The organism is Actinoplanes sp. 13 (assembly GCF_056134165.1).
The window spans coordinates 57,672-108,038 of record NZ_JBVYOQ010000028.1 but is presented as its reverse complement, the minus strand read 5'-3'; the positions used below and the strand labels follow the sequence as shown (position 1 = coordinate 108,038).

Annotated in this window: 48 protein-coding genes (1 of these 48 cut by a window edge); 15 read left to right on the top strand and 33 right to left on the bottom strand. The window is 70.9% G+C overall.

Annotated features, from left to right (window positions below):
• From AC0NH5_RS35245 to AC0NH5_RS35200, 10 genes are all read right to left on the bottom strand, one after another.
• Positions 1 to 257 (bottom strand): Clp protease N-terminal domain-containing protein (locus AC0NH5_RS35245; protein ID WP_474411396.1); only part of this gene is annotated, 257 nt, incomplete at its 3' end.
• Positions 258 to 739: 482 nt separating this feature from the next.
• Positions 740 to 1,096 (bottom strand): histone-like nucleoid-structuring protein Lsr2, encoded by a 357-nt coding sequence (locus AC0NH5_RS35240; protein WP_474411395.1) that lies wholly within the window; start codon positions 1,094 to 1,096, stop codon positions 740 to 742.
• A gap of 101 nt (positions 1,097 to 1,197) precedes the next feature.
• Positions 1,198 to 2,706 (bottom strand): lysine--tRNA ligase, encoded by a 1,509-nt coding sequence (lysS, locus tag AC0NH5_RS35235; RefSeq protein WP_474411394.1) that lies wholly within the window; start codon positions 2,704 to 2,706, stop codon positions 1,198 to 1,200.
• Between the two features lie 56 nt (positions 2,707 to 2,762).
• Positions 2,763 to 3,521, bottom strand: coding sequence for a type III pantothenate kinase (locus tag AC0NH5_RS35230; protein WP_474411393.1), 759 nt, complete (start codon positions 3,519 to 3,521; stop codon positions 2,763 to 2,765).
• 227 nt (positions 3,522 to 3,748) lie between these two features.
• Positions 3,749 to 4,609: a carboxylating nicotinate-nucleotide diphosphorylase gene (gene nadC, locus AC0NH5_RS35225; RefSeq protein ID WP_474411392.1), complete on the bottom strand. Its 861-nt coding sequence runs from the start codon at positions 4,607 to 4,609 to the stop codon at positions 3,749 to 3,751.
• The gene (locus AC0NH5_RS35220; RefSeq protein ID WP_474411391.1) at positions 4,606 to 6,264 is read right to left on the bottom strand and encodes an L-aspartate oxidase; all 1,659 of its coding nucleotides are present in this window, start codon (positions 6,262 to 6,264) and stop codon (positions 4,606 to 4,608) included. Before AC0NH5_RS35220 ends, nadC begins: the two co-directional genes overlap by 4 nt.
• Before the next feature lie 62 nt (positions 6,265 to 6,326).
• The gene (locus AC0NH5_RS35215) at positions 6,327 to 7,250 is read right to left on the bottom strand and encodes a septum formation family protein (protein WP_474411390.1); all 924 of its coding nucleotides are present in this window, start codon (positions 7,248 to 7,250) and stop codon (positions 6,327 to 6,329) included.
• Between the two features lie 84 nt (positions 7,251 to 7,334).
• Positions 7,335 to 7,763 carry an aspartate 1-decarboxylase gene (gene panD, locus AC0NH5_RS35210; protein ID WP_474411389.1) on the bottom strand — a complete coding sequence of 143 codons (429 nt, stop codon included), beginning with the start codon at positions 7,761 to 7,763 and terminating at the stop codon, positions 7,335 to 7,337.
• Positions 7,763 to 8,596, bottom strand: coding sequence for a pantoate--beta-alanine ligase (gene panC / locus AC0NH5_RS35205; protein WP_474411388.1), 834 nt, complete (start codon positions 8,594 to 8,596; stop codon positions 7,763 to 7,765). Before panC ends, panD begins: the two co-directional genes overlap by 1 nt.
• Positions 8,593 to 9,483 (bottom strand): Rossmann-like and DUF2520 domain-containing protein, encoded by an 891-nt coding sequence (locus AC0NH5_RS35200; RefSeq protein WP_474411387.1) that lies wholly within the window; start codon positions 9,481 to 9,483, stop codon positions 8,593 to 8,595. The genes panC and AC0NH5_RS35200 overlap by 4 nt, the downstream gene beginning before the upstream one ends.
• A 168-nt stretch (positions 9,484 to 9,651) precedes the next feature.
• Between AC0NH5_RS35200 and AC0NH5_RS35195 the strand changes: the two genes are divergently transcribed.
• Positions 9,652 to 10,731: an SAM-dependent methyltransferase gene (locus AC0NH5_RS35195; RefSeq protein ID WP_474411404.1), complete on the top strand. Its 1,080-nt coding sequence runs from the start codon at positions 9,652 to 9,654 to the stop codon at positions 10,729 to 10,731.
• Positions 10,732 to 10,921: 190 nt separating this feature from the next.
• Positions 10,922 to 12,046 (top strand): NADH-quinone oxidoreductase subunit D, encoded by a 1,125-nt coding sequence (locus tag AC0NH5_RS35190; RefSeq protein WP_474411403.1) that lies wholly within the window; start codon positions 10,922 to 10,924, stop codon positions 12,044 to 12,046.
• Positions 12,047 to 12,237: 191 nt separating this feature from the next.
• On the opposite strand, the gene AC0NH5_RS35185 is transcribed toward AC0NH5_RS35190, so the two are convergent.
• From AC0NH5_RS35185 to AC0NH5_RS35170, 4 genes are all read right to left on the bottom strand, one after another.
• Positions 12,238 to 14,106, bottom strand: coding sequence for a hypothetical protein (locus AC0NH5_RS35185; RefSeq protein ID WP_474411386.1), 1,869 nt, complete (start codon positions 14,104 to 14,106; stop codon positions 12,238 to 12,240).
• Positions 14,107 to 14,305: 199 nt separating this feature from the next.
• Entirely contained in the window at positions 14,306 to 15,301 is a 996-nt protein-coding gene (locus AC0NH5_RS35180; protein ID WP_474411385.1) for a glycine betaine ABC transporter substrate-binding protein, read from the bottom strand.
• A gap of 144 nt (positions 15,302 to 15,445) precedes the next feature.
• Entirely contained in the window at positions 15,446 to 16,162 is a 717-nt protein-coding gene (locus AC0NH5_RS35175; RefSeq protein ID WP_474411384.1) for an ABC transporter permease, read from the bottom strand.
• Positions 16,159 to 16,881 carry an ABC transporter permease gene (locus AC0NH5_RS35170; RefSeq protein ID WP_474411383.1) on the bottom strand — a complete coding sequence of 241 codons (723 nt, stop codon included), beginning with the start codon at positions 16,879 to 16,881 and terminating at the stop codon, positions 16,159 to 16,161. The genes AC0NH5_RS35175 and AC0NH5_RS35170 overlap by 4 nt, the downstream gene beginning before the upstream one ends.
• A 2-nt stretch (positions 16,882 to 16,883) precedes the next feature.
• On the opposite strand from AC0NH5_RS35170, the gene AC0NH5_RS35165 reads away from it, so the two are divergent.
• Complete coding sequence (locus AC0NH5_RS35165) at positions 16,884 to 17,849, top strand: ABC transporter ATP-binding protein (protein WP_474411382.1); 966 nt, start codon at positions 16,884 to 16,886, stop codon at positions 17,847 to 17,849.
• Between the two features lie 3 nt (positions 17,850 to 17,852).
• Here the strand turns inward: AC0NH5_RS35165 and AC0NH5_RS35160 are convergent, their stop codons facing one another.
• The 7 genes from AC0NH5_RS35160 to folP all read right to left on the bottom strand — a co-directional run bounded on the left by AC0NH5_RS35160 (position 17,853) and on the right by folP (position 22,292).
• Positions 17,853 to 18,344: a hypothetical protein gene (locus AC0NH5_RS35160; protein ID WP_474411381.1), complete on the bottom strand. Its 492-nt coding sequence runs from the start codon at positions 18,342 to 18,344 to the stop codon at positions 17,853 to 17,855.
• A gap of 48 nt (positions 18,345 to 18,392) precedes the next feature.
• On the bottom strand, positions 18,393 to 18,674 hold the full coding sequence (locus AC0NH5_RS35155; RefSeq protein ID WP_474411380.1) for a hypothetical protein: 282 nt from the start codon (positions 18,672 to 18,674) through the stop codon (positions 18,393 to 18,395).
• 20 nt (positions 18,675 to 18,694) lie between these two features.
• On the bottom strand, positions 18,695 to 19,924 hold the full coding sequence (locus AC0NH5_RS35150; RefSeq protein ID WP_474411379.1) for an ABC transporter permease: 1,230 nt from the start codon (positions 19,922 to 19,924) through the stop codon (positions 18,695 to 18,697).
• 127 nt (positions 19,925 to 20,051) lie between these two features.
• A complete protein-coding gene (locus AC0NH5_RS35145) occupies positions 20,052 to 20,567 on the bottom strand; it encodes a DUF3180 domain-containing protein (RefSeq protein WP_474411378.1) in 516 nt (171 codons plus the stop codon).
• Positions 20,564 to 21,091: a 2-amino-4-hydroxy-6-hydroxymethyldihydropteridine diphosphokinase gene (gene folK, locus AC0NH5_RS35140; protein WP_474411377.1), complete on the bottom strand. Its 528-nt coding sequence runs from the start codon at positions 21,089 to 21,091 to the stop codon at positions 20,564 to 20,566. The genes AC0NH5_RS35145 and folK overlap by 4 nt, the downstream gene beginning before the upstream one ends.
• Positions 21,088 to 21,477, bottom strand: coding sequence for a dihydroneopterin aldolase (gene folB, locus AC0NH5_RS35135; protein ID WP_474411376.1), 390 nt, complete (start codon positions 21,475 to 21,477; stop codon positions 21,088 to 21,090). The genes folK and folB overlap by 4 nt, the downstream gene beginning before the upstream one ends.
• Positions 21,474 to 22,292 (bottom strand): dihydropteroate synthase, encoded by an 819-nt coding sequence (folP, locus tag AC0NH5_RS35130; RefSeq protein ID WP_474411402.1) that lies wholly within the window; start codon positions 22,290 to 22,292, stop codon positions 21,474 to 21,476. The genes folB and folP overlap by 4 nt, the downstream gene beginning before the upstream one ends.
• Positions 22,293 to 22,644: 352 nt before the next feature.
• On the opposite strand from folP, the gene AC0NH5_RS35125 reads away from it, so the two are divergent.
• The 7 genes from AC0NH5_RS35125 to AC0NH5_RS35095 all read left to right on the top strand — a co-directional run bounded on the left by AC0NH5_RS35125 (position 22,645) and on the right by AC0NH5_RS35095 (position 31,014).
• On the top strand, positions 22,645 to 22,905 hold the full coding sequence (locus tag AC0NH5_RS35125; RefSeq protein WP_474411375.1) for a hypothetical protein: 261 nt from the start codon (positions 22,645 to 22,647) through the stop codon (positions 22,903 to 22,905).
• Between the two features lies 1 nt (position 22,906).
• On the top strand, positions 22,907 to 23,269 hold the full coding sequence (locus AC0NH5_RS35120) for a hypothetical protein (protein WP_474411374.1): 363 nt from the start codon (positions 22,907 to 22,909) through the stop codon (positions 23,267 to 23,269).
• A 106-nt stretch (positions 23,270 to 23,375) separates the two neighbouring features.
• On the top strand, positions 23,376 to 26,807 hold the full coding sequence (locus tag AC0NH5_RS35115; protein WP_474411373.1) for an ATP-binding protein: 3,432 nt from the start codon (positions 23,376 to 23,378) through the stop codon (positions 26,805 to 26,807).
• A gap of 1 nt (position 26,808) precedes the next feature.
• Entirely contained in the window at positions 26,809 to 28,755 is a 1,947-nt protein-coding gene (locus tag AC0NH5_RS35110; RefSeq protein ID WP_474411372.1) for an MFS transporter, read from the top strand.
• A gap of 170 nt (positions 28,756 to 28,925) precedes the next feature.
• On the top strand, positions 28,926 to 29,306 hold the full coding sequence (locus AC0NH5_RS35105) for a hypothetical protein (protein ID WP_474411371.1): 381 nt from the start codon (positions 28,926 to 28,928) through the stop codon (positions 29,304 to 29,306).
• Positions 29,303 to 30,418: a M23 family metallopeptidase gene (locus AC0NH5_RS35100; RefSeq protein WP_474411370.1), complete on the top strand. Its 1,116-nt coding sequence runs from the start codon at positions 29,303 to 29,305 to the stop codon at positions 30,416 to 30,418. Before AC0NH5_RS35105 ends, AC0NH5_RS35100 begins: the two co-directional genes overlap by 4 nt.
• Positions 30,415 to 31,014 (top strand): hypothetical protein, encoded by a 600-nt coding sequence (locus AC0NH5_RS35095; protein WP_474411369.1) that lies wholly within the window; start codon positions 30,415 to 30,417, stop codon positions 31,012 to 31,014. The genes AC0NH5_RS35100 and AC0NH5_RS35095 overlap by 4 nt, the downstream gene beginning before the upstream one ends.
• A gap of 3 nt (positions 31,015 to 31,017) precedes the next feature.
• On the opposite strand, the gene AC0NH5_RS35090 is transcribed toward AC0NH5_RS35095, so the two are convergent.
• The 5 genes from AC0NH5_RS35090 to AC0NH5_RS35070 form a co-directional block, all read right to left on the bottom strand.
• Positions 31,018 to 31,563, bottom strand: a complete 546-nt coding sequence (locus tag AC0NH5_RS35090) for a hypothetical protein (protein WP_474411368.1) — start codon at positions 31,561 to 31,563, stop codon at positions 31,018 to 31,020.
• A 43-nt stretch (positions 31,564 to 31,606) separates the two neighbouring features.
• On the bottom strand, positions 31,607 to 31,831 hold the full coding sequence (locus AC0NH5_RS35085) for a hypothetical protein (protein WP_474411367.1): 225 nt from the start codon (positions 31,829 to 31,831) through the stop codon (positions 31,607 to 31,609).
• Positions 31,832 to 31,902: 71 nt separating this feature from the next.
• Complete coding sequence (locus AC0NH5_RS35080; RefSeq protein ID WP_474411366.1) at positions 31,903 to 32,895, bottom strand: WXG100-like domain-containing protein; 993 nt, start codon at positions 32,893 to 32,895, stop codon at positions 31,903 to 31,905.
• Positions 32,892 to 33,359 carry a hypothetical protein gene (locus tag AC0NH5_RS35075; protein WP_474411365.1) on the bottom strand — a complete coding sequence of 156 codons (468 nt, stop codon included), beginning with the start codon at positions 33,357 to 33,359 and terminating at the stop codon, positions 32,892 to 32,894. Before AC0NH5_RS35075 ends, AC0NH5_RS35080 begins: the two co-directional genes overlap by 4 nt.
• Positions 33,353 to 33,661: a YbaB/EbfC family nucleoid-associated protein gene (locus AC0NH5_RS35070; protein WP_474411364.1), complete on the bottom strand. Its 309-nt coding sequence runs from the start codon at positions 33,659 to 33,661 to the stop codon at positions 33,353 to 33,355. The genes AC0NH5_RS35075 and AC0NH5_RS35070 overlap by 7 nt, the downstream gene beginning before the upstream one ends.
• 231 nt (positions 33,662 to 33,892) lie before the next feature.
• Here AC0NH5_RS35070 and AC0NH5_RS35065 point away from each other — a divergent pair, with 231 nt between their 5' ends.
• The 3 genes from AC0NH5_RS35065 to AC0NH5_RS35055 are packed head-to-tail and all read left to right on the top strand — an operon-like array spanning position 33,893 to position 37,483.
• Positions 33,893 to 36,526 (top strand): FtsK/SpoIIIE domain-containing protein, encoded by a 2,634-nt coding sequence (locus AC0NH5_RS35065; RefSeq protein WP_474411363.1) that lies wholly within the window; start codon positions 33,893 to 33,895, stop codon positions 36,524 to 36,526.
• Positions 36,523 to 37,212, top strand: a complete 690-nt coding sequence (locus AC0NH5_RS35060) for a hypothetical protein (protein ID WP_474411362.1) — start codon at positions 36,523 to 36,525, stop codon at positions 37,210 to 37,212. The genes AC0NH5_RS35065 and AC0NH5_RS35060 overlap by 4 nt, the downstream gene beginning before the upstream one ends.
• Positions 37,213 to 37,222: 10 nt before the next feature.
• Positions 37,223 to 37,483, top strand: a complete 261-nt coding sequence (locus AC0NH5_RS35055) for a hypothetical protein (RefSeq protein WP_474411361.1) — start codon at positions 37,223 to 37,225, stop codon at positions 37,481 to 37,483.
• Positions 37,484 to 37,528: 45 nt separating this feature from the next.
• Here AC0NH5_RS35055 and folE read toward each other — a convergent pair whose 3' ends face one another.
• The 6 genes from folE to dacB form a co-directional block, all read right to left on the bottom strand.
• Complete coding sequence (gene folE, locus AC0NH5_RS35050) at positions 37,529 to 38,179, bottom strand: GTP cyclohydrolase I FolE (RefSeq protein WP_474411401.1); 651 nt, start codon at positions 38,177 to 38,179, stop codon at positions 37,529 to 37,531.
• A complete protein-coding gene (ftsH, locus tag AC0NH5_RS35045) occupies positions 38,176 to 40,197 on the bottom strand; it encodes an ATP-dependent zinc metalloprotease FtsH (RefSeq protein WP_474411360.1) in 2,022 nt (673 codons plus the stop codon). Before ftsH ends, folE begins: the two co-directional genes overlap by 4 nt.
• A 277-nt stretch (positions 40,198 to 40,474) precedes the next feature.
• Complete coding sequence (hpt, locus tag AC0NH5_RS35040; protein WP_474411359.1) at positions 40,475 to 41,050, bottom strand: hypoxanthine phosphoribosyltransferase; 576 nt, start codon at positions 41,048 to 41,050, stop codon at positions 40,475 to 40,477.
• A 94-nt stretch (positions 41,051 to 41,144) separates the two neighbouring features.
• A complete protein-coding gene (gene tilS, locus AC0NH5_RS35035; RefSeq protein ID WP_474411358.1) occupies positions 41,145 to 42,131 on the bottom strand; it encodes a tRNA lysidine(34) synthetase TilS in 987 nt (328 codons plus the stop codon).
• A gap of 3 nt (positions 42,132 to 42,134) precedes the next feature.
• Entirely contained in the window at positions 42,135 to 43,175 is a 1,041-nt protein-coding gene (locus tag AC0NH5_RS35030) for a zinc-dependent metalloprotease (RefSeq protein ID WP_474411357.1), read from the bottom strand.
• Positions 43,176 to 43,228: 53 nt separating this feature from the next.
• Positions 43,229 to 44,827 (bottom strand): D-alanyl-D-alanine carboxypeptidase/D-alanyl-D-alanine endopeptidase, encoded by a 1,599-nt coding sequence (gene dacB / locus AC0NH5_RS35025; RefSeq protein WP_474411356.1) that lies wholly within the window; start codon positions 44,825 to 44,827, stop codon positions 43,229 to 43,231.
• Between the two features lie 1,058 nt (positions 44,828 to 45,885).
• On the opposite strand from dacB, the gene AC0NH5_RS35020 reads away from it, so the two are divergent.
• A complete protein-coding gene (locus AC0NH5_RS35020; RefSeq protein WP_474411355.1) occupies positions 45,886 to 46,398 on the top strand; it encodes an inorganic diphosphatase in 513 nt (170 codons plus the stop codon).
• Between the two features lie 161 nt (positions 46,399 to 46,559).
• Here AC0NH5_RS35020 and eccD read toward each other — a convergent pair whose 3' ends face one another.
• Complete coding sequence (gene eccD, locus AC0NH5_RS35015; RefSeq protein WP_474411400.1) at positions 46,560 to 47,969, bottom strand: type VII secretion integral membrane protein EccD; 1,410 nt, start codon at positions 47,967 to 47,969, stop codon at positions 46,560 to 46,562.
• Between the two features lie 138 nt (positions 47,970 to 48,107).
• On the opposite strand from eccD, the gene eccCa reads away from it, so the two are divergent.
• Positions 48,108 to 50,367, top strand: partial view of a type VII secretion protein EccCa gene (gene eccCa / locus AC0NH5_RS35010; RefSeq protein WP_474411354.1) — the 5' portion only. Its footprint extends 1,622 nt past the window's final position; only the first 2,260 of its 3,882 coding nucleotides appear in the window; the start codon lies at positions 48,108 to 48,110; its stop codon lies beyond the right edge, outside the window.

Genomic DNA, 50,367 nt, shown 5'->3' with positions numbered 1-50,367 from the left:
TTCTTGGCGCGCGGCGTGAACGGAATGTGCCCGCTCGGCGCCTGCTGACCCTGACCGATGATCTCCTCGACCTGCTGTCGCACCCCCTCCAGGGAGATGCCCAGACTCTCGAGAGCCTTGGCGGCAACGCCTTCGCCCTCGTGAATGAGGCCTAGCAGGATGTGCTCAGTCCCGATGTAGTTGTGGTTGAGCATCCGGGCCTCTTCTTGGGCCAGGACGACAACCCGTCGCGCTCGGTCGGTGAACCGCTCGAACATGCCCTCGTGCTCCTCACGTGCCGTGCGCCAATGCTGAGCCTGTCTCAACAGCTGGCGGGGCCAGCGCACGGGCATCGGTGATGCCCGTGCAGTAACTCTATCGCCGCTGACGGTGTCCGCCGGGTCCTCGCGACCCTTCGAAACGATCCGCAACGTTGATTTAGCCAACTTCGCACGCTCAACGGCTGTTCCCCCACCCGAACGTGTACGCGTACAGCGAAATCCCTGCGATCCACAGGCTGTGGACAACTACCGGGAAGCCTGTGGATAACCTGGGGACAAAAAGCCGGGAGGGCGTGCCGATCCAAGATCGACACGCCCTCCTCACCGGCTGGCCCCCGCCCACCGGCCGAAGCCCACCCGGGTCAAGCCCAAACGGGTTCAGCCCCGCCACAACCGAACGGTTCGAGCCCCGCCACAACCGAACGGTTCGAGCCCCGCCACAACCGACGCCGAAGGCGAGGGAAGCCCCGGCGGCCGTCTCAGGCCCGTCCGGGGCCCTTCGCGTGGAACTCGTCCACGATCTCCTGAGGGATCCGGCCGCGGTCGGAGATGTCCTTCCCCGCCTTCTTGGCCCACTCCCGGATCGCCTTGTTCTGCTCCCGGTCGGCGGTCGCGCCGCCGCGGCCGCGCGCCGCGCGGCCACCCACCACCACGCCACCGCGGGCCACCTTGGAGCCGGCGTTCACGTAGGGCTCGAAGACCTCCCGCAATTTAGCGGCGTTCTTCTCCGAGAGATCGATCTCATACTGAATGCCGTCGAGCGCAAACTTGACGGTCTCTTCAGCGTCGCCGCCGTCGATGTCATCGACCAACTTGTGAATGATCTGCTTGGCCACGCGCGGTTATCCTCCCGAACACAGGTTCTCTCCCCAGCAATGGGAAGACAATAACGCCAGGGACGCATAGCCCGTCAATGGCGGTGGAGAAATATGCGCGACTACTCCGGCCGGGCCAACGGGAAGAGGATGGTTTCCCGAATGCCCAGGCCGGTGAGCGCCATCAACAGCCGGTCGATTCCCATTCCCATGCCACCGGTAGGCGGCATTCCGTACTCCATGGCCCGCAGGAAATCCTCGTCGAGCTGCATGGCCTCGGCGTCGCCACCCGCCGCGAGCAGGGACTGAGCGTGCAGACGCTCGCGCTGCACCACCGGGTCGACCAGCTCGGAATAGGCGGTCGCCAGCTCGAAACCGGCGACATAGAGGTCCCACTTCTCGGTCAGACCGGGGGTGTCCCGGTGCGCCGCGGTGAGCGGGGCGGTCTCCTCGGGATAGTCCCGGACGAACGTGGGCGCCTGCAGCGACGGCTGGACGAGATGTTCGAACAGCTCCTCGGCGAGCTTGCCGGCGCTCCACTTGGGGTCGGCCGAGAGCTGGACCTTCTCCGCGTACTGCTGCAGCTGGGCGAGATCGGTCTGCACGGTGACCTCTTCGCCGAGCGCCTCGGAGAGCGAGCCGAACAGTGTGATCTGCCGCCACTCGCCGCCCAGGTCCAGTTCCGAGCCGTCGAAGTGGGTGACCACGTGCGAGCCGGCGACCGCGAACGCGGCCTCCTGAATCCACTCCCGGACCTGCTGCTGCATCACGTTGTAGTCGGCGTACGCCTGATACGCCTCGAGCATCGCGAACTCCGGTGAGTGCGTGGAGTCCATGCCCTCATTCCGGAAGTTGCGGTTGATCTCGAAGACCCGCTCGATGCCACCCACGACGGCACGCTTCAAAAACAGTTCCGGGGCGATCCGCAGATAAAGATCAGTGTCGAGCGCGTTGCTGTGCGTCACAAACGGCCGGGCCGCGGCGCCGCCGTGCAGCAACTGCAACATGGGCGTTTCCACCTCGAGATAATTGCGGCGGAACAGCGACTCGCGGAGGCTGCGGACCACGGTGGCGCGAGTGCGTACGACCTCCCGGGCCTGCGGCCGGACGATCAGATCGACATAGCGCTGCCGGACCCGGGTCTCCTCGGAAAGCGGCTTGTGCGCGACCGGAAGCGGGCGCAGCGCCTTGGCGCTCATGACCCAGGAATCGGCGAGAACGGACAGCTCACCGCGCCGGCTGGTGATCACCTCACCGGTCACCGCCACCAGGTCACCGAGGTCGACGGCGCGCTTCCACTCCTCCAGCGCCTGCGCGCCGACCTTGTCCAGCGAGAACATCGCCTGCAGTTCCGTGCCGTCGCCGGCGCGCAGGGTGGCGAAGCAGAGCTTCCCGCCGTTGCGCACGAAGATGACCCGGCCGGTGATGGAGACCTGGTCGCCGCTGGCGGTGTCGGTGGGCAGCTCGGCGTACCGGGCGCGGACCTCGGCGATCTCGGCGGTCCGGGGGACGTTGACCGGGTAGGCCGGCACGCCCTCGGCCAGCAGCCGGTCCCGCTTCGCCCGGCGGACCCGCATCTGCTCGGGCAGGTCCTCGGCTGGATCGGTCGCTGGCTGGTTCTGCTCGGTCACGGCAAGACTTCCTGTTGAATGCTGGTCGGGGACCTGGAAAGCGTACTTACCCGCGCTCAGACGTTCCGCTCATATACCATCCGGAGCCCGATCAGCGTGATCATCGGCTCGTGCGCGGTGATCGTGCGGCACTCGTCCTTGACCAGCCAGGCCAGCCCGCCGGTGGCGATCACCGCGCGGACCGGGCCGATCTCCTCGATCATCCGCTCGACGATCCGGTCCACCTGGCCGGCGAAACCGAAGTAGAGCCCGGCCTGCAGACACTCGACGGTGTTCTTGCCGATCACCGAGCGCGGCCTGGTCGGCTCGACCTTGCGCAGCTGCGCGGCACGGGCGGCGAGCGCGTCGAAGGAGATCTCGATGCCGGGCGCGAACGCGCCGCCGAGGAATTCGCCCTTCGCGCTGATCAGGTCGAAGTTGGTGGTGGTGCCGAAGTCGACCACGATCGACGGCCCGCCGTAGAGGGCGTGCGCCGCGAGCGTGTTGACCACCCGGTCGGCGCCGACCTCCTTGGGGTTGTCGATGGCCAGCTGCACCCCGGTCTTCACGCCCGGCTCCACCACCACGCTGGGCACGTCACCGTAGTACCGCTTCAGCATGGTGCGCAGGTTGCGCAGCGCGGCGGGCACGGTCGAGCAGGCGGCCACGCCGGTGATCTCGACGGCGTCGCCGGCGAGCAGCCCGCGGAACATCAGACCGAGCTCGTCGGCCGTCGAGGCGGCGTCGGTCTTGATCCGCCAGTTGTGCACCAGCTTGTCGCCGTCGAAGGTCGCCAGGACAGTGTTGGTGTTACCGATGTCAATGCAGAGCAGCACAAGGGCCCCAATCAAAATCAAGACCTTTATTTTGTACGGCCACAACTCCACAGGCGCAGCCACCCCGCCCGCCGAGCCCACGCCCACCCTGTGTGTGAAGTTCGGCCCGCATACGCACCACAACTTCACACGCAAGTCTCGCCACCCCGCTGCCACGCCCACCCTGTGTGTGAAGTTCGGCCCGCATACGCACCGCAACTTCACACGCAGGTTCTGGGGCGCGGGGGTCAGCGGGGGCGTAGGTCCAGGGCGATGTCGAGGATCGGTGAGGAGTGGGTGAGCCCGCCCACCGAGAGGTAGTCGACGCCGGTCGCCGCGTAGGCCGCGGCCGTCTCCAGGGTCAGGTTGCCGGTCGCCTCCAGCTCCACCCCGTCGCCACCGACCGCCGACACCACCTCGGTGAGCAGCTCCGGCGTCATGTTGTCGCAGAGCAGGAACGTGGCGCCGGCCGCCACCGCCTCGCGCGCCTCGTCCAGGGTGGTCACCTCGACCTGCACCGCCACGTCCGGTGCCGTCGTCCGCACCAGCTGGTACGCGGCCGTGATGCTGCCCGCCGCGAGCTTGTGGTTGTCCTTGATCATGGCGACGTCGTAGAGGCCCATGCGCTTGTTGGTGCCGCCGCCGGCCCGGACCGCGTACTTCTCCAGCACCCGCAGCCCGGGGGTGGTCTTACGGGTGTCCAGGACCGTCGCCTTCGTGCCGGCCAGCTGGTCCGCCCAGCGACGGGTGTGGGTGGCGACGCCGGACATCCGGCAGAGCAGGTTCAGCGCGGTGCGCTCGGCGGTCAGCAGCGCCCGGGTCGGCCCGGTCACCACGGCCAGCACGTCACCCCGGCGCACCCGGTCTCCGTCGGCCACGGCCGGCTCGAAGGTGGCCGCGCCGGCCGAGGTGGCGGCGAAGACCTCGGCGGCGACGAGCAGGCCGGCCACCACGCCGTCGGCCCGGGCAACCAGCTCGGCGGTGTCCACCTGGCCGACCGGGATGGTGGCCTCGCTGGTCACGTCCCGGGGCGGCTCGCCGAGGTCCTCGGCGAGCGCGTTCAGGACGATGCGCTGGATGTCGGCGAAGTCGAGCTCGAGCTGGGTCACGCCATCTCCTGGAAGGTCTGCGTCAGGGTGCCGTCGGGGCCGACCGCGTCGAGCAGGTGGCCACGCCACTCGTCGGCCGCGTCCGGGTGGTCCTCGCGCCAGTGGCAGCCACGGGTCTCGCGGCGGGCGCGCGCCGAGGCCACCAGGGCGGTGGCGACGGTGAGCAGGTTGGTCGCCTCCCAGGCCGCGTTGTAGGGGCGGGAGCGCAGCTCGGCGAGCCGGGTCAGCTCCGCGGCCGCGATGTCGAGCGAGCCGGCCGAGCGGAGCACGCCGGCGCCGCGGGTCATGGCGCGCTGCAGGTCGGTGCGGATCGCCGGGTCGACGACCCAGGCGGGACCGTCGGCGGCCGGGGCCGGGTCGGCCTGGGGCGGCAGGTCGCGGGCCACGTCGTCGGCGATCCGCTTGGCGAACACCAGGCCCTCCAGCAGGGAGTTGCTGGCCAGCCGGTTGGCGCCGTGCACGCCGGTGCAGGCGACCTCGCCGCACGCGTACAGGCCGGGGATGCTGGTGCGGCCGTGCAGGTCGGTACGCACGCCGCCGGAGGCGTAGTGCGCGGCCGGCGCGACGGGGATCAGGTCGGTGGCCGGGTCCACCCCGGCGTCCCGGGTCGAGGCCGTGATCGTCGGGAAGCGCGACTCCAGGAACTCCCGGCCGAGGTGCCGGGCATCCAGATAGACGTGGTCCGCCCCGCTCGACAGCAGCACCCGGTGGATCCCCTTGGCGACCACGTCGCGGGGTGCCAGCTCGGCGAGCTCGTGCTGCCCCACCATGAACCGCTTGCCCGCCTCGTCCACCAGGTGGGCGCCCTCGCCACGCAGCGCCTCGGAGATCAGCGGCCGCTGCGCGGCGCCGGGCTGCGCGGAGTCTGTCCCGCCGACGAACGACGTGGGGTGGAACTGCACGAACTCGACGTCGGTGACCTCGGCGCCGGCCCGCAGCGCGAGCGCCACACCGTCGCCGGTGGAGACCGACGGGTTGGTGGTGGACGAGAAGATCTGGCCCATCCCGCCGGTGGCCAGCACCACGGCCCGGGCCAGGATCGCGCCGACGCCGTCCGCGCTGCCCTCGCCGAGCACGTGCAGGGTGATCCCGCAGGCCCGGCCGTCGGCGGCGCGCATCAGGTCCAGCACGAGGGCGTGCTCGACGAGTCGGATCCACGGGTCCCGGCGAACCGCCTCGTGCAGCGCGCGCTGCACCTCGGCGCCGGTCGCGTCGCCGCCGGCGTGCACGATCCGGTCGGCCCGGTGCCCGCCCTCACGGGTCAGCATCAGCGAGCCGTCCGGGTGGCGGTCGAACGCGGCACCGCGGCGGATCAGCTCCCGGATGCGTGCCGGGCCCTCCTCGACCAGGACCCGCACCGCCTCCGGGTCGCAGAGCCCGACGCCGGCGACCTCCGTGTCGTAGGCGTGCGCCTTCGGCGTGTCCAGCGGGTCCAGCACCGCGGCGATCCCGCCCTGCGCCCATCTGGTGGAGCCGTCGTCGATGTTCACCTTGGTCACGACGGTCACGTGCAGGCCGTGTTCGCGCAGGTGAAGTGCCGCGGTCAGGCCGGCGATGCCGGAGCCCACCACCACCACGTCGGTCGTCTCGGACCAGCCCGGCTCGGCGGCGGCGAGCCGGCGCGGCAGCGCCGGTAGATCCGCGAGAGGAGACATGTGTGTCAGTACACTCCGCGCCTACGGCCGCGTCACGCCGGGGCCGACATCAGTGGTCACCGTTACTTGTACTGAACCGGCAGGGCTTTCGTCCCCTTGCCCTTGAGCGACGTGGTCAGCTCGGCGCCGTCCAGCCACAGGTAACAGCGCACCGAGTGGTCGCCCTGCGCCCAGACGTCGGTGTTGCCGGGCAGCGACACCACCCCGGTGCGGTACCGCAGGTCGTCGTCGGCCGGCACGCCCACATATCCGGCCACCAGGCCGCGGCAGCCGTCGTGGAACTCCTCCCAGGTGGCGTCGCCCTTGGGGTAGGAAGCCTTGGCGGGCGCGTTCCAGATGCCGACGAACTCGGCGTTGTGCTTCCGGTCGCACTCGACCGGGGGCATCGTGTCGATCGCGCCGGAGTCGTCCATCTCGATGGCGTAGCAGCCCAGCATCAGCTCGGAGGTGCCGTCGGCCAGCTCGCCCTTGAGGGTGCCCTCGCGCTGGGTGAGGGCGCCGTCGTCCTCGATCGAGTCGAGCTCGACCACCTCGCAGCGGTACCAGCGGGCGCCGCCGGTCCACGCGGCCGGCGACGGATGGGTGACGCCGATCCAGAGCCGGGCGTTGCGCCACGGGCCGCCGACGTACTCGGTGGTCTTCTCGTCGCAGGTCCGGTACGCCTCACGGGCGCCGGCCGAGCTGTTCTCCGGCGGTTCGGCACCGTCGGCGGCGGCCCCGGTGTACTCCCCGACGAAGACCGTCTCGGTCCGGTGCAGGACGTCGCAGTCGGCCTCCTCATAGATGGCCCGCGGACCGGAGACGGCGAAGTTGGCGAGGTGGCAGGTGCCGGCCTCGGGCACGAACCCGCTGGCCGGAGCCATCGCCGCCCAGTTGTCGGTCAGATCGCCGTCCACGTTGCTGCCGTCGCCGCAGCCCGCCGCCAGCAGCAGCAGAGCCGCGCTCGCGGCGGCCAGCCCGCACCGGGCACGCAACCGGTGTCGCATGAACCCACGCCTCTTCCCACGCCGCCGGTGTCCGATTTATCCATCATATGATGATCGTTCGGACCCCGGCGGCGTTCGAGGAAGTCAGCGGGCGCTCAGCGTCAGATCCCCCCGCACCAGGTCGTCCGCCATCCCGGCGACCGCCTCGGCCGGATCGGCGCCCAGCTCGATGATCTTGTTGGCGGCGTCCACGTGCACGATCCGGGGCTGATGTCCACGCGCCTCGGCGTCGTCCATCTGCCCGTACGAGATCAGGATGACCAGGTCCCCAGGGTGCACCAGGTGCGCCGCCGCGCCGTTGATGCCGATCACGCCGCTGCCCCGCTCACCCGGGATCACATAGGTCTCCAGCCGGGCCCCGTTGGTGACGTCGACGATCGCCACCTGCTCGCCGGGCAGCAGATCGGCCGCCTCCAGCAGATCGAGATCGACCGTGACGGACCCGACGTAGTGCAGGTCGGCCTGGGTGACGGTGGCCCGGTGGATCTTCGACTTCAGCATCGTGCGGAGCATCAGGCGCCCTTCTGCAGACGGAGCGGGACATTGTCGATCAAGCGGGTGGTGCCGACCTTGGCGGCCACGAGCAAGCGTGCGTCCCCCGAGTCCGGCGCGGCGCCGAGGTCCGTGCCGGTCAGTTCGAGGTAGTCCACCCGTACCTCCGGCTCCTTCGCCAAGATCTTGTGGGCGACGGCCAGGACCTCATCGGGGTCGTGCTGCTCGGCGCCCTCGCGCAACGCGCGGGAGAGCGCCAGCGCAGCCCGGCGCTGGTCCGGCGAGAGGAACCGGTTACGGCTGGAAAGAGCAAGACCATCCGGTTCGCGTACGGTCGGAACACCGATGATCTCGACGTCCAGCTCCAGATCGGTCACCATCCGGCGGATCAGCGCGAGCTGCTGGAAGTCCTTCTCCCCGAAGTACGCGACGTCGGCGCGGGTCAGCATCAGCAGCTTCTCGACCACGGTCAGCATCCCGGAGAAGTGGCCGGGACGGCTCGCACCCTCCAGGATCTCGCCGAGCGGCCCCGGATGCATGGTGATCGACGGCGCCCCGCCCGGGTAGACGTCGTCCCGGCCCGGCGCGAAGACCACCGCGACACCCTCCGCGGCACAGGCCGCGACGTCGGCGTCGAGAGTGCGCGGGTATTTCTCGAAGTCTTCGTCCGGCCCGAACTGCAGCGGGTTCACAAAGATCGTGACCAGCACGAAGGCGGAGCGCTTCCGGGCCTCCCGCATCAGCTGCCGATGACCCTCGTGCAGCGCGCCCATGGTCATCACGACCGCGATCTCACCCTGCGCCAGATCCAGCACCGAAGCCAGCTCGGCCCGGGTGTGCACCAGTGCGGTCATGTGGTCGTCTCCTTCACTTCGGTCCGCCCGCCGCCGGTCTGCCGGCCCCCGGACCGCGCCAGCACGTCGAGCAAAGCGGTCGCGTCGTGCGGGCGCAGCCGCCCGGAGGCGATCGCCCGGTCCGCGGTCCGGCGGGCCATCGCCAGATAGGCCGGGACCGCGTCGGCCGGCATCCGGTCCAGGTGCTTGGCGACCGTGCCGGCGTCACCGCGGGAGACCGGGCCGGTCAGCGCGGCGTCGCCCATCCGCAGGGCGTTGTCGAGCGCGGCGGTCAGCAGTGGCTCGAGCACCCGGCGAGGCTGCTCCACGCCGGCCGAGCGCAGCAGGTCGGCGGCCTCGTTGACGAGCGTGACCAGATGGTTCGCGCCGTGCGCGAGCGCCGCGTGATAGACCGGCCGGGAATCCTCCGTGACCCACTCCGGCACGCCGCCGAGATCGGCGACCAGCCGGGTGGCGAAGACCCGGTCCGGCGTGGTGACACCCCAGGCGATGCCGGGCAGCCGGTCCAGGTCGGAAGCGGCGCCGGTGAAGGTCATCGCGGGGTGCAGGGCCATGCCGTTCACATCGCCCAGAACAGCGAGTCCGTGAGCACCTGAGGTGTGCGCCACGACCTGGCCGGGGCGCAGCGCCCCGGTCCGGTCCAGGCCGGCGACCACGCTGCCCAGAACGTCGTCCGGGACGGCGAGCAGCAACAGGTCGGTGGCGGCCCGGGCGACCTCGTGCGCGGGCAGGACGGCGGCGTCCGGCAACAGGCGGGCGGCACGCTCACGGGAGGCGGCGGAGACAGCGGCGGCGGCGACCACCCGGTGCCCGGCCCGGGTCAGCGCGGCGCCCAGCACGGCGCCCACCCGGCCGGCGCCGATGACGCCGACGGTCAAAGCGTTCATCTATGGATCCAGTCCTCAGGGTCGGGGTACCGGTCGAGCGCCAGTATGCTCCGCCGTAACACGTCCGTAGCAACCCTTAGTGAAGAACCGCACCGGCACCGATCCGATCGGCCGGGGCACGGTTGCGCTGAGTTCCTTCCGACTCGGCTCGTTCCGACTGGTGGCATGGTGGCGATCGGCTGGCGGCACGCGATGCAGGCGGCCCTCTACGGGCCCGGCGGATTCTTCGTACGGCCTCACGGTGGACCGGCCGCCCACTTCCGGACCAGCGTGCACGCCTCGCCGCTGTTCGCCGGGGCCCTGCTGCGGGTGATCGAACGGGTGGACGCGGCGCTGGGGCATCCGAAGACGTTCGACCTGGTGGACGTGGGCGCGGGGCGGGGGGAGCTGCTTCTCACCCTGCGCGCGCTGCTGCCGGAGGATCTCGCCCGGCGGGTGCGGTTGTCGGCCGTGGAGATGGCACCGCGGCCGGACGGTCTCGACCGGGCGTCTCGGGCGGACGAACTCGATCGGCCGTCTCAGTTCGACGAACTCGATCGGGCGTCTCAGTTCGACGAACTCGATCGGGCCTCTCAGCCGGACGGGCCGGAGCCGATGATCCACTGGCGGCGGGACGTGCCGGCGGACATCGTGGGGCTGCTGGTCGCCACCGAGTGGCTGGACAACGTGCCGCTGGACATCGTGGACACCGACGAGCAGGGGCGGCTGCGGAAGATGCTGGTGGACCCGGCCACGGGCGTGGAGACGCTCGGGGCCGCGGCCGACGCGGCGGACCTGTTCTGGCTGAGCCGGTGGTGGCCGGGGCCCGGCCGGATCGAGATCGGCTGGCCCCGGGACGCCGCCTGGGCGGACGCGGTGGACTCGGTGCGGCGCGGGGCCGCGCTGTGTGTTGACTACGGGCATCGGCGGAGCGAGCGCCCGGCGTTCGGGACGCTCACCGGGTTCCGGGACGGGCGGCAGGTGACACCGGTCCCGGACGGGAGCTGCGACGTCACGGCACATGTGGCCATGGACGCGGTGGCGGTCGCTGCCGGTACGCCGTACCAGATGATCCGCCAGCGTGATGCGCTGAAAGCGTTCTGTGTCGACGGCGCCCGCCCACCGATGGCCCTGGCCCGCACGGACCCGGCGGCCTATGTCCGGGCGCTGGCCGGAGCCGGTGCCGCCGCCGAGCTGATCGACCCGCACGGCCTGGGTGGGCACTGGTGGCTGTGGCACACCGTCGGAGTGGACGTGCCGCTGACATGACGCGGCGGGCTCCCGGCCTCGGCCGTGCCCTCCGGCTCCCGCTGCGGCTGCGCTTCCGGCTTCCGGCTCGCCGCCGCCTCTCTCCGCGCCGCCCGGCGGCACACCGAGGTCTCGCCGGGCGTGGGACGATGCTGCGGTGACGGACGCCCTTCCGACCGCCCCGCCCACCACCGGAGCCTCTCTTCAGGAGATGACGGTCGGCACCGGCGCAGGGCTCGACACCGCCGACATGGTTCTCAACATCGGCCCGCAGCACCCCTCCACGCACGGCGTGCTCCGGCTCAAGCTCACCCTCGACGGTGAGCGGGTGATCGCGTGCGAGCCGATCGTCGGCTACATGCACCGGGGCGCGGAGAAGCTGTTCGAGGTGCGCGACTACCGCCAGATCATCATGCTGGCGAACCGGCACGACTGGCTGTCCGCGTTCTCCAACGAGCTGGGCGTCGTGCTCGCCGTGGAACGGCTGATGGGCATCGAGGTGCCGGAGCGCGCGGTCTGGCTGCGGATGGCGCTGGCCGAGCTGAACCGGGTGCTCAACCACCTGATGTTCCTCGGCTCCTACCCCCTCGAGATCGGTGCGATCACGCCGATGTTCTACGCGTTCCGGGAACGCGAGACACTGCAGGCGGTGATGGAGGAGGTCTCCGGCGGCCGGATCCATTACATGTTCAACCGGGTCGGCGGCCTGAAGGAGGAGGTCCCGGCCGGGTGGACCAAACGGGCCCGGCAGGCGGTCGCGGCGGTGCGGCAGCGGATGCCGGACCTCGACCGGATCATCCACAAGAACGACATCTTCCTGGCCCGGACAGTCGGCGTCGGCGTGCTCAGCGCGGCGCAGGCAGCGGCGTACGGGGCCTCCGGGCCGGTCGCGCGGGCCAGCGGCCTGGATCTCGACCTGCGGCGGGACGAGCCCTACCTGTTCTACGACCAGCTGGACGTGCCGGTGGTGACCCGGACGGCGGGCGACTGTCACGCCCGGTTCGAGGTGCTGCTGGAGCAGGTGTTCGCGTCCCTGGACCTGGTGGAGCAGTGCCTGGACCGGGTCGACCGGACCGGCGGGCCGGTCAACGTGCGGCTGCCCAAGGTGGTGAAGGCGCCGGAGGGACATACGTACGCGTGGACCGAGAACCCGCTCGGGGTGAACGGCTACTACCTGGTGTCCCGGGGCGAGAAGACCCCGTGGCGGCTCAAGCTGCGGACCGCGTCGTACGCCAACGTCCAGGCGCTGGCGACGCTGATCCCGGGCTGCCTGGTGCCGGACCTGATCGCGATCCTGGGCTCGATGTTCTTCGTCGTCGGCGACATCGACAAGTAACCGCGCCGGCCGCCCCTGGGCACAGCCGTCGGCGCGTCAGGTGCGCCGGGCCGGTCGTCAGCCGCGCCCGTCAGGCACGCCCGGCCGGTCGAGCCGCGCCCGTCAGGCGCCGGGCCGGTCGTCAGCCGCGCCCGTCAGGCGCCGGGCCGGTCGTCTGCCGCGCCCGGCCTGTGACGTTGCCGCTCTCTCGGTCAGCGGCCGTCGTCGTGGTAACCGCCGTACGAGGCGAAGTCGGCGAGGCTACCCACGTTGGTGTCGTTGGCCGAGGGCCGGTGCCGGCGAGCCTTGTACTGGGCCCCGTCACCATGCTGGTCCGCCTTCTGATACCCGCCGGAGTCGTACCCGTTCGCCGTGAAGCCGCCGGACTCGTAGACCTCCGGGTCGTAACCCCCGGCCTCATAGCCACCCGAGTCGAAGCCGGTGGAGTCGTAGTCGCCGTCGTAGTAGCCGTTCTCCGGGTTGCCGGTCGCCGGGTCGTAGTCGTCATATCCGTAGTCGTTCGCACCCGAATAGCCGTTGACGGCGCCGAAATCCCCGTCGGGGTTGTCCGGGCGGCCGTACTGGGCACCCGGCCGTACGGGAGCGGGCTGCGGACCGGGCCTGCGGGCTCCGGGTCCGGGTCCGGGTCCGGGATGTCCGGGTCCGGCATATCCAGGCCCGGCTGGCCTGTCGGGGCCTGCTGGTCCGCTGAATCCGCCGGTTCCGGCAGGCCCGTTGAACCCACCGGATCCGCTCGGCGTGGTGGATCCGGGGAGTTGGCCCGGCCGCACGGAAGCGGCGGCCCGGGCCGGGCCGGAGCCGGGCAGCGGCACCGAGGCCGCACCCGAACCTCGAACCGGACCGGGCGGCGGCACCGACGCGGCGCCCGTCCCGCGACCTGGACCGTGGCCGGGCGGTGGCACCGCGGCCGGGCCGGGACCGTGCGGTGGCACCGCAACCGGGCCGGGACCGTGCGGTGCGGCAGCGGCGGCACGCGGGCGGGGCACCGGCCCCGAGCCGGAGGAGGGCGCGACCGGCGCGGCACCGGACCGGTTGCCCGGCCCACCGTGGCCCGCCGGCATCGCACCGGGAATCGGCCCCGCCATCGCCGCGGGCCCGCTGACCGAGGCGGATCCACTCACCGGAGCGGGTCCGGAAGCCGCCGGCGGCCGCACCGAGGCGGCACCGGCCACGCCGGGCACCGAAGCCGCCGCCCGCCCGGCCGGCGCGTACCCGGCCGGCCCATGCCCGGCCGGTCCGTGGCCCTGCATCTGAGCCGGCGACACCGGGGACGGGCTCGGCACCGACGCTCGCCCCCCGGTGCTGCGACCAGGATTGGTCGGACGCCTACCGCCGCCGTCGACCGGCTCGCCGTAGGTGGGCCCTTCCTGCCGATATCCGCCCTGGTCGTACTCGCCCTGCCGGTCGTCACCGGAGTCGTACCCATCCGGGCCGTAGCCGTTGCTGTAGTCGCCCGACCCGTACTCGCCCGCCGGGCTCACCGCGTTCCCGTCATAGCCGGCGCCGGCGCCGTAGCCGCCGTCATACCCCGGCTCGGCATAACCATCGCGACCGTCGAACCCGTTGCCGTCCGGCCCGAAGCTCCCCTCCGGTCCGAAACTCCCCTCCGGTCCGAAGTCGTCGTCGGGGAAGAAGCTGCCGTTCGGCGCGAACCCGGGCTGCGCTGCGTGACCAGCGTCGGACGGTGGCGGGCCTGCCACCTGCGCACGGCCGCCAGGCACGCGGGGCTGGAGCGGAGGCCGCGGGCCGTCCGGGACGGTGCCCGGCGCGGCGGCGACGGCGGCGAACTCGGCCCGCATCTCCTTGCGGAGCGTCTCCACCTCTTGCGCGACACGGTCCTCGATGTCCATCCGCAGCAGCACCGGATCATTGCGGACCAGCATCGACGTACCGATCAGCACGACGCTGACGGCGACCAGCAGGACACCGAAGCGCAGGGAGCCGGATCCGCCGCCCACCAGGACGACGGCTGCCGCCAGCGGGGCGACGATCACGCTCGACCAGATGAGGCCACGGAGGAGCCGTGCGTTGTGTCCCGATTGGGGGTCCCGTTCCGGCATGGGCGCAGATGTTACCGAGAGTGCGCCCGGGGCGAAACGGCCGAGCATCGGACGGCATATCCGGGGGAGATGCTGGGCCCCCGGATATGGACCGCCCGCGCCCGGCCGAGTCGCACCGTGCAGGGCCGGACCGAGCCGGCCGGACCGGACCAAGCCGGCCCACCCGTCCGAGCCGCTCAGGTCTGTCCGGCGAGCAGACCTAGCCGGCTGCCAGCGCGCCGTCCGAGCTGAAGACCAGGCCGACCGAGATGGTGCCCTGCTTGAGGCCGGTCTTGGTCAGCGGTCCGCCGGCGTCCAACGTGGTGAAGCTGCCCGCCTGGAATCCGTACGTCTCGACGAGCCCCTGCTGGCACTTGGGCCGCTGCGGGCACTCCGCCGGGCCGCCCAGCACGGTGGCCGCGCCGGAGCACTTGGCCGCCAGGTCGGAGAGGGTCTTCACGCTGTATTTGTCGGAGAAGGCCTGAGTGGTGGCGAACGCGTTCTGGTCCTGCGCCGTGCTGGGCTTGCCGAAGACCAGGCCGGCCTTCTCACCGAGGGCGGTCAGGTTGGTGACCGTGGTGTTCAGGTCGGACGAGGACGGGTCCTTGGCGTCCTTACCGTCGATCTTGCCGGAGAGGAAGTACGCGAGGGTGGCCGCGTACTCCGGGACGACCTGGATGTCGCCCTTCTCCAGCGCGGGCTCGTACAGCTCGCGGTTGCCGATCGTCTGGACCTTGACCGTGTATCCGGCCGCGGTCAGCGCGATGCTGTAGAGCTCGCCGAGGGTGGCGCTCTCGCTGAAGTCGGCGGCGCCGACGGTGATGTTGCCGCCCGGCCCCTTGGTGATGCCGGCGGTCAGGTTGTTGGCCGTGGCGAACTCCTGAGCCGCCGCCTTCGACGACTTGCGGTCGATGTCGACGGCCTTGTTGAGCTCGATCAGCTTGGTGGTGTCGAGCGCCGCGGACACCTTGTCGAGCGCGGCGATCAGCTCGGGGGTGGCGGCCTTCTTGTTGATGGCCGGAATGACGTTGTCGGTGTTCTGCAGCGCCTTGTCGTCGGTGAGCACGACCAGCGCGTCACCGGCGACCGGGGCACAGCCCTGGCCGGAGGCCGCCGACGGTGGCGCCTCGGTGCCGGAGGAGCCGGCCTGGCCGCAGCCGGAAAGGACGACGGCGGCCGCGAGAACGCCGGCCGTCCGGAGGAGATGTCTGCGCATTACTGCCGCCTTCTGTGTCCCGGCCCGGCCCTTCTGACCGTGCCGCGTGTCCGACGGGCAGCCGGAGGTGCGATGCCCGTATCAGCTTGTCCCGGCTATTCCTACCCGCCGGGTATGACAAGATCATCATTCTAGGCCGGAGAATCAGCCGGCCGGTGCCGCGGCGGCCTGGGTACGCCTTCCCCGTGACCGCAGCGCAGGCGGTGTGACCAGGCGCTGGACCACCGCGAGCAGTCCTTCGACGGTGAGTGCGAGCAACGCCACAGCCAGGCCGCCGGCGACGATCTGGCCGCCGCCCCCGTTGCTCATCCCGATCCCGAAGCCGGCGCTGATGATCTGGCCGAGCCCGCCGCCGTTGACGAACGCGGCCAGCGCCGCGGTCGCCACCACCTGCACGGCGGCGGTGCGCAGGCCGGCCGCCAGGTACGGCACGGCCAGCGGCAACTCCACCCGGCGCAGCAGCTGACCGCCGGAGAGGCCCATCCCCCGGGCCGCGTCCCTGGTCTCCGGGTCCACCGAGCGCAGCCCGGTGTAAGCGTTCGCCAGCAGGGGCGGCACCGCGAACACCGCGAGGGCCACCACCACGGGCGGCTTGCCGAAGCCGAGCGGGGTGAGCGGCAGGATCGTCAGCAGGGCCAGCGTGGGGATGGCGAGTGTGAGGTTCGCCACGGTGATCACCGCGCCGCCGCCCCGGCCGCGGTGCCCGAGCCAGATGCCGAGCGGCCAGCCGATCGCGCAGCCGAGCAGCACCGCCCAGAAGCTGATCACCAGGTGCTCGGTGAGCCGGTCGATCATCCCGCCCGGGTTCGTCCAGTTCAGCGGATCGTTGAGCCAGAGGAAGCCTTCCTGGAAATAGTTCATGCCGCCCTTCCCCGGCTCCAGGGCGTCAACATCCGGCCGACTCCGGCCAGGGCCAGATCGAGGACCAGGGCGAGCCCGATGCAGAGCACCGTCCCGGTGAGGATCTGCGCCTTGAAGAAGTTGTTCCGGAAGCCGCCCAGGATCAGGTCGCCGAGACCGCCCTGCCCGATCAGGGAACCCACCGTCACCAGCGCCACCGTGGACACCGTCGCCAGCCGGACGCCGGTGAGGATGCCGGGCAGGGCGAGCGGCAGTTCCACGCGCCACAGCCGGCCGAACCGGCCGTACCCCATGCCTGTCGCCGCCTCCAGGACCTCGGCCGGCACCTGGGTGAGACCGGCCAGCGCGTTGCGGACCAGGACCAGCAGCGCGTACATGACCAGGGCGATCAGCACCGACGTGGTGTTCGTGGTGCCGACCAGCGGGGCGAGCAGAGCCAGCAGGGCCAGCGAAGGGATCGTGTAGAGAACGCCGGAGAGTGCGAGAATCGGCGCGGTCAGTGGTCTGATCCAGTAGGCGACGACAGCGAGCGGCAGTGCGACCACCAGGGCGATGAGTACCGTTTGCGCGGTCAGTCCGGCGTGGAAGCGGAGAGCGTCGCCGATCGCTTCGGCGTTCTCTTGGACGTACCGCCAGGAGAACCAGGGGTTCCCGGGGCCGTCCTCGGCGGGGGCGGCGACCGGCGCCAGAAGCGCCGGACCCCACGACAGGAAGGGCATACGTGGACGCTACCTCTGCATCGATCACGCTGGAGGACGTCGGCAAGGTGTACCCGGACGGCACCGCTGCCGTCTCCGGGTTCAGCCTCGAGATGCGCGCCGGCGAGCTCACCGTCCTGATCGGCCCGTCCGGTTCCGGCAAGTCCACCATCCTCCGCATGATCAACCGGCTGATCGAGCCGACCAGCGGCGTCATCACGATCGACGGCCGCAACGTGCTCCAGCAGGACCCGGTGGAGTTGCGCCGGCAGATCGGCTACGTGATCCAGAACGTCGGGCTCTTCCCGCATCACACGGTCCGCACCAACGTCGGCACCGTGCCCCGCCTGCTCGGCTGGGACCGCAAGCGGATCGACGCCCGTGCCGACGAGCTGCTCGACATCGTCGGCCTCGAGCCGGCGCGGTACGCCAAGCGCTATCCCCACGAGCTGTCCGGCGGTCAGCGGCAGCGGGTCGGGGTTGCCCGGGCGCTCGCCGCGGACCCGCTGGTGCTGCTGATGGACGAGCCGTTCTCCGCGGTGGACCCGATCGTGCGGGCGCGCCTGCAGGAGGAGTTCCTGCGTCTGCAGGCGGCGGTGCGCAAGACCATCGTGCTGGTCACCCACGACATCGACGAGGCGGTGCGGATGGGCGACCGGATCGCGGTGCTGGCCGAGGGCGGCCGGCTCCTGCAGTACGCCCCACCCGCCGAGCTGCTGAGCCGGCCGGCCTCACCCGAGGTGGCCGATTTCGTCGGCGCCGACCGGGGCATCCGCCGCCTCGCCGTGACCCCGGTCCGGGACGTGCTGACGCCGCTCAACGGCTCGGCCACCGACGGCCTGCCCGCCGTGGAGGCCACCGCCACCCTGCACGACGCGCTCGCTGTGATGCTCGCCGACGCCTGTGAGACCGTCCTGGTGACCGAGAACGGCCGCCCGGTGGGAACCGTGTCCCGGGCGGCCGTCTTCGAGGTGCCTGCGAAGGTCTGAGCCTCACCTGGTCCCGCGCCGGCCGCCCAGGGTGGCGAAGCCGATGATCCAGCCGACGAAGAGCCCGTACTGGGCTCCGGAGCCGGCCGCCCGGAATGCGCCGAGCAGGGAGGGGTTGGTCAGGAACAGCGTGGCGAGCAGGGCAGCGAAACCGCCCGCGAAGATGTACGCCGCCCAGCCGGCGAAGAACTGGCTGATCGTGCCGCGGGCCCGGGCCAGTTGGGAGCCGGGCAGCAGGATGAGGAAGAGCAGGGTCAGCAGGACGACCAGGATCGCCTTGAGGTCGCCGACGATCACGTCACGGACCGAGTCGTCGGTGTCGAAGCTCCAGTGCGGCCAGGCCAGCAGCTGCAGCCACCATCCACCGGCCGTGTCGGGGTCGGTGTTCTTCAGAGCCCAGTCGGCGTACCAGGGGCTGCCGAAGACGAGTACGAGGACCAGAGCAGCGAGGGTGCCCGCGCCCGGTGCGGACTTGTATCGATTGCCGAGAGCCATGGCCCCCGCTATTCCCTGCGGGGGCCGGCACTCAAACGACGGGCGTCACTACCTGCTCAGATAGTCGATGAACGCGGCCCGCAGCAGCGGTTCCTGCTCGCCGAGGTCGCGTCCTTCCAGCTCCCGCCAGAGGGCGACGGCCTCGTCGACGGTCGGGCCGATCGAGTTCGGCGCGCCGTCGAGGGTGGCGGCCTCGTCCGCGTCGGGCAGGTGCCGCAGCACCGACCAGTAGAACTTGACGTCGTGGTTCTCGCGTGCCTTGGCGAAGGCGCGCTCGCGCAGCACCTCGGTGGGCAGGGCGTCCAGTTCGGCGAAGCTGGGCGTGGTCATGGACGAAAGCATAGGTCCACTCAGCGGTTGGCGCCCCACGGACCGTCGTCCCAGCGGTCGATGCGTGCCGCCGGCGCCGCCGGGGTGTTCCAGGTCTCCGGCAGGGTCGGTGACCAGGCCGCGCCGCCGCTGGTGGGCGCCGCGTTCCACTCCTCCGGCCCGCCCGCGTACGGGCTGCCGTACGACTCGACGAGCCGGGTCACGACCAGGCCGGCGGCGAACAGGGCGGCGGCGATCGCGAAGAGCGCGATGTCGAGCTCGCGCCGCTCCTCCAGCTCGAGGAAGAGGGTCAGCGCGGTGACCGCGAACAGGGTGCCGAAGATGCCGCCCCGGCGCCCGTACGCGCTGGTGCCGGCGAGCAGGGCCAGGCCGAGGGCGATGCCGGTCCACTCCAGGCCGGTCGCCGGGACGATCGGGCCGGTGGACTGCGCGGCGATGAGCGTGCCCGCGCCGACCGCGAAAAGGGTGGACAGGAGCAGGGCGAGCACGACCGGGACGGCCGACATGACGCCGCGCCGCCGGGCCGGGTCGGCGGCCGAGCGCATCCGGCCGAAGAACCGGCGCACCGGGGCGATCGCGCCCAGCCCGCCGCCCAGGACGGCCAGCGCGGCGAACCCGCCGAAGAGCACGAACGCCTGGTCGGTCGGATCCCAGTCGCCCTGCACGACGATCGGCTCGACGCGCAACTGGATGTAGACGATCACGCCGAGGCCGGCCGCGAGACTGGCGGCCCAGCCGGGCACGTGCAGAACGGTGACGACGAGCGCCACCACCAGACTCCCGGCCGCGCCGATGATCAGTGCCGGGACCAGCGCCTCGAGCACGCCCTTGTCGCTGTTCTCCGCGTACTGCAGGGAGGCGGCCAGGGCGATCGGGCCGAGAGCGAGGTTCGGCGCGCCGGCCCGCAGGCTGAGCCCGGCGCCGAGCGTGAGCAGGCCGATCGCGGCGCCGGTGACCAGCAGCGAGTCGAGGGCCGGGCGCTGGAGCGCGCCGGAGTCCTCGCGGAAGAGGAAGAAACCGAGGACGCCCGCGGCGACCAGCAGCACCACCTCCCAGCCGAGGTGGATGCCGAGCCGGTCGCGCCCGTCCTCGTCGGCGGCCGCGGAGGCACCGGTGACCGGTGCGCTCAGCGACTGGTCGAGGGTGTTGCCGGCGGTGTCGTCGAACTGGACGCGCCGGCGGTATGCCGCCGGATCGGGATCGGCCGCCTTGTCGCCGGGCCGGCGGAAGGTGGTCTCGTCGTAGGCCATGCTCCGCGCCTCCTCACGCCTCCACGAGCGGTTCGAGGCGCACGCTACTCCGGCTGACGGCCGCCCGCCGCAAAGCATACGGAAACGAAGCGGCCTCAGTTCAGAGGCTAGATGGCTTCGACAAACGTCAACGTCGTTCGGACGGCCGATCCGAGTCGTCATCCTGACGATCGGGTTGTTCGGGGATCCGGCAGGAGCGTTCCAGCCACAGCGCCGCGCCGATCAGCGCCAGCGCAGCAGCCAGGCCACCGACCGTGGCCGGCACGTCGTCGCGCGCGGCCCGGGTGGGCTCCAGCAGCAGCCAGCCGAGCAGTCCCGCGGAGAAGCCGGCGAAGATCGCGCCGACCAGCGAGGAGGCCTTGGCCAGGGCCACATAACGGGCGACCGCGAGCGGCTGGACCGGCGGCGCGCCGGGCTTGCGCTGGATCCGGGCGCTGGTGTTCTGCGCGAGTGAGCCCTCCGCGACGGCCAGCACGGCGAGCACCAGGGCCGGCGTCCAGGGCAGGGCGGGCAGGCGGGAGTAGGTGAAGCTGAGCACGAGCCAGCCCACCGCGGCCGCCGCCAGGGCGGCCACCACCAGCACGGAGGTGCTGGTGGGGCGAAGCGACGGGTCGGTCCGGCGGCCCTGGTCGTTGGCGCTCACGCCTTCGACTCTAGCGACAGGTCCGGACACGGGCTCATCGCGGCGACGTCGGCCGCCAGCTCCGGCGAGTTCAGCAGATCGGTGAGCCAGCCGTGCCCGGGCAGCCGGCCGTGCGGATGCAGGTCGATCCACGGCCGCAGCACGAAGGCCCGCAGGTGGGCGCGCGGGTGCGGCAGCGTCAGGTCCGGGTCGTCGCTGATCACCGGCGTGCCGTCGTCCGCCCAGACGGCGATCACGTCGACGTCCAGCGTGCGCGGCCCGAACCGCCGGTCCGGGTCACGGACCCGGCCTTCGGCCGATTCGCAGGCCTGGGCACGCTCCAGCCACTGCCGCGGGGTGGCGCCGGGATCGTCCACGAGCACGACCGCGTTGAGGTACGGCGGCTGCGCGTCATCGCCCCAGGGCGGTGTCTCGTAGACCCCCGACACCAGCAGCACGCTCCCGCCGAGCAGGTCGACGGCGGCGCGCAGGTGGGCGACCCGGTCACCGAGGTTGCTGCCGAGGGACAGCACGGCCCGGGTCACGTCCGGCTCCGTCGCAGCGTGACCGACACGTCGGCGAACTCGTGCGGGATGGGCGCCTGCGGCTTGTGCACGGTGACCTCGGCCGCGTGGACCCGGCGGTCGGCGAGACAGACGTCGAGCAGCCGGTCGGCGAGCCGCTCCAGCAGGTTGACCGGCTCGCCGGTGAGCACCTCGACGAGCCGGCCGGCCAACTCGCCGTAGTGCACGGTGTCGGTGACGTCGTCGGTGGCCGCGGCCCGGCTCAGGTCCAGGTCCAGTCGCACGTCCACGACGAAGTCCTGACCCTGCTCGCGCTCGAAGTCGTAGACGCCGTGCCGGCCCCGCGCACGGAGACCGGTCAGGGTGATGTGACCCCTCGCTGTCCTACTGGTGTCGGCAGTCGTCATCGCGTACCCCCGGAATGGAATGTCGGTGAGCCGGTGGCGCGCCAGACCGCCAGCGCGTCGACGGTCGCGCCCACCTCGTGGACCCGGACCCCCCACGCGCCGGCGGCGACCGCCAGGACCGAGGTCGCCAGGGTGGCCGCCTCTCGGCCGGCCACCGGGCGCGGCGTGCCGTCCGGAGCGGCCAGCAGATGACCGAGATAGGTCTTCCGGCTGGCGCCGAAGAGGATCGGGAAACCGAGGCCGACCAGGACGTCGAGGTGGGCGCTCAGGGCCCAGTTGTGCTCGGCACGCTTGGCGAAGCCAAGACCGGGGTCGAGAACGATCAGCCCGGGATCGACCCCGGCCGCGATCGCCGCGTCGGCCCGGGCCCGCAGTTCGTCCCGGACGTCGGTCACCACGTCCCGGTATTCGGCAAGCTTCTGCATGTCGCGGGAGTGCCCGCGCCAGTGCATCAGCACCCAGGGGCAGCGCGCGGCCGCGGCGACCGCCGCCATGTCCGGATCGGCCAGCCCGCCGGAGACGTCGTTGATCACCACGGCGCCGGCGCTCAGAGCGGCCTCGGCAACGGCGGCACGCGTGGTGTCGATACTGACCGGTACGCCCTGGGCGAACAACCGCTCGATCACCGGAACGACCCGGGCGATCTCCGTCGCGGCGTCCACGCGCTCGGCGCCGGGCCTGGTCGACTCCCCACCGACGTCGATGACGTGCGCGCCCCGGTGAAAAAGCTCGGCGCCGTGGTGAACCGCGGCGTCGACGTCGGTGTATCTCCCTCCGTCGGAGAAGGAGTCCGGCGTGACGTTGAGGACGCCCATCACGACCGGGTGATCCCGGTCCAGCAGCTCAGCACCCTTGAGCTGGGCGTCTGTCGGATTTGTCGGCACGGATGAAGGGTAGTGTTCGAACATGTGTACGATGCCGCGTGACACGAATTCACGCACTCCTTCACCTTGAGTAACGAAACGGGCGCTTGTTGCTCGCAAGTACGGCCCGTACTCTTCGGAACTGGGCATCATGAAGTGACCGAAGAGAGCAGATGAGCATGGCAGTGCCCGAACGGCTCACTCGACGCGGTGAGCTAGAGGTAGCACGATATGGGCGTTGCCGTACGGGTTCACAACTGCAGCGTGTCCGTACCCCCCTTACCGGACACGGGGAGGTTTACCGATGATCGCCACCGAGCTCGCCATCCTGGCGGCACCCTCAGGCAGCATCAACACCGAAGGAATCGTCACTTTCTTCGCGAGCAACATCGCACCGATCCTGCTCGCGGTGCTCGGCGTGATCTTCATCGGCCGGGCCAGCCGGGGTGAGATCTCCAAGGTGCTCACCAGCTCGGCGATCGCGATCGTGGGCCTGGCGTTCATCGCCGGCGCAGCGACGCTCTTCTTCGTCGGCGAGTCGATCATCGACCTGATCTTCAACTGAGATGCGGCTCCGCACCGACGACGACATCTACCGGGCCCGCCTGGTCTATCTGGGCCCGCCCGGATACACGCTGCCGGTACACCTTCCGTACGCGCAGTACGGGATGTTCGTCGTACTGGTGCCGATCTTCATGTTTCTGCACTACCTGATCACGATGGAGTTCGACCCGTTCCCGGCCTGGGAGATCGCCCTGGCCATGGTCACCACTTCGTACGTGTTCCGGCATGTCGACCCCGACCGGCCGGCCCGGGTCGTCATCCGCACCGCGCTCACCGACTGGCGCCGCACGCGCGAGCCCGCCGTGGAGCAACGCGATCCGAGACTTGTCGCCACTCGCATCCGGGTTCGGGAGGAGTTGGTATGACCGGTTGGACTGTCGTGCGTCTCGGTGGGGTCTCCGCATGAGCGGAACTCCTCCGCACGGGCATCCCCGCGCGGATGCCTCGTCCACAGGCAGGCAGAGTAACGGTGTGCGCTCGAACAACTACTCCTCGCCTGATCCGGCGGAGGGCTCGGAAGAGCTCGTCTCCGCACCGGGACACGGCGGCGTGGGTGTGTTCCAGGCGCCGCAGCCGGTCCGTCCACGCGGCGCCGCGGTGGACACCAGCATGGACATCGACTCACCCTTTCTCGATCTCTTCGGTGGGACGACGAGTACCCGGCCGAGTGATCTTTACGCGAAACCGGTGGAAGCCGAGCCGGACCGTGGGTTCGGGATCAACGACCGGCCGGCTCCGAACGGGAACGGCGCCGCGCACCCCTCGCCGGGGCGGGACGGTGCGCCGTTCACCCGGGCGCCGGTCGGGCCCGAGGCGGACTTCTTCGAGGAGTCTGCCGGCGGTCCTGCCGTCACCACACCTGTCCCACCGCCTGCCACCGCACCCGTGTCGCCGGCCATTGTGCCTTTGGCGCCGCAGTCTCCGCCGCAGGTCGCCGCGTCTGTGTCTCCGCCGCCGCCGGTCGCGGCTCCGGTTTCGCCGCCCGCGCTGACCCCGCCGCCGGTCGCGGCTTCGGTGTCGCCACCCGCGGTGACCCCGCCGCCGGTCGCGGCTCCGGTGTCGCCGCCCGCGGTGACGAGTGGGCCGCCGACTGTCGAACGCGACGAGGACGACTGGAGCGAGTTCGACCAGTGGCCGACGTCGGCGCCGGCCCCGGTCGACCGGGTCGCGCTGTGGCAGCAGGCCGCGCCGCCGCAGGCGCCGGCAGTCGCCCCCACCGCCGCCCCGCTGCCGGTTCCGGTGCCGGAGAAGGCGCCGGCCAAGCGCCGGGAGAAAGCGCCCGCCACGCGCAAGGACAAGGCGCCCGCCCAGCGCCGGGAGGCCAAACCGGCGCTGCTGCGGCCGCAGAAACTCAAGTTCAGCGACCGGGACCCGGCGATGGAGCTGGCGATCAGCGAGATCGCCGGCCATCTGACCTTCACCCAGAGCACCGTGACGGCGTGGTACCACCTGCCCGAGGTGCGCTGGGCGTTCCGGCCTGACGCCGAACGCGAGGCCCTGCTCAGCGCCATCTCCGAGCAGTACGCGGGCCTCGCCGGGTTCCGGCTGCACCTGCGCCGGACCACCCGCCCCTTCCCGGCCGACGAGTGGGCCCGCACGGTCGACTCGTTCACCGCCCGGCCGCTGCCCGACGTGCACGGGGCGACCTCCTGGTCCGACCACCTGGTGGCCGCACAACGGCACCTGCTGTCGGTGAACCACGCCGAGGGCCAGACGTACCTCGGCGTGACGTTCGCCCGCCGCTCGCTCGGCGACACCTTCTCCGAGCGCATCCTGCGGATGTTCGGCCGCGGCACCTCCGACGGCGAACGCCGCAAGCTGGGCCGCACGGTCGAGCAGTTCGACGAGGTGCTCAACGCGTTCGGCATGCGCGGGCGACGGGTCACCCCGCAGGAACTGGAATGGCTGCTCTACCGCTCGGTGGCGCTCTGCATGGCACCGCCCGGACTTCTCTCCCCGGTCTCCAACGGCCACTGGGAGACCGGCGACCTGCTCGCCCTCACCGAGCAGGTGGAGCGCTACCGCACGCCGTACGGATCGACGGTCAAGCTGGTCAACCGGATGTCCGGCGAGGAGCGGCACGTCGCCGTGCTCTCGGTCGGCCGGATGGAACCGCTGGAGATCCCGGAGAAGCACGAGCCGTGGATGCACTTCCACGAGCGGCTGCCCTGGCCGATGGAACTGTCCTCACGGATCGACATCCTCGGGTCGAACAGCTCCTTCAAGAACCTCGAACACCGGCTCCGGATGATCCGCTCGCAGCAGCTGGACTACGCCGAGCACGGCATCGACGCCCCACCGGAACTGGAACGCCTCGCCAAGCGGGCGCTGGTGATCGGCGACGAGATGACCACCGGCCTGCCCACCGACTCGGCCCGCGCGCACGGCTGGCACCGGATCGCGGTCGGCGGCGCCACCCGGGAGGAATGCCTGGAACGGGCCCGGCGGCTCATCCAGCTCTACTCCCGTGAGCTGCGCATCTCACTGCAGCACCCGAAGAACCAGGACCAGCTGGCCCGCGAGTTCATCCCCGGCGAACCGATCGCCAACACCGGATACGTACGCCGGATGCCGGTGAAACTGCTGGCGGCGGCGCTGCCCCAGGCCGCCTCCACGGTCGGTGACCGGCGTGGTGACCTCATCGGTCGTACCGCCGGAACCTGCCGTCGCCCCGTCTTCCTCGACCTGCATTTCCCGATGGAAGTGCGGGAACGCTCCGGCCTCGGCGTGTTCGTGGCCGAACCCGGCGGTGGCAAGTCGACGCTGATGGGCGCCCTGGGCTACCTGAACGCCCGCCGCGGCGTCCAGGTGACCCTGCTCGACCCGTCCGGCCCGCTGGCCAGGCTGTGCCAGATGCCGGAACTCCGGCCGTACTCGCGGGTGCTCAACCTGACCGGTTCGGAACAGGGCACCCTCGCGCCGTACGCGCTGATCCCCACACCGGTGCGTTCCGAGTTCTCCACCGGCCCGGCCGGCGACCGCGAGTTCGAGATCGCCGTCTCCAACGCCCGCGCCGAACGCCGCATGCTGGTCCAGGACATCTGCTCGATGCTGGTGCCCCCGCAGGTGGCCAAGGAGGCGTCCACCGCCACCCTGCTGCGGCACGCGGTGCGACAGGTGCCGGCGGAAGAGACGTCGACGCTGGACGACGTCGTGCGTACGCTCCAGGCCCTCGACAACGACGAAGGCAAGGAACTCGCCAACCTGCTGCTGGACACCGCCGAGATGCCGCTGGCGCTGCTCTTCTTCGGGCACCCGCCACCCCACCTCCTCGGCGCCGACTCCGCCCTCACCGTGATCACCATGGCCGGCCTCCGGCTCCCCGACCTCAAGATCGAGCGGGAGTACTGGTCGGCCGAGGAATCCCTGGCCCTGCCGATGCTGCACACCGCACACCGCCTGGCCGTACGCCGCTGCTACGGCGGCTCGATGTCGTCCCGCAAAATGGTCGGCCTCGACGAGGCCCACTTCATGGAAGGCTGGCGTTCCGGCCGCTCCTTCCTGGTCCGGCTCGCCCGCGACTCCCGGAAATGGAACCTCGCCGCGCTCGTCGCCTCCCAGAACCCCCGGGACATCCTCGGCCTCGACGTGCAGAACCTCGTCTCCACCGTCTTCGTCGGCCGCATCGCCGAAGACCAGGAGATCGCCTCCGAGGCCCTCCGGCTCCTGCGGGTCCCGGTCCACGACGGCTACGAGGCGACGCTCGCATCCCTCTCCCAGGTCGACAGCTCCTCCCAGCACCGGCTGGGCTTCCGGGAATTCGTGATGCGAGACGTTGACGGGCGGGTCCAGAAAGTAAGAGTCGACGTCTCCTACGTCGAGGGCCTGCTCGAACACCTGGACACGACGCCGGGCACGGCGCCGCCGACGGTGGTGCCCCTCCCGTCCGACCTGGAGGCCTGAGATGCTGCGTCGGGGTTTGGCACTGATCACGGCGATGTTCGTGATGGTGGTGGCTTCGATCGCTTGGGCGGTGGCGGCGCCTGGCGAGGCCTTCGCCGCACCGGTGGAGAAAGCGCCGGGGGCGCTGTGCAGCGTCGAGGAGTGGCAGCAGGACATCCAAGGCTGCGTGAAGCGCCTCAGTGAGGATCTTGAGGATAAGACGAGCTGTTTGACGGCTCCGACACCCAGCACGCCGGATGCAGGTCTGGCTGGATGGTTCGCAGAGCGCCCCCCATCCTCAACCGGAAGCGGACCGCAGGGCCTGTACAGCGAATACGGTTATGCCGGATACAGCTATACGACCTATGACCTCGGCGGATGCACCGGTTCGATCGCGAATGCCGACACGAAGATCGAGACTACGATCGCGAACGGCGAATTCATGATCGCCACCTCGATCATCGGCGCATCGAATGCATTGCGTGAGCGGGCCTGGAATCCCGCATCTCTGTGGGGCTGGGCTGATCCTCTGGTCGACCAGGCAACCAAGGCCATCTACGAGAAGGTCTTCAGCGTCTTCGGCGTGATCACGCTGGCTGTCGTGGGAATCTATCTGATGTGGCGCTCCCAACAGGCTGACATGGGAGCCGCCACGACCACTGCCGGGTGGGCGATTCTGGTCATGGTCGCCGTAACCGCAATTGCTGCGTGGCCTGTGAAATCGGCAAATATCGCGGACCAAAGCCTCATCACCACACTGGGCGTCGTGCATGACGCGGTAGGCCCGAGGCCGGCCGACGACACCGAGTGTCGCTTGGACGCGGACTCCTGCAAGGACCAGCGACCGCCGGCGGTCAGGGCAAGCGACACCGCGACCGAAACGATGCTCTACCGAAACTGGCTTCGCGGAAACCTCGGCTCCGCAGACAGCGAAACGGCGAAGAAGTACGGATTAGCGCTCTACGACGCCCGATCTCTGACTTGGGACGAGGTGCAGCGGATCCGCGACAACCCGGCAACGCGCGACGGGGTCAACAACGGCAAGAAGGCTCAGTTCGAGACTCTTGCCATGCAGATCGAACGAGAAGATCCCCAGGCGTACGAATACCTGACGGGCATGAATGGGATGGAGCGCATCGGCGCCGGCTTCATCGCTGTGCTGGCTGCGCTGATGTTCGCGATGTTCGACATCACCGCCTCGCTGCTGGTGCTACTCGGCTTCCTGGTCTTCCGGTGGGCTGTCATCGCGGCGCCCATCCTCGGCACGATCGGTCTGCTCCGTCCCGCCAGTGCGGGCATCCGGCGCCTTGGGAACGCGGTCGTTGCAGCCCTGTTCAACATCGCCATCTTCGGAACCGGCGCGGCCATCTACCTGTTCGCCGTCGATCTGATCATGAACACGGGCAGCCTCGCCGGTTGGCTCCAGGTCGTACTGGTCTGGCTCACCGGGGTGGTCGGGTGGCTGTTGCTGCGTCCCTATCGCCGTATAACGCAACTCGGCGGCAAGGACGGAGCTGCCGCGATCGCGTCCGGGGGTTCGTGGCATCGGCGGTTCTTCCGGGACATGCGGGAAGCCGCCAAGCTGGAAGTCGCCGAGGGTGGCGGAACGCGTGAACCAACGTTCGGCAAGGACGGTCGACCGGTTTACATCGACCAGCGCAGGCTCCGCCCTGAGGCACGTCTCGAAGATCCGTCGCACGCGGCAGGACCGCGCAGCGAGACTGCGGGTGTCGGAACACCAGCCGCCATCGCGAGCCGTCCGGACGGCACGGAATCTGTGCGGGACGATGAGCCGGCCAGCAGTTCCGAGCCTCGCAATCAGCCCACCCCGACCCGCGCCCGTCCCGTCTCCGGCTGGACCGAGCCCGACGCCGCGGAACGACCGACGTCATATGCGATCTACCGACCTGAGACCGGCTCGACCACGGAGGAGCCGACCAGCCCGCGGGTGCGATCCGAGGCCAGGTGAGTTGAGTGGCTGGATTCATGCAGCGGAGTCTCACCGGGATCTTCCGATCCCGCTGGGGGGTCGCAATCGTCCTGGCCGCCATCGTCCTCGCGGTAGTCGGTATAGGACGGCTCTTCTCTGACGGCCAAGCAGCGTCACCGCCTCTGGGCGGTCAGAGCCCGGAACCGGCGGTGAGCGTGGACCCCGCCGAGGATGACAGCGTGTTGTCTCCGGAGCCGCCGCCCAGCCCGAAGACCAGCCCGGGTCGTGCGCAGCCGGAGGCCGTGGCATATGCCTTTGCCTCCGCATGGGTGGATCATGAGGACATCACTGCGAAGAAGTGGCTCAATCGCCTGTTGCCGAACGCCACCAAAGACCTGTCCAACCAGCTTCGCGGCGTCGATCCTGCCGGCGTACCAGCTGATCGTGTGATCGGCCGGCCCAGTCTTGTGGCGGTCAACGAGTCGATGGTGAATGCGATCGTCACCATGGACTCCGGAAAGCTCAGTCTGCGGTTGGTGGCGCCAGAAGGTACCTGGCTGGTCGACGGCATCGACTGGGAGCCGGCGTGAGAGTTCCGCGTCCGCGCAGAGTCGTCCTTCTCATAGCCCTTGTGGCAACGCTCGCTCTGCTGTGCTGCGGCGGTAGCCTGACTGTCCTTCTTCTCGGCGAGGTTGACACCGATGAACAGGCCACCCTAAACGCGGCAATGGGGTGTGGACAGGGCGGAGTTGTCGACCCTGATGCCAAACTCCCGCGTATCCGCCAGTACGGTGCCGAGCAGATCCGGAACGCTGCAGTCATCATCGACGTCGGCTCGGAGATGAAACTGCCGCCCCGCGCCTGGGTAATCGCAGTCGCCACGGCGATGCAGGAATCACGGCTACGCAACTTAGGACACCTGGGCGCTCGGAACGACCACGACTCGCAAGGACTTTTCCAGCAACGTCCGAGTTCGGGCTGGGGGACGCCTCAACAGGTACGGGATCCGGTCTACGCCAGCACGAAGTTCTACAACAAGCTCAAGACGATCGACGGCTGGGAGAAGATGCCACTGACCCGCGCCGCACAGGCAGTGCAGATCAGTGCGTATCCCGACGCCTACGCGAAGCACGAACTCTTGGCCACCCAGATCGTCAATCAACTGGCCGACGGCGCGGCAAATGCGGTAGGCGACTCGGTTTCGATGGTCTGCGCCGCATCGGGCCAGGTCGCAGCCTCCGGGTGGACGATCCCGTTGCGCGCGGGAGTGGGTTCGGGCTTCCGCACCGCATCTCGTCCCAACCATCAGGGTGTCGACCTGAGTATCGGCAAGTACACGCCGATCGCGGCCGTGGCAAGTGGTGTCGTGTCACTCGTCAAGTGCGACGAGGACGCCAACGGCCGTAAGAGCTGCAATGTGGACGGCTTCCCCGGCAAGGGGGGCTGCGGCTGGATGGTGGAGATCATTCATGCCGGTGACGTGATGACGCGGTACTGTCACCTCGTGCAACGGCCCTTCGTCCGCCAGAATCAGCAGGTCAACGCCGGTGATGTCATCGGACGGGTCGGCTCCAGCGGCAATTCCTCCGGCCCTCACCTGCACTTCGAGATCCACCTGAACAACGATCGATCAAGTGATGGCGCCGTCGACCCGGTCGCGTTCATGCGCAGCCAGGGCGCGCCCTTGGGTGATGAGGGATGATCGGACCTTCTTCCAGCTCGTCCTCGCGTCAGCCGAGTCGAGTGCCCGAGGCCCCGCGTCCCATCGTGCCGACACCAGCCACGATGGGCGGCAATTTGCGCGGCAGACGCGTGATCATCGGCATTCCCGGACATGGCTGGCGTGGCGATTTCCGGGCAGATGAGAAAGTGGTCCAGGGCAGCCGCACCTATGTTCCGGTGATTCCGGAATCAGAGTGGTACCGCGCCGAAGCAGAGCAGACGGAAGTTTTTGCTCCGCTCGTCCCTGTCGATCGCGTCTGGGTGGAAGAATTCGGCATGGCCGGCTTCACGGACCCTAATCGAAGCGGATTACGCCTCGTCTCGCTCGACGAGCCACCACGCCGTTCACCGGTCCCGGTCCTGGATGTCCATCACTTGACGGGAGCCCGAGTCGTCGAGATTTCAGCGGACGATTCCGAGAAGCGCGACCTGAGGGCCGTCACCGAGATCCACACCAGCGAAGACGGCCAGGTCTGCGTACGAATCTGCACTGAGCTGGAGTGGTACCGATGGCAGTGGAACGGCCGACCGCCGAGCACCACTGAGGTTCCTGTCCACTTCCTCTGGGCTGAATAACGGCTAAGGCATCTCGACGGCTCCGCATACACGCAGCCCGTCCTGGTCCACCAACTGGAATACCCAATCGTCAGAAACCCGTTCACTGCCATCGCTGAAGGCGCGTCGAAGCTCGGTACTGACGGTTGTTGCACCGTTATGTGTTGACACGGCCAGACTGGTCCACGTCACCCTGACACCGAGCGAGTACTTCGCCTCAGCAGATTTCACTTCTGACCTGAAAGCAGCAAGGCTCGACAGATCGCCACCGCTCTTACATTGGTAAAGCGACGCCTCTTCGTCATCGCGCTTTACCAGGTATGCCCGAAGGAAGTTGTCGACCACGGCGTCGGGCTCGGTTCGTTTGATCTCGGTGGCGCCGTCGTAGAGGGCGACAAAAACTCCCACTCCGCCCAGGCAGAGCAGCGCCATGATGCCCGCTCCCAAGGCCAGCGCCAGCCGGGTCCGGCGGTTTCGCAGTCGGCCTTTCTGCCATGCCGGCCGGCTCGTCCGCCCACCTCCCGGCTTGGGCGTGACCTGACCGTCGGGCTGAGGCTCCTGCGACTGCATGCTCACGACACTAATCCGTCCACTCAGGCCGATCCGCCGCCCATCACTCCACCTCTCGGAACTCGGACGCCGAGCCCCAGAAGGCGTTCACCTCTTCGAGCACCGGGCGCACCGTGGCGGCCACCTCGGCAGACACCGGCTCCCCGTCGTCCCACTGCAGGGCCGCGGGCAGGTAGAAGACGTCGCCTCCCTGGCCTCGTTCGACGGGCAGGGTCAGGACCCGGCCGGCCAGCTCGAACTGCACCGCTGAACGCCCGTGGCTTCGCACGACCGCTCCGGAGTCGTGTTGGGCTTCCTGGTTTCGCAGCTCGTGCACCGGCACCGTGGGCTTCACCTCGACTATTCCGGGTCTATCAGGTTGATGCTGGTCACCTTCGGGTTGTTCTGCAAGGCGGGCAACTCCCGGTTCAGCCAGATGCTGCGGTGGCTCGGCGCGTGACTCCACGCCGTCACCTCGCCTTCGGCGTTTTCGGCGTACCTCTCGGACAGCCGTCCCCAGATCCGGTCCGCGTGGTCCTTGGTGACCGGTGAGCCGGGTTCGAAGAGGGCGGCGCCGTCGAAGGCGCCGCCGCCGGGGGTTGTTTCCAGGGTCACGGAGGTGACGCCGTCGGTGTTGACTTCGGCGTACGCGCGCATGCGGGTCCCGTCGGGCAGCGCCCCGGAGTAGAAGTGTGCGCCGTTCAGGGGGCTGTTGACGTCCGCTTTTTCGACTTCGCGCATCAGCCGGTGGAATTCCGAGTTCTGTCCGAACTGTTTGGCCAGCTGTCCGGCGCTTCGGGCCGCGGCGTGGCTGCCCGCGGTCTGGAGGAGATCCGCCGCGCGGGTGAACATCTGGGCGACTTCGCCTTCGACGATTTGTAGCGCCTTGTGGATGATTTCGCGGCAGGCCAGCCGGGTGGCGGCGACGAAGACCGGGATTTCGGCGAGGGTGGCGCCGGCCGTGACGAAGGAGGTGGCCACCGCCTGGCCGACCTGGAAGGCGAGGACGGTGAGCTGGGCGATGAACGCCGTTTTGAGGGCGACGGTGACGCCGGACATCGCGATGAGGCCGGCGCCGATGAGTTCGACGGCTTCGGCGGCGTCGCCGAGGTGCCGGCCGGGGCCGTCGGGGCCGGTCCACCACCGTTCGAAGGCTTCGACGGAGGCGCCTTCGTTCTCCATCCAGACGCGCTGGGCGGCGGCGTTGGCCTCGGCGGCGTGCAGGCGCAGCCGCCCACCGTGCTCGATCCACGCCCGGCCGTCGGCGTAGAGGCGGTCCTCGTCGGCCTGGGGCCAGGTGAGGCCGACCCAGCCGAGCGGCTCGGTGAGTTCGGCGGGCAGCTCGATGGTCATGTCCCGCCCACCCCGGGAGACGGCACGCCGGGAGACGGCACGCCAGAAGACGGCACGCCAGGAGACGGCACGCCAGGAGACGGCACGGCATAGGACGGCACGCCAGGAGACGGGAAAGCGGCAGGAGACGAAGCGGCGTAGGACGGGACGGCGGGGGCACGGAGCGAGGACGCGGCCTCGGCGTCGGCCGCCGCCACCGAGCGCGCCTGCGTCGCCAAGGTCAAGGCCGCTTCACCCACCTGATGGACGTACGACCCAAGTGCCGTCAACGCGTGCCCCAGCACAGCCTGATAGGCGACCGCGAAGGCCGTCCCGCTCTCGTCCCCGCCCCACGGGTTCCCCGGCCCCAGCACGGTGGTCTCCAGCGCCGCCACGTCGTCCGCCATTCGCTGCGCCACGCCGGCCAGGGCGCTCCCGGCCGCGGCGACCGCTTCCGGGTCCATCCGCAGCCCGACGCTCACCATGTCCGGCCCGCCCGCCGCGACAGGTCGTACAGCGCGGTGGAAATCTCGGCGAACCGGCGGTCCGCCAGTTCCGTTGCCTCGGCGCCGGCGGCCTTGAGGCGTTCCGGGTCGAAGGAGAACGCCGGCACAGCCTCGTCCCGCCGCGAGTCCTGGGCCTCGGTGAACGCCGAGATCAGCGCCGTCCGCAGCTCTTCGACCGGCAGGTGCGCCACCCGTGGGTCGAGGGTCACGTCCCACAGCCGCCCGTCCCCGTCGAGTTCGATCCGGACCAGCCCGCCGGCTGCCACACCAGTGCCGTCCATCGCGGCCTCCCCCATCGACGACGTTCCGAGTCGGACGATGGCGAATACCCCTCGCACACGCTCCGGGTTCAAAGCACCACGGAGCGAAGGCGAAGAAGCTGCCACGAAACGCGTGCCGAACCAGCGGGGAGGGGCAGAAGGAGGACGGCACGAAACTGGCACCGGGGACGCAACGCGGCGTCCGCGCGGCCCTGGGATAAGTTTTAACCCGCGGACAGGAGGTGGTGGGCAGTGGCGGATTCGACTCTGCGGGTCCGGCAGGCCGCTGCTCTACACCGGCAAGCGGTGGCGACGGTGGACGCGGCCGCTGCCGCGCTGGAGGCTTACGCCCCTGCCGACGTCGACCCTCGGGAGCAGCATCGGCTGGCCGATCGGTTGCGGGTGGCGGCCGCGCAGCTCGCGCCGGGGTGGCTGGGTGCCACTCTGGACGCGCTGGCGCCGACCGCGCCGCTGGGCGACGCCGCAGCGCAGGTCAGCGACGCCGCCCAGCCGCAGTTCGTCCGGCTGGGCGTGGCCCAGCCGTTGGACGACGTCCGTTTCCCAGCCGTCGTCCCGCTGCTCGGCGCGGGACATCTCACGGTCGACGCGACCGCCACCGACCCGCGCGTGTTCGGTCTGCTGCGTTCGTTGCTGCTGCGCCTGCTGGCGGCCGCTCCGGCGGGCTCGCTGCTGGTGCGCACGGTGGACGGTGTCGGTGGCGGTTCGGTGTTCGCGCCGTTCGAGGAGCTGGCCGACGCGGGGCTGATGGCGCCGCCGGCCACCGACCGGCAGGGTCTGCGTGACGTGCTTTCGGAGGCGGAGAAGTGGCTGCGCCCGGTCCGCGGCGGCGCCACCCGCCGGTCCCGGCGCGACCGGGTGATGCTCGTGGTGATCGCCAGCCTGCCGGAGCTGACCGAGGGCGAGGAGCTGCGCCGGATCGCGGCGCTGGCCCAGCAGGGGCCGGATTCCGGGCTGCACCTGATCGTGGCCGGCTGGCCGCCTCCGCCGCTGACCGCGGAGACCACGCAGGCGCCGCTGCCGCGGACGACGGCGGTGTCGGTGCGCAACCCGTTCGCGATCATCGGCGATCCGCCGGGCGGCACGTTCGGGTCCGTTCCGGAGGCGTTGTGGCTGAACGCGCCGGTCTTCCTGGACGATGACCCGCCGGCGCACCTGATCGAAGCGGTCTGCCAGGAGCTGGCCGCGGACACCCTGGCGGCGTCCCGGGTCACCCTGGCCGACCTGCTGCCCGAGGCCGGCGACGAGCTGTGGGGCGGCGACGCGGCGGCCGGGGTGGAGACCGTGGTGGGGCATCACGGTGACGTGCCGCTGGTGCTGCGCTTCAACGACCTGACCCCGCACTGGATGGTGGGTGGCCGCTCCGGCGCCGGCAAGACCGCCTTCCTGATCAACGTGTTGTACGGCCTCGGCGCGCGGTACGGCCCCGGCGAACTGGCCCTCTATCTGCTCGACTTCAAGGAGGGCGTCTCCTTCGCGGAGTTCGTCCCCACCCGCCGCGACCGCACCTGGCTGCCGCACGCCCGCGCGGTCGGTGTCGAGTCCGACCGGGAGTACGGGCTGGCCGTCCTCCGCGAGCTGGACGGCGAGATGAGCCGCCGCTCCCTGGCGTACAAACGGGCCGGGGTGTCACGCTTCGCCGATCTGCGGCAGGTGGTGGCCGAGGAGGGCCGCGGCGCCGCCCTGCCCCGCATCCTCTGTGTCATCGACGAGTTCCAGGTGCTGCTGGCCGGCAACGATCCGACGGCGGCCGAGGCGGTCGGCCTGCTGGAGTCGCTGGCGCGCAAGGGCCGGTCGTACGGGATCCATCTGGTTCTGGCCAGTCAGACCGTGCTCGGCGTGGAAGCGCTCTACGCCAAGCGGGACTCGATCTTCGGCCAGTTCCCGGTGCGGATCGCCCTGCCCGGTGGCGGCGACGTGCTGGAGCCGACGAACGACGCGGCGGCGGGCCTGCCGATGGGCAGCGCCGTGGTGAACACCGCCGGCGGTCTGGGCGGCCCGCGCGGCGCCACCCGGGGCCACGAACGGGTGGTCCGGTTCCCTGATCCACACTCCGACCAGCCGCTGCTCAGCGACCTGCGGCACCGGCTGTGGGGTGCCCGTGACCCGGAGGCGCTGCCGCCGAAGGTCTTCGCCGGTTACGCACACCAGCACCTCGAGGACGACCCCACCTATCGCGCCGCCCTCGCCGGCCGGGTGTCCCGCCCGTCGGCCCTGATCGGCCGGGTGATCGACGTGGGTCTCACCACCGCGGCCTTCCCCCTCGACTCGTCGCCGGGACGCCACCTGGCCATCCTGGGCTCGTCGAGCACGGGCGCCGAGACGCTGGACGCCGCCGCCCGCAGTGTCGCCGCCTGCCTCGCGCCGCGTACCGCCCGGTTCGTGATCGCGTCGCTGGTCGCCGAGGGTGACGAGCCGGCCGCCGCGCTGGCCGCCGAGATCGCTCATCGGCAGGAGGTCGTGGTGGTCGACGCCGCCGGCCTCGCCGCCGAGTTGGACGCCGGGCGCCCCGGCTACCGCGTGGTGTTCGGGATGGACGCCGCACCGGCGGGCACCCTGACCGGTCTGCGCGGGCTGCTCCGGGAGGGCCCGAGCCGCGGGGCCCACCTGCTGTCCTGGTGGCGCGGGGTGCGCCGGTTCGGTGAGGAGACCGGCGGCAGCATGGGCCGCGAGGACGTGGCCGGCCTGCTCTTCCTCAACGTGCCGCAGTCGGACGTGATGCTGCTGCTCGGCCGCCCGGTCGACTGGCACCCCCGGCCGAACCGCGCGCTGCTGCACGACCGGCATTCCGACCGCTTGGAGACTGTGGTGCCCTTCGCGTACCCGGAGGCGTACCCGGAGACCGGCCCGGGAAGTGACGAGCCGTGACGGGACAGGCCGAACAGAAGGGGCATCTGATCCCGGAGCAGGTGGGCGGCAGACCCGGCCCGGACCCGTGGGCGGATTACCTGGCGGCGGCGCAGGCGCTCGACGCGACCCGCCGGGCCGCCAGCCTGGCGCAGGGCGAGCACGCCGCGACGGTCACGGCCGCCAGGCAGGAGCTTTCCTCGGTGCGGGCGCGGCTCGCACCGCAACGAGCCAGACTCGTGCGCGACTTCGGCGTACCAGAACATGATCTGACGCCGCAGCCGGCCGATCAGGCCGAGGCGATGGAACGGGTGACCGGCGGTCCAGCGGCCGTGCTGGCCGCGCTCCGCGAGGCGCGGGTCACCGCGGACGCCGCGGATCACGCCTTCATCGCGCCCGTGCCGCCCGGACCGGACCGTCCGTGGGTGCGTAACCTGCTGATCTACGGCCCGTTCGCCGCCGCCGTGCTGGTCGTGCAGGTGCTGCTGTTCCTGGTCGCGCCGCCCGGGTCGCCGCCGACCTATGCGCTGGTCTGCGGGCTGAGCATGCCGCTGCTGGCGTTCGGGCTGGGCTGGGCGACGATCGGTTTCGTCTATGGCGGGGACGAGGGCCAGGCCGACCGCACGCCGATCCTGGGTGTGATCACCTGTCTCACGCCGGTGCTGCTCACCTGCATGGGCGCCGGCCTGGAAGCACTGCTGAGCTAGGAGGCACGTGATGGCTAACGTCGAAGAGGTCAAGGCCAACGTCGCGACGGCGGTGTCCGGTTCGGAGCGGGCGATCGTCGGCATCCAGGCGGTGGCCGAGCAGCTGGATCAGTCGCTGGCGCTGCTGCGGCTGACTGCGGTCGGCTCGATGCACCCGGCGACGGCGGCGGCGATCGCCAACCTGCAGCAGGCCCGTGAGCGGCTGGACGAGGCGACTCAGCTGACCCGGGCCGCGATGGACTCGGCCAACCAGTTCCGCAGCCTCATCTGAAGGATGACCGGGCGGCTGGCGCCGCACGGTCCTGTGGGTCAGGCTTTACCTGGCGTTTATCAGGGCCATCGCCTCGGCGCGGACCTTGCCGTCGGTCTGGAAGGCGCCACGCACCGCGCTCGTCACCGTTCGGGCACCGACCTTGCGGATGCCGCGCATCTCCATGCAGAGGTGCTCGCACTCGAGCACCACTATCGCGCCGCGCGCGCCCAGTTTGGCCATGAGCAGGTCGGCTATCTGCGAGGTGAGCCGTTCCTGCACCTGCGGGCGGCGGGCGAAGACCTCGACCAGCCGGGCCAGTTTCGACAGGCCGGTGATCCGCCCGTCGGTGCCCGGGATGTACCCGATGTGCGCGACCCCCTTGAACGGGAGCAGGTGGTGCTCGCACATGCTCTGCACCTCGATGTCGCGGACCAGGACGAGTTCCTCGTGGTCCGCCTCGAAGGTGGTGGTCAGCACGGTCTCCGGGTCGACCCGCAGACCGGCGAACAGTTCCGCGTAGGCGCGGGCGACCCGGGCCGGGGTGCGCTGGAGCCCGTCACGGTCCGGGTCCTCACCGACCGCGATGAGGATCTCCCGGACCGCTTTCTCGATCCGCCCGAGGTCGACGGCCTCCTCCACCGGGGTTCCGGTGAGTTTGCCGTCGACCAGCCGGGCGGCGAGATAGTCGAGTGGTTCGTCGTGCGTGCTGATCAGTTGCTGCCTTCCGCACCGTTCGCGGTGGCGTTCGGGTTCGGCCCGACGGCGATCTGGCCGTCCGCCTCCGCCTGCGCCTTGAGCTTCTCCCGCTCGGCGGGAGTGAGCACCGGCGGCGCCTCGGACGGCAGCCGCTTGCCGAAGCCGTTGAACGGCGACATCGGCGGCCGCTTCTGCACCCGGGCACAGATCCGGTTCATGTCGTCCTGAGTGATGGTCTCCTTCTCCATCAGCTCGAGGACCATGTTGTCGAGCACGTCGCGGTACTCGACCAGGATCTCCCAGGCCTCGTCGTGCGCCAGCTCGATGAGCGCGCGCACCTCGCCGTCGATGTCGGCGGCGACCGCGTCCGAGTACGCCTTCTCGTGGCCCATGCTGCGGCCCATGAAGGGCTCGTCGCCGGTGGTGCCGTACTTCACGGCGCCCAGCTTCGAGCTCATGCCGTACTGCGTGACCATGGCCTTGGCGAGGCCGGTGGCCTTCTCGATGTCGTTGCCGGCGCCGGTGGTGGGCTCGTGGAAGACGAGCTCCTCGGCGGCCCGGCCACCCAGTGCGTACGCCAGGGTGTCGATCATCTCGGCGCGGGTCTGGGTGTACTTGTCCTCGGTCGGCAGCACCAGCGTGTGGCCCAGCGAGCGGCCACGCGGCAGGATCGTCACCTTGTGCACCGGGGCGGAGTGCGGCAGAGCGTAGGCCACCAGCGCGTGTCCACCCTCGTGGTACGCGGTGATCTTCTTTTCCTTGTCGCTCATCGCCCGGGTGCGGCGCTCGGGGCCGGCGATGACCCGGTCGATCGCCTCCTCGAGGAACTCGTTGGAGATCGCCCGCTTCTCGTTACGGGCGGTCAGCAGCGCGGACTCGTTGATCACGTTGGCCAGGTCGGCGCCGGAGAAACCGGGCGTGCGGCGGGCCACCGCGTCGAGGTCGACGTCGGGCGTGAACGGCTTGCCCTTGGCGTGCACCCGCAGGATCGCCTTGCGGCCCTCCATGTCCGGGTTGTCCACCGGGATCTGCCGGTCGAAACGGCCCGGGCGCAGCAACGCCGGGTCGAGGATGTCCGGCCGGTTGGTGGCGGCGATCAGGATGACCCCGCCCTTGGTGTCGAAGCCGTCCATCTCGACGAGCAGCTGGTTGAGCGTCTGCTCGCGCTCGTCGTGACCGCCGCCCATGCCGGCGCCGCGGTGCCGGCCGACCGCGTCGATCTCGTCGACGAAGACGATCGCCGGCGCGTTCGACTTGGCCTGCTCGAAGAGGTCGCGGACCCGGCTGGCGCCGACACCGACGAACATCTCCACGAAGTCCGAGCCGGAGATGGAGTAGAACGGCACACCGGCCTCACCGGCGACCGCCCGGGCGAGCAGCGTCTTACCCGTACCCGGGCTGCCGAAGAGCAGCACACCCTTCGGGATCTTGGCGCCGAGAGCCTGGTACTTCGCCGGGTTCTGCAGGAAGTCCTTGATCTCGTGCAGCTCCTGCACCGCCTCATCGGCGCCCGCCACGTCGGCGAACGTCGTCTTCGGCGTGTCCTTGGTGATCATCTTCGCTTTGGACTTGCCGAAGTTGAGCACCCGTGAGCCGCCACCCTGCATCTGCGACATGAACAGCAGCAGCAGGACCACGAGGATCGCGATCGGCAGCAGGTTGATCAGCAGGCTGAGCAGGATGTTGTCGCCGGAGACCGTGGCGTTGACCGTCCCGGTGATCCGGCCTGTGGTCTTGGCCTCCTGGACGTCGTTCCAGATGGCTTCGGTGACCCCGTACGGATACTGAGTCTCGATCTTGTCGGTCATCTTGCCGTTGAACCGCTCGGACTGCGCGAGATCGATCTGGAGCGTCTGCTCCTTGTCCTTCTGGACGACCTTCTCGATACCGGGCTGGTTCAGACGCTCAAGCGCGACCGAAGTGTCAATCCGTTGGTAACTGGGACCACTGGTGAAGAAAGAGCTCAGCGCGACTACGCCGATGATCACCAGAATGATCCAGACCACCGGGCGGCGGAAGAAACGCGTACGTTCCATACTGTTGTCGGGCGCCAAGCGCCCGGACCCTCCTGATCGGCGTCCTGGTCACCTCAACGTCACCGCCCCACCGGCGGCGTGCCGGATCTGCTTTCCGCTCCGGCCCTCCGGCGTTCGTGACTACCACGCCATCGGTCACTCGACCGTACACCGTGGGTGCCGGTCGCGAACCCGTGAGGCCAGAGGGCGAACCACGCGTACACCGCATGAAGTCAGGGCGGTTCAGGTGTAAAACCGCCCATAACGACCCTTACTGTGAACACGCTGGGAAAGCGGTTCAGCTACGGGCGTACACCTCGGGCCGGAGCACCCCTACGTACGGCAACTCCCGGTAACGCTCCGAGAAGTCCAGGCCGTAACCCACGACGAACTCGTTCGGGATGTCGAAGCCCACGTACCGGACCGGGACCTGGACCTTCACCGCGTCCGGCTTGCGGAACAGCGCGACCACCTCGACGCTCGCCGGCTGGCGCGACTCGAGGTATTTCATCAGCCAGGACAGGGTCAGCCCGGAGTCCACGATGTCCTCGACCACCAGCACGTGCCGGCCGGCGATGTCGCGGTCCAGATCCTTGAGGATGCGCACCACGCCCGAGGAGGTCGTGCCCTGCCCGTACGAGGACACGGCCATGAACTCCATCTCGGTCGACGGCCCGTGCCGCCCGAGCGCCCGGGCGAAATCGGCCATGAACATGACCGCGCCCTTCAGCACGCAGACCAGCAGAATCCCGTCAGCGGCTTCGGTGTGGTCCGCGGAGACCTGCTTGGCCAGTTCGTCGATCTTGTCCCGGATCTGTTGCTCCGAGATGATCACGTGGTCGATGTCGGCGTCGTACCAAGAGCCATCAGCCATGTGCTAAGCCTGCCCCATCGAGGTTACGGATGCTCGAACGGGGGCGGAATCGGGTCGGCCCGCTCACTTCTTCCCGGCCCCTGACGAGGCTTTCTCAGCGCGGGCGACGGGATTCCCGGTCGGAAACCACCCGAACGAGGTCACCGGACCGCCGCGCCACCGAGATGCCGCCGGGCAGATGCGCGGCCCCCTGCCCGTGCCAGCCGGTCACCAGCGCGTCCAGCGCGACGACGTGCGTGTAGGCCAGCGCGCCGCCCGGCGCGCCCAGCTCCCGGGCCCAGCGGTGCAAAACCCGGCCGCGCACCGCCGGCAGCAGGCCGGCCAGCCCGGGGACCGACAGCCCGGCCGGCGACCGGGACCGCTCCAGCGCGGCGACCGCCAGCTCGTCCAGCGCCTCGGTGTCCGCCGCCACCAGCGACGCGGTTCGGGCCAGGTTGGCCAGGACGCCCGGGCCGAGCGCCTCGACCAGGGCCGGCAGCGCGGTGGCCCGCACGCGTGACCGCGCGTACGCCGGGTCGCTGTTGTGCGGGTCCTCCCAGGGAGCCAGGCCGAGCGCCGCGCACGCCTTGCGGGTGTCCGCACGGGCCACCTCGAGCAGCGGGCGGCGGAACACCCCGCGCCGCTCCGGCATCCCGGCGAGCCCGCGCGGGCCGGCACCCCGGGCCAGCGCCAGCAGCACCGTCTCGGCCTGGTCGTCGCGGGTGTGGCCGAGCAGCACCGCGGCCGCGCCGAGTTCGGCGGCGGCAGCGCCCAGCGCGGCGTAACGGGCGGTGCGGGCGGCCGCCTCCGGACCGCCGGGCAGACCGGCCACCGAGACGGTCTCGATCCGCACCGGGTCGAACCCGGCGTCCCGCGCCCAAGCGGCCACCGAGCGGGCCCGCCGGTTCGACCCCTCCTGGAGCCCGTGATCGACGGTGACCAGACCGACCCGCCGGCCGGCGAACCGGGTCGCTGATGCCAGCGCCAGCGAGTCCGCGCCGCCCGAACAGGCGACCAGGACCAGGGCGTCCTCCGGCAGGCCGGTCAGCGCGCGGCGAACCGCGGTGCGGACCGCCGCGACCGGAGGGGGGATCCGTGCCATGACTCAGCCGTGCACCCGGGCGACCCACGCATCCGGGTCGCCCAGCTCCTCCAGCCGGGGCAGGGTCAGCGGCGAGGTGAAAATCTTGTTGAAACCGGTCATCCCGACCCGTTCCACGACGCCGTGCACGAACTTGCGGCCCTCCGCGTACTGCCGCATCTTGACGTCGACGCCGAGCAGCCGGCGGATCGCCTTCTCCAGGGGATTGCCGCTCTCGCGCCGGCGGTTGAACTTGGCCCGGATCGACTCGACGGTCGGGATGACCTCGGGGCCGACGCCGTCCATCACGAACTCGGCGTGCCCCTCCAGCAGCGTCATCAGCGCGGTGAGCCGGTCCAGCACCGCCTTCTGCCCGGGCGTCTGCACGATGTCCAGCACCGAGGTCCGGCTCTCCGGGTCGCGCAGCGCGTCGGAGAGCGTGGCGACGCCGCGCCGGAGCCGTTCCAGGATGTGCTCGGTGCTCTGCGACGCGTCGACGAACGCCTGCACCTCGCCGAGGAAATAGCCCCGCATCCAGGGGACCGCGGTGAACTGGGTGCGGTGCGTCACCTCGTGCAGGCACACCCAGAGCCGGAAGTCCCGCGGATCCGCGTTGATCTTCCGTTCCACCTCGACGATGTTCGGCGCGTTCAGCAGCAGCTGACCGGGCTCGCTGGAGAACACCTCGTACTGCCCCAGGACGCGACCGGACAGGTACGCCAGGATCGTCCCGGCCTGCACCCCGGTCACCCGCGAGCCGATCGCGTCGGCGAGCGCGCCCGGCGCCTTGTCCCCGGAGAGACGGCTGACCAGCGGCACGATCACCTGTTGCAGACCGGCGATGTTCACCTTCGCCCAGTCCCGGCGGTCCACCACCCGGACCGGCGGCACCTCCGTCTGCGGGGCCAGCCCCGTGTATTCCGCCACGTGACCGGCGGCCTCGTCGGTGAGCGCCCGCAACTCGGACACCACCTGAGTCGCCTCGTCGAACGAGACCGCGGGGCCGGTCTTGGAGAGCGCGCCCGCGGTTGCGGCGGCCAGATCCCAGTCAACGAACTGCGCCATGCTGCCCACCGTACCCGCGCCGTTCCAGAGCGCACTCAGGTGAAACCCCGGGATCAGCAGCCGCACTGCACCAGGCGGGCCGCGATCCGGTCGAGCGCCGCCCGCGCCGCGACGGCGCTCGGGCCGCCCTTCGCCATGATCGCGAAGGCCAGCACCTGCCGGTCCTTGGTGATCAGCACCCCGGCGAGCGTGTTCACCCCACTCAGCGTCCCGGTCTTGGCACGCACGATGCCCTGCGCGCTCCGGTTCGGGCTGGGCGTGACGAACCGGGTCCGCATCGTCCCGGACCAGCCGGCCACCGGCAGCCCGTTGAACAGGTTGCTCAGCGCGGCCTGCTGCCCGCCGGCCGCCAGGGCCAGGGTCTGCACCAGCAGCGCCGGGCTGATCGCGTTGCGGTTGGAGAGACCACTGGCGTCGTACAGCTGGGCCTCCTCGGCGGGCAGGCCCAGCTCGGTCAGCTTCTCCGCCATCGCCTCGGCCGCACCGGAGAAGCTGGCCTCCTTGCCGGCCGCCAGCGCCACCTGCCGGCCGATCGCCTCGGCCAGCACGTTGTCGCTCATCTGCAGCATCCACTCGACGACCTGCACCAGCGGCGGCGACTCGACCTTGCCGAGCTCGGTGCCCGGCGTGATCCCGGCGGCCGCTGACGCGGACGCCTCCCCACCGGCCGGCGCCTCGCCCCGGCTCACCGACGTGACGTCCAGGAACTTCGCGAACGCCTTGCCCGCCGCGAGCGCCGGATCCGAGAACCGCGGATCGCCGCCCTGCTCGTTGTGCACCGGCGCGATCCGCCCGCCGTTGGTCATCAGCGCCTGCACCCGGGCCACCTGCCCGGCCCCGATGTCCCCGCTGCCCCAGCCGCTCGCGGTCTCCGGCCCGGTGAACAGCGACGTGTCCACCAGCACCTTCGTCACCTCGGTCCCGCCCAGCTTCTTCTCCACCTGGGCGGCGAGCTGATCGAGCCGGGCGGCCCCCGGGAAGAGCGTCTTACGGCTCACACCGAGCGTGACGTCACCACCACCGACGAGCACAACTTCACCCGGGTTCGCGCCGGCCACCACCCGCGTCTCGAACCGGTAGGCCGGTCCACGCGCCGCCAGCGCCGTGGCCGCGGTCAGCACCTTCGTGGTCGAAGCCGGCGTGATCATCCCGGCCGGGTTCCGCTGGTACAGCACCGTGCCGGAGAAGACGTCCCGCACCTGCACGTTCACGCTGGAGCCGAGCGCGTCCGCGCCGACCAGCGGGTCCAGCGCGGCCTTCACCGCGGCGGTGTCCGGCGTCGTGCCCTCGGCCTGCGCCGCGGCCAGTACCGGGGTCGGGCTGGGGTCGGGCGTCGTCGGCACCGGGGCGGGCGCGGTGGTCGCCGACGCGCCGAGCCATCCGTCGATCGGCCCGGGCCGCACCACCAGACCCACTGCCGCCACCATCGCGACGAGGATCACGACCGCGAAGATCGACACCAATTTTGTACGAGACAGGCCCGGTCCCGCCGGTGCGGGGCGATCCACGTCGCTGGTCGCGCCTTTGCCGCCCGCGCCGGGCGGAGCTGCCGGAACCGCGGACCGAGCCGCCGCCGGTGCGGGCCGCGTGGTGTTCAGCGGCACCGAAGCCCGCCCGTAGGTGCCACCCGACGTGGGCGCCACCTCCTCCATCGCCCCGCTCCCGGAGGCAGGCGCCACCCCGCTCGCCGCAACCGGTGCGATGCCCGGAGTCGATGCGGAGCCCCTTGCCGAACCGCTCGCCGGCCGGCCCGCATCACCCGGTCGCACCGGATCGCCGGAGGAACCGCTCACACGACTCTGATCGCCAGCCGGACCGCTCCCCTGAGCCCGGCCGCCGGCAAACGCGTCCGTGATGCCACCCGCCGGTAGGCCCAGCTGCTGCGTCCGGTCGGCGTCGCCCGCCGGGGCCGGCGCCGGCCCGGTCACGCCGAACGCCTGTGTCTGGTCGGCGTCGCCGGCAGCCTGCTGATGCGTCGCCGCGGCCCACCGACCGGGCGCGCTGGGCGGATAGGCCCCGGCGGCCGGTGCGGCCGGAGGCGTGGCCGGGTTCCCGGACGAGGGCGCCGACCGCGGCGCGGGAACAGAAGCATGCCCGGCACCCGACGCGGGCGGAACCGGCCGGGCCGGCGGGGGCGGCGCGGGCACAGAAGCATGCCCGGCGCCCGACGCGGGCGGAACCGGCCGGGCCGGCGGGGGCGCAGCGGCCTGAGGCGGCGCGGAGGCCACGGCAGGCTGAGGCGGCACCGGTGTCGCAGCGGGCCCGGCCGGCGTGGGCGTGGCAGCGGTCTGCTGCGGCGGAAGTGCGGCAGCAGGCTGAGGCGGCGTGGAGGCGACGGCGGGCCGGGCCGGCGGGGGCGTCCAGGCGGCAGCGGGCTGAGTGGGCGCCGCCGACCAGGCAGGACTGCCTCCAGGCGCCCACTGCTCGGGCACCGCGGCCTGATGACCCGGCTCAGGAGCCCGGACGTCGGCAGGCGGCCGGTTAGCGCCTTCCGGGCCGTTTTGCGAACCCGACACGCCGGTATTGTCCGGACCGTTATGTGAATCTTGCCTCGTCACACGCCCCTCCTCGCCCGTGGCGTCAGACTTAGGGGAGACTAGCGACATCCGGCACACCGTTGCGCGCGGATCCTGCGGGCCCTGCTTCCAACGCCCCGCTCCCGCCCGGCGGACCGGTCTATTCGAGCGGGCAAGCAAAAGGGGAGCGAATAATGGATTTCGACGTTCTGGTTGAGATCCCCAAGGGGCAGCGCAACAAGTACGAGGTCGATCACAAGACCGGCCGGATCCGGCTCGACCGGACCCTCTTCACGGCGACACAGTATCCGGCGGACTACGGCTTCATCGAGGGCACCCTGGGCCAGGACGGCGATCCGCTGGACGCGCTCGTGCTCATCCAGGAGCCGACGTTCCCCGGCTGCCTCGTCCGGGCCCGCGCCATCGGCATGTACCGGATGACCGATGAGAAGGGCCGCGACGACAAGGTCCTCTGCGTGCCTTACGAGGACCCGCGCCAGGAGCACCTGCGCGACATTCACCACCTGGGCGAGTTCGACCGGATGGAGATCCAGCACTTCTTCACGGTCTACAAGGACCTGGAGCCGGGCAAGTCCGTCGAGGGCGCCACCTGGGTCGGCCGCATCGAGGCCGAGGCCGAGATCCGCGCCTCCTTCAAGCGTGCCGAGGCTCACGAGGCCGACGAGGCGCATGAGCTGGAGCACTGACCGCTCGCTCCCAGCACCGCTGAACGATCGCACCTGCGGCGGCCCCGGCCCCGCAGGTGCGCTCGTATAACCACCTGATCAACAACCAGTGTGTGAAGTTGCGCCCCGATACGAGCCCGAACTTCACACACTGTGGGGTGAGCGGTTCGTCGTTTTGAGCGTCAGGTGAGGCCGGAGACGGCGGTGTAGAGGCCGGTTACGGCGCACGCCACCGGGATGACCGAGATCACGGCGAGGGCTTCGAGCAGGTCGGCGGCCCGGCTGACGTAGGGGGACGGCGGGCGGCCGGCGTAGGCGATTCCGGCCGCGACGGCGAGCAGCGCGATGAGCGTGGCGGCGACAGGCACGACAACCAGCGCGGCGGATTCGATCACGGCGGAGCCGGTCACATCGGAGGCGGACGCACCGGCGTCAGCCGCGCCGGCGGTGAGCAGGTCGATGCCGAGGGCGGTCACCCCGATAAGGCCGCCGGCCAGCAGCGGGACCCGCTGGCGACCGGTGATGAAGAGCCGCGAGCGGAGCAGCAACGCCGTCGCGGCGGCCCCGGTCAACAGGCGGGCGGAGAGCGTGCCCGCGGTGGCCAGCACGGCGAACGCACCGGCGGCCAGCACGGCGTGGCCCAGCAGCATGCCGGCGAGCAACTCCTCGGTCCGGGCGACCGCGTCGAAAGCGGTTCTGCGATCGACGAGAGCCTCACCGGGGGCCGGCAGGGTGATCGGCGGCCGGGGCGTGCGGCCCAGGCGCACGGCCAGCAGCGGCAGCAGGGCGATCCCGCAGACGAGCACCGAGATCAGCACCGCCGCGGCGGCCACCCCGGTGGTGAACAGGCCGGTCAGGGCGGTCAGCGCGGCGAGCAGGCCGGTGGTCGCGACCGCGGCGAACATCCGGGCTCCGGCCGCCACGCCGGCCGCGCCGATGGCAGCGCAGATCAGCATCGACACCGACCCGGCGAACAGTTCCGGGGCGCCGGCCGACTGCCACAGCGCGGCGCCGGGCACGGCGATCGAAGCGGCGCCGCCGGTGAAGGCGTAGGGCAGTGCGTACCCAGCCAGGACGATGCCGGGGGTGCGTCGCGCGTACGCCCGGGAAGCGGTAGTGGCGGCCAGGGTGAGCAGCGCGGCGAGGCCGAGCCCCACCCAGGCGGTGCCCTGCCCGGAAACGGTGAGCAGGGTGAACAGGCCGAGAGCGAGCGGGACGGCGGCCGCGGCCAGGGCGGCGCTGCGGGTGGCGCCGGCGGTCCAGGTGCCGCCGCGCCGCCGGGCACCCTCGGCGATCGCCTCCACCACGTCGTCGTAGTCCAGCTCCGGCCACTGTTCGCGGGCCGGGACGAGATGAAGGACTGCGCCGTCGCGTACCCCCTGGGTGTGCAGACCCCGGGCCGCACCCAGGGCGACCCCGTCGGCCCGCCGGAGCACCCACCCACCGTGTTTCTCGCCCTCGTCGGCGAGGTCCTCGCCGGCGTGCCGCAGCACGTCCGGCAGCAGCTCGGCGAGCGGCACGTGCTCGGGCAGAGCGACGTCGACGCGGCGCCGGGGCGCACGGATGGTGACGCGTGCCAGGCCGGCGCTCACCAGGATCCTCCCGTTGTCCACAGGGTAGTCCACATCGATGACCGTGATACTGCGGCAGGGGCCGAACTTTACCTAGCATGAGCCCACCGTGATATCCCGTGACCGCTCGGACACACAGAGGCGCGGAAAGGGCAGCCGATGGGCACCGTGCCGTTCCAGCGACCCGCGCGCCGCCCGGCGCCGGGGATCCCCGCAGGCTTGCTGCACGTCGACCCGCCGCCGGAGGTGCCGGAGCCGGTGGCGGGGCGCTGGCGGCAGTGGCTGATGGCGCTGCCGCTGCTGGGCGGCACGCTGGCGATGGCGATGATGATGGGCCAGGGCCGGGCGGGCGCTTACACCTATGTGATCGGTGGGCTGTTCGGCGTCTCGTCGCTGGCGATGCTCGCCACGTCGTTCGGCGCGTCCGGTGCGCCTCGGCAGGCCGAGCTGACCGCGGCCCGCCGCGACTATCTGCGGCATCTCGCGGGGCTGCGCCGGCGCGTCCGCGAGACCGCGCACCAGCAGCGGGCGGGGCTGCTCTATCGCCATCCGGATCCGGAACGGCTCTGGTCGACTGTCCTCAGTCACCGGGTCTGGGAGCGCCGGCCGGCCGATGCCGACTTCGCCGTGGCCCGGGTCGGGCTCGGACCGCAGACGCTCGCCACCCCACTGACCACGCCGTCCACCCGGCCCCTGGACGAGCTGGAACCGATGACCGCGGGAGCGCTGCGACGGTTCCTGGACGCGTACTCGGTGGTGCCCGACCTGCCGGTGGCGATGTCGCTGCGCGGCTTCGCCCGGGTGTTCGCCGGTGACGGCGGGGAGACGGCCCGTTCCCTGGTCCGGGCGGTGCTGATCCAGCTCGCGGTCTTCCACGCGCCGGACGATCTGGTCATCGCGGTCGGCGCCGGGGCGGACCGGCGGGCGGACTGGGAGTGGGTGAAATGGCTGCCGCACGCCCGGCACCCGGCGCGGGTCGACGCGCTCGGACCGGTACGCCTGGTGGCCGACACCGGCGCGGGACTGGCGTCGCTGCTCGACGACCTGGTGGCCGGGCGGTCCCGGCTGCGGCCCGGCGAGGTGACGGCGACGGTGCCGCACCTGGTGGTGGTGCGGGACGGGCTGGACGCGGGCGGGCTCGACGAAGGGCTGGACGGCGTCACGGTGCTCGATCTCGACGCCACGCCGCCACGGGTGCCGGACCGGTCGATGCTGGTGCTGGAGATCGGTGCGGGCGGGACGCTCCGGTCGTACACGATGGATCATGAGATTGAAGCCGGACGTGCCGATCAGCTCTCCGTCGCCGAGGCCGAGGCGATCGCCCGGCGCCTCGCGCCGCTGCGCCTGGCCGACTCGGCGGACCCGGCCGGCGCCACCGCGGCGAACGAGGCGGGCCTGGCCGAGCTGCTGGGCATCGCCGACCCGGAGAGCTTCACCGTGGCGAGCGGCTGGCGGCCACGCGCGGGCCGGGAGCGGCTCCGGGCGCCGATCGGGACCAGCGCCGACGGCCTGCCGGTGGTGCTCGACCTGAAGGAGTCCGCACAGGACGGGATGGGGCCGCACGGGCTGCTGGTCGGCGCGACCGGCTCGGGCAAGTCGGAGCTGCTGCGCACGCTGGTGCTGGCGCTGGCGGCCACGCACTCGTCGGAGACGCTGAACTTCGTCCTGATCGACTTCAAGGGCGGCGCCACGTTCGCGTCGATGGACCGGCTGCCGCACACCGCCGCGCTGATCACCAACCTGGAGGACGCGCTGCCGCTGGTCGACCGGATGGCCGACGCCATCGACGGCGAGCTGACCCGGCGGCAGGAGGCGCTGCGCAGGGCGGGCAACTACGCGGGGCTGCCGGAGTACGAGAAGGCCCGGGCGGGTGGCGCGCCGCTGCCACCGCTGCCGACCCTGCTCGTGGTCTGCGACGAGTTCTCCGAGCTGCTGCAACGCAAGCCGGAGTTCATCGAGCTGTTCCTCCAGATCGGACGGCTGGGGCGGTCGCTGGGCGTGCATCTGCTGCTGGCCAGTCAGCGGCTGGAGGACGGGCGGTTGCGCGGGCTGGACACGCATCTGTCGTACCGGGTCGGGCTCCGGACGTTCTCGGCGCTGGAGTCACGGGCGGTGCTGGGGGTGGCGGACGCGTACGAGCTGCCCCGCTCCCCCGGGCACGGCTATCTGAAGTCCGGCACCGAACCGCCGACCCGGTTCAAGGTCGCGCATGCCTCCGGGCACGCCTGGCGCTCCGCGGTGTCCGCCGCACCGGACACCGCCTCGGTGCTGCCGTGGTCCACCCGGCACGTCCCGGCCCCGCCGGCGCTCGCCGCCCCCCCGCCGGAAGGTGCGAGCCTGCTCGACGTGCTGGTCGGGCGGCTGGCCGGGCAAGGGCCACCGGCGCACCGGGTGTGGCTGCCGCCGCTGGACGGCTCGG

Bases quoted from the DNA above. Each gene is read 5' to 3' on its own strand.
- AC0NH5_RS35095 (WP_474411369.1), top strand. From the start codon at position 30,415: ATGATCGGACCTTCTTCCAGCTCGTCCTCGCGTCAGCCGAGTCGAGTG.
- AC0NH5_RS35215 (WP_474411390.1), bottom strand. From the start codon at position 7,250: ATGCGACACCGGTTGCGTGCCCGGTGCGGGCTGGCCGCCGCGAGCGCG.
- folP (WP_474411402.1), bottom strand. From the start codon at position 22,292: ATGGGCGTCCTCAACGTCACGCCGGACTCCTTCTCCGACGGAGGGAGA.
- panD (WP_474411389.1), bottom strand. From the start codon at position 7,763: ATGCTCCGCACGATGCTGAAGTCGAAGATCCACCGGGCCACCGTCACC.
- tilS (WP_474411358.1), bottom strand. From the start codon at position 42,131: ATGGCACGGATCCCCCCTCCGGTCGCGGCGGTCCGCACCGCGGTTCGC.
- AC0NH5_RS35070 (WP_474411364.1), bottom strand. From the start codon at position 33,661: ATGGACGGCACTGGTGTGGCAGCCGGCGGGCTGGTCCGGATCGAACTC.
- ftsH (WP_474411360.1), bottom strand. From the start codon at position 40,197: ATGGAACGTACGCGTTTCTTCCGCCGCCCGGTGGTCTGGATCATTCTG.
- AC0NH5_RS35190 (WP_474411403.1), top strand. From the start codon at position 10,922: ATGACGGTCGGCACCGGCGCAGGGCTCGACACCGCCGACATGGTTCTC.
- AC0NH5_RS35200 (WP_474411387.1), bottom strand. From the start codon at position 9,483: ATGAACGCTTTGACCGTCGGCGTCATCGGCGCCGGCCGGGTGGGCGCC.
- dacB (WP_474411356.1), bottom strand. From the start codon at position 44,827: ATGGAGGAGGTGGCGCCCACGTCGGGTGGCACCTACGGGCGGGCTTCG.
- AC0NH5_RS35055 (WP_474411361.1), top strand. From the start codon at position 37,223: ATGGCTAACGTCGAAGAGGTCAAGGCCAACGTCGCGACGGCGGTGTCC.
- AC0NH5_RS35170 (WP_474411383.1), bottom strand. From the start codon at position 16,881: ATGCCCTTCCTGTCGTGGGGTCCGGCGCTTCTGGCGCCGGTCGCCGCC.
- AC0NH5_RS35020 (WP_474411355.1), top strand. From the start codon at position 45,886: ATGGATTTCGACGTTCTGGTTGAGATCCCCAAGGGGCAGCGCAACAAG.
- panC (WP_474411388.1), bottom strand. From the start codon at position 8,596: ATGACCGCACTGGTGCACACCCGGGCCGAGCTGGCTTCGGTGCTGGAT.
- AC0NH5_RS35185 (WP_474411386.1), bottom strand. From the start codon at position 14,106: ATGCCGGAACGGGACCCCCAATCGGGACACAACGCACGGCTCCTCCGT.
- AC0NH5_RS35110 (WP_474411372.1), top strand. From the start codon at position 26,809: ATGCTGCGTCGGGGTTTGGCACTGATCACGGCGATGTTCGTGATGGTG.
- AC0NH5_RS35160 (WP_474411381.1), bottom strand. From the start codon at position 18,344: ATGGCTCTCGGCAATCGATACAAGTCCGCACCGGGCGCGGGCACCCTC.
- folB (WP_474411376.1), bottom strand. From the start codon at position 21,477: ATGACGACTGCCGACACCAGTAGGACAGCGAGGGGTCACATCACCCTG.
- AC0NH5_RS35075 (WP_474411365.1), bottom strand. From the start codon at position 33,359: ATGGTGAGCGTCGGGCTGCGGATGGACCCGGAAGCGGTCGCCGCGGCC.
- AC0NH5_RS35090 (WP_474411368.1), bottom strand. From the start codon at position 31,563: ATGCAGTCGCAGGAGCCTCAGCCCGACGGTCAGGTCACGCCCAAGCCG.
- AC0NH5_RS35120 (WP_474411374.1), top strand. From the start codon at position 22,907: ATGCGGCTCCGCACCGACGACGACATCTACCGGGCCCGCCTGGTCTAT.
- AC0NH5_RS35220 (WP_474411391.1), bottom strand. From the start codon at position 6,264: ATGTCTCCTCTCGCGGATCTACCGGCGCTGCCGCGCCGGCTCGCCGCC.
- AC0NH5_RS35150 (WP_474411379.1), bottom strand. From the start codon at position 19,924: ATGGCCTACGACGAGACCACCTTCCGCCGGCCCGGCGACAAGGCGGCC.
- AC0NH5_RS35030 (WP_474411357.1), bottom strand. From the start codon at position 43,175: ATGGCGCAGTTCGTTGACTGGGATCTGGCCGCCGCAACCGCGGGCGCG.
- hpt (WP_474411359.1), bottom strand. From the start codon at position 41,050: ATGGCTGATGGCTCTTGGTACGACGCCGACATCGACCACGTGATCATC.
- AC0NH5_RS35080 (WP_474411366.1), bottom strand. From the start codon at position 32,895: ATGACCATCGAGCTGCCCGCCGAACTCACCGAGCCGCTCGGCTGGGTC.
- AC0NH5_RS35155 (WP_474411380.1), bottom strand. From the start codon at position 18,674: ATGACCACGCCCAGCTTCGCCGAACTGGACGCCCTGCCCACCGAGGTG.
- AC0NH5_RS35175 (WP_474411384.1), bottom strand. From the start codon at position 16,162: ATGAACTATTTCCAGGAAGGCTTCCTCTGGCTCAACGATCCGCTGAAC.
- AC0NH5_RS35180 (WP_474411385.1), bottom strand. From the start codon at position 15,301: ATGCGCAGACATCTCCTCCGGACGGCCGGCGTTCTCGCGGCCGCCGTC.
- AC0NH5_RS35125 (WP_474411375.1), top strand. From the start codon at position 22,645: ATGATCGCCACCGAGCTCGCCATCCTGGCGGCACCCTCAGGCAGCATC.